Origin of the sequence: Winogradskyella haliclonae (assembly GCF_014635865.1) — a bacterium.
GTDB lineage: Bacteria > Bacteroidota > Bacteroidia > Flavobacteriales > Flavobacteriaceae > Winogradskyella > Winogradskyella haliclonae.
This window is the reverse complement of record NZ_BMDQ01000001.1, coordinates 1,383,385-1,441,055: the sequence shown is the minus strand read 5'-3', so window position 1 is coordinate 1,441,055 and position 57,671 is coordinate 1,383,385. Positions and strand designations below refer to the sequence as shown.

61 protein-coding genes (2 of these 61 only partly in view) are annotated in these 57,671 nt (G+C 32.1%); 44 read left to right on the top strand and 17 right to left on the bottom strand.

All coding sequences use genetic code 11. From position 1 onward, the window contains the following. Both IEV10_RS06585 and IEV10_RS06580 read left to right on the top strand, forming a co-directional pair. Positions 1-341, top strand: the end of a protein-coding gene (locus IEV10_RS06585; RefSeq protein WP_188373888.1) for a tetratricopeptide repeat protein. The gene continues 1,024 nt to the left of window position 1, outside the view; the window shows 341 of its 1,365 coding nt (coding positions 1,025-1,365); the start codon falls outside the window, past its left edge; it ends in the stop codon at positions 339-341. Between the two features lie 375 nt (positions 342-716). Then, complete coding sequence (locus tag IEV10_RS06580; protein WP_188373887.1) at positions 717-1,517, top strand: TIR domain-containing protein; 801 nt, start codon at positions 717-719, stop codon at positions 1,515-1,517. 244 nt (positions 1,518-1,761) lie between these two features. On the opposite strand, the gene IEV10_RS06575 is transcribed toward IEV10_RS06580, so the two are convergent. The 5 genes from IEV10_RS06575 to IEV10_RS06555 all read right to left on the bottom strand — a co-directional run bounded on the left by IEV10_RS06575 (position 1,762) and on the right by IEV10_RS06555 (position 9,409). Beyond that, positions 1,762-2,193 (bottom strand): hypothetical protein, encoded by a 432-nt coding sequence (locus tag IEV10_RS06575; protein WP_188373886.1) that lies wholly within the window; start codon positions 2,191-2,193, stop codon positions 1,762-1,764. Positions 2,194-2,198: 5 nt separating this feature from the next. After that, positions 2,199-2,621, bottom strand: a complete 423-nt coding sequence (locus IEV10_RS06570; protein ID WP_188373885.1) for an ion channel — start codon at positions 2,619-2,621, stop codon at positions 2,199-2,201. A 231-nt stretch (positions 2,622-2,852) separates the two neighbouring features. Beyond that, on the bottom strand, positions 2,853-5,963 hold the full coding sequence (locus IEV10_RS06565) for an efflux RND transporter permease subunit (protein ID WP_188373884.1): 3,111 nt from the start codon (positions 5,961-5,963) through the stop codon (positions 2,853-2,855). A gap of 17 nt (positions 5,964-5,980) precedes the next feature. Beyond that, entirely contained in the window at positions 5,981-7,072 is a 1,092-nt protein-coding gene (locus IEV10_RS06560; RefSeq protein WP_188373883.1) for an efflux RND transporter periplasmic adaptor subunit, read from the bottom strand. A 6-nt stretch (positions 7,073-7,078) separates the two neighbouring features. Then, entirely contained in the window at positions 7,079-9,409 is a 2,331-nt protein-coding gene (locus IEV10_RS06555) for a TolC family protein (protein WP_229719615.1), read from the bottom strand. A gap of 254 nt (positions 9,410-9,663) precedes the next feature. Between IEV10_RS06555 and IEV10_RS06550 the strand changes: the two genes are divergently transcribed. The 5 genes from IEV10_RS06550 to IEV10_RS06530 are packed head-to-tail and all read left to right on the top strand — an operon-like array spanning position 9,664 to position 18,015. Further along, complete coding sequence (locus IEV10_RS06550; RefSeq protein ID WP_188373881.1) at positions 9,664-10,902, top strand: alginate export family protein; 1,239 nt, start codon at positions 9,664-9,666, stop codon at positions 10,900-10,902. Then, on the top strand, positions 10,902-11,507 hold the full coding sequence (nrfH, locus tag IEV10_RS06545; protein ID WP_188373880.1) for a cytochrome c nitrite reductase small subunit: 606 nt from the start codon (positions 10,902-10,904) through the stop codon (positions 11,505-11,507). The genes IEV10_RS06550 and nrfH overlap by 1 nt, the downstream gene beginning before the upstream one ends. 11 nt (positions 11,508-11,518) lie before the next feature. After that, positions 11,519-13,021 (top strand): ammonia-forming cytochrome c nitrite reductase, encoded by a 1,503-nt coding sequence (gene nrfA, locus IEV10_RS06540; RefSeq protein ID WP_188373879.1) that lies wholly within the window; start codon positions 11,519-11,521, stop codon positions 13,019-13,021. A gap of 6 nt (positions 13,022-13,027) precedes the next feature. Then, positions 13,028-16,180 carry a cytochrome c biogenesis protein gene (locus IEV10_RS06535; protein WP_229719614.1) on the top strand — a complete coding sequence of 1,051 codons (3,153 nt, stop codon included), beginning with the start codon at positions 13,028-13,030 and terminating at the stop codon, positions 16,178-16,180. Then, positions 16,177-18,015 carry an SLC13 family permease gene (locus IEV10_RS06530; RefSeq protein ID WP_188373878.1) on the top strand — a complete coding sequence of 613 codons (1,839 nt, stop codon included), beginning with the start codon at positions 16,177-16,179 and terminating at the stop codon, positions 18,013-18,015. The genes IEV10_RS06535 and IEV10_RS06530 overlap by 4 nt, the downstream gene beginning before the upstream one ends. 137 nt (positions 18,016-18,152) lie before the next feature. Here IEV10_RS06530 and IEV10_RS06525 read toward each other — a convergent pair whose 3' ends face one another. Next, complete coding sequence (locus IEV10_RS06525) at positions 18,153-18,830, bottom strand: hypothetical protein (protein WP_188373877.1); 678 nt, start codon at positions 18,828-18,830, stop codon at positions 18,153-18,155. Continuing rightward, positions 18,820-19,470, bottom strand: coding sequence for a hypothetical protein (locus tag IEV10_RS06520; RefSeq protein WP_188373876.1), 651 nt, complete (start codon positions 19,468-19,470; stop codon positions 18,820-18,822). The genes IEV10_RS06525 and IEV10_RS06520 overlap by 11 nt, the downstream gene beginning before the upstream one ends. Before the next feature lie 94 nt (positions 19,471-19,564). Here IEV10_RS06520 and IEV10_RS06515 point away from each other — a divergent pair, with 94 nt between their 5' ends. Then, positions 19,565-20,221, top strand: a complete 657-nt coding sequence (locus IEV10_RS06515; RefSeq protein WP_188373875.1) for a DUF481 domain-containing protein — start codon at positions 19,565-19,567, stop codon at positions 20,219-20,221. Beyond that, positions 20,222-21,337 (top strand): BamA/TamA family outer membrane protein, encoded by a 1,116-nt coding sequence (locus IEV10_RS06510; RefSeq protein WP_188373874.1) that lies wholly within the window; start codon positions 20,222-20,224, stop codon positions 21,335-21,337. It abuts the gene before it with no gap. Between the two features lie 13 nt (positions 21,338-21,350). Here the strand turns inward: IEV10_RS06510 and IEV10_RS06505 are convergent, their stop codons facing one another. Continuing rightward, on the bottom strand, positions 21,351-21,764 hold the full coding sequence (locus tag IEV10_RS06505; protein ID WP_188373873.1) for a hypothetical protein: 414 nt from the start codon (positions 21,762-21,764) through the stop codon (positions 21,351-21,353). A 193-nt stretch (positions 21,765-21,957) separates the two neighbouring features. Between IEV10_RS06505 and IEV10_RS06500 the strand changes: the two genes are divergently transcribed. Next, entirely contained in the window at positions 21,958-22,983 is a 1,026-nt protein-coding gene (locus tag IEV10_RS06500; protein WP_188373872.1) for a S1C family serine protease, read from the top strand. 42 nt (positions 22,984-23,025) lie between these two features. Then, positions 23,026-23,460: a hypothetical protein gene (locus tag IEV10_RS06495; protein WP_188373871.1), complete on the top strand. Its 435-nt coding sequence runs from the start codon at positions 23,026-23,028 to the stop codon at positions 23,458-23,460. 9 nt (positions 23,461-23,469) lie between these two features. On the opposite strand, the gene IEV10_RS06490 is transcribed toward IEV10_RS06495, so the two are convergent. Both IEV10_RS06490 and IEV10_RS06485 read right to left on the bottom strand, forming a co-directional pair. Continuing rightward, on the bottom strand, positions 23,470-23,901 hold the full coding sequence (locus tag IEV10_RS06490) for a hypothetical protein (protein WP_188373870.1): 432 nt from the start codon (positions 23,899-23,901) through the stop codon (positions 23,470-23,472). 410 nt (positions 23,902-24,311) lie between these two features. Continuing rightward, positions 24,312-25,010 (bottom strand): hypothetical protein, encoded by a 699-nt coding sequence (locus IEV10_RS06485; protein WP_188373869.1) that lies wholly within the window; start codon positions 25,008-25,010, stop codon positions 24,312-24,314. A 341-nt stretch (positions 25,011-25,351) separates the two neighbouring features. On the opposite strand from IEV10_RS06485, the gene IEV10_RS06480 reads away from it, so the two are divergent. The 22 genes from IEV10_RS06480 (at position 25,352) to IEV10_RS06375 (ending at position 40,075) form a co-directional block, all read left to right on the top strand. Further along, a complete protein-coding gene (locus IEV10_RS06480; RefSeq protein ID WP_188373868.1) occupies positions 25,352-25,513 on the top strand; it encodes a hypothetical protein in 162 nt (53 codons plus the stop codon). A gap of 27 nt (positions 25,514-25,540) precedes the next feature. Then, positions 25,541-27,229, top strand: a complete 1,689-nt coding sequence (locus IEV10_RS06475) for a tetratricopeptide repeat-containing sensor histidine kinase (RefSeq protein WP_188373867.1) — start codon at positions 25,541-25,543, stop codon at positions 27,227-27,229. Between the two features lie 9 nt (positions 27,230-27,238). Then, positions 27,239-27,907 (top strand): response regulator, encoded by a 669-nt coding sequence (locus IEV10_RS06470; protein WP_188373866.1) that lies wholly within the window; start codon positions 27,239-27,241, stop codon positions 27,905-27,907. A 100-nt stretch (positions 27,908-28,007) separates the two neighbouring features. Then, complete coding sequence (locus IEV10_RS06465; protein WP_188373865.1) at positions 28,008-28,178, top strand: hypothetical protein; 171 nt, start codon at positions 28,008-28,010, stop codon at positions 28,176-28,178. A 100-nt stretch (positions 28,179-28,278) separates the two neighbouring features. Then, positions 28,279-28,488 carry a hypothetical protein gene (locus tag IEV10_RS06460; protein ID WP_188373864.1) on the top strand — a complete coding sequence of 70 codons (210 nt, stop codon included), beginning with the start codon at positions 28,279-28,281 and terminating at the stop codon, positions 28,486-28,488. Positions 28,489-28,562: 74 nt separating this feature from the next. Next, complete coding sequence (gene yidD / locus IEV10_RS06455) at positions 28,563-28,910, top strand: membrane protein insertion efficiency factor YidD (protein ID WP_188373863.1); 348 nt, start codon at positions 28,563-28,565, stop codon at positions 28,908-28,910. An 18-nt stretch (positions 28,911-28,928) separates the two neighbouring features. Then, positions 28,929-29,117 carry a hypothetical protein gene (locus tag IEV10_RS06450; RefSeq protein ID WP_188373862.1) on the top strand — a complete coding sequence of 63 codons (189 nt, stop codon included), beginning with the start codon at positions 28,929-28,931 and terminating at the stop codon, positions 29,115-29,117. Next, positions 29,114-29,479, top strand: coding sequence for a DUF6804 family protein (locus tag IEV10_RS06445; RefSeq protein ID WP_188373861.1), 366 nt, complete (start codon positions 29,114-29,116; stop codon positions 29,477-29,479). The genes IEV10_RS06450 and IEV10_RS06445 overlap by 4 nt, the downstream gene beginning before the upstream one ends. 21 nt (positions 29,480-29,500) lie before the next feature. Then, the gene (locus tag IEV10_RS06440) at positions 29,501-29,905 is read left to right on the top strand and encodes a hypothetical protein (protein WP_188373860.1); all 405 of its coding nucleotides are present in this window, start codon (positions 29,501-29,503) and stop codon (positions 29,903-29,905) included. Between the two features lie 3 nt (positions 29,906-29,908). Further along, positions 29,909-31,174: a hypothetical protein gene (locus tag IEV10_RS06435; RefSeq protein WP_188373859.1), complete on the top strand. Its 1,266-nt coding sequence runs from the start codon at positions 29,909-29,911 to the stop codon at positions 31,172-31,174. Positions 31,175-31,176: 2 nt separating this feature from the next. Continuing rightward, positions 31,177-32,109, top strand: coding sequence for a hypothetical protein (locus IEV10_RS06430; RefSeq protein ID WP_188373858.1), 933 nt, complete (start codon positions 31,177-31,179; stop codon positions 32,107-32,109). A gap of 2 nt (positions 32,110-32,111) precedes the next feature. Next, a complete protein-coding gene (locus tag IEV10_RS06425) occupies positions 32,112-32,462 on the top strand; it encodes a DUF4236 domain-containing protein (protein WP_188373857.1) in 351 nt (116 codons plus the stop codon). Then, a complete protein-coding gene (locus IEV10_RS06420; protein ID WP_188373856.1) occupies positions 32,459-32,755 on the top strand; it encodes a hypothetical protein in 297 nt (98 codons plus the stop codon). Before IEV10_RS06425 ends, IEV10_RS06420 begins: the two co-directional genes overlap by 4 nt. Before the next feature lie 4 nt (positions 32,756-32,759). Further along, positions 32,760-33,812 (top strand): type I restriction endonuclease, encoded by a 1,053-nt coding sequence (locus IEV10_RS06415; protein ID WP_188373855.1) that lies wholly within the window; start codon positions 32,760-32,762, stop codon positions 33,810-33,812. 75 nt (positions 33,813-33,887) lie between these two features. Then, positions 33,888-34,391, top strand: coding sequence for a thermonuclease family protein (locus IEV10_RS06410; protein WP_188373854.1), 504 nt, complete (start codon positions 33,888-33,890; stop codon positions 34,389-34,391). Further along, positions 34,388-34,759 (top strand): hypothetical protein, encoded by a 372-nt coding sequence (locus tag IEV10_RS06405; RefSeq protein WP_188373853.1) that lies wholly within the window; start codon positions 34,388-34,390, stop codon positions 34,757-34,759. Before IEV10_RS06410 ends, IEV10_RS06405 begins: the two co-directional genes overlap by 4 nt. Positions 34,760-35,503: 744 nt before the next feature. After that, entirely contained in the window at positions 35,504-35,965 is a 462-nt protein-coding gene (locus IEV10_RS06400; protein ID WP_188373852.1) for a DinB family protein, read from the top strand. A gap of 31 nt (positions 35,966-35,996) precedes the next feature. Then, positions 35,997-36,701, top strand: a complete 705-nt coding sequence (locus tag IEV10_RS06395) for a hypothetical protein (protein ID WP_188373851.1) — start codon at positions 35,997-35,999, stop codon at positions 36,699-36,701. 30 nt (positions 36,702-36,731) lie between these two features. Then, on the top strand, positions 36,732-37,559 hold the full coding sequence (locus IEV10_RS06390; protein WP_188373850.1) for a TlpA family protein disulfide reductase: 828 nt from the start codon (positions 36,732-36,734) through the stop codon (positions 37,557-37,559). 66 nt (positions 37,560-37,625) lie between these two features. After that, positions 37,626-38,144, top strand: a complete 519-nt coding sequence (locus IEV10_RS06385; RefSeq protein WP_188373849.1) for a DinB family protein — start codon at positions 37,626-37,628, stop codon at positions 38,142-38,144. Positions 38,145-38,150: 6 nt separating this feature from the next. Next, positions 38,151-39,332: a serine hydrolase domain-containing protein gene (locus IEV10_RS06380; RefSeq protein ID WP_188373848.1), complete on the top strand. Its 1,182-nt coding sequence runs from the start codon at positions 38,151-38,153 to the stop codon at positions 39,330-39,332. Further along, positions 39,329-40,075 (top strand): hypothetical protein, encoded by a 747-nt coding sequence (locus IEV10_RS06375; RefSeq protein ID WP_188373847.1) that lies wholly within the window; start codon positions 39,329-39,331, stop codon positions 40,073-40,075. The genes IEV10_RS06380 and IEV10_RS06375 overlap by 4 nt, the downstream gene beginning before the upstream one ends. Before the next feature lie 9 nt (positions 40,076-40,084). On the opposite strand, the gene IEV10_RS06370 is transcribed toward IEV10_RS06375, so the two are convergent. Together IEV10_RS06370 and IEV10_RS06365 are read right to left on the bottom strand one after the other, a co-directional pair. Further along, a complete protein-coding gene (locus IEV10_RS06370; RefSeq protein WP_188373846.1) occupies positions 40,085-40,780 on the bottom strand; it encodes a LytR/AlgR family response regulator transcription factor in 696 nt (231 codons plus the stop codon). After that, positions 40,773-41,834, bottom strand: a complete 1,062-nt coding sequence (locus IEV10_RS06365; protein ID WP_188373845.1) for a sensor histidine kinase — start codon at positions 41,832-41,834, stop codon at positions 40,773-40,775. The genes IEV10_RS06370 and IEV10_RS06365 overlap by 8 nt, the downstream gene beginning before the upstream one ends. A gap of 179 nt (positions 41,835-42,013) precedes the next feature. Here IEV10_RS06365 and IEV10_RS06360 point away from each other — a divergent pair, with 179 nt between their 5' ends. The 8 genes from IEV10_RS06360 (at position 42,014) to IEV10_RS06325 (ending at position 50,869) form a co-directional block, all read left to right on the top strand. Beyond that, on the top strand, positions 42,014-43,378 hold the full coding sequence (locus tag IEV10_RS06360; protein ID WP_188373844.1) for a serine hydrolase domain-containing protein: 1,365 nt from the start codon (positions 42,014-42,016) through the stop codon (positions 43,376-43,378). A gap of 4 nt (positions 43,379-43,382) precedes the next feature. Beyond that, positions 43,383-44,849, top strand: coding sequence for a serine hydrolase domain-containing protein (locus IEV10_RS06355; RefSeq protein WP_188373843.1), 1,467 nt, complete (start codon positions 43,383-43,385; stop codon positions 44,847-44,849). Between the two features lie 186 nt (positions 44,850-45,035). Then, complete coding sequence (locus IEV10_RS06350; protein ID WP_188373842.1) at positions 45,036-46,091, top strand: redoxin family protein; 1,056 nt, start codon at positions 45,036-45,038, stop codon at positions 46,089-46,091. A gap of 985 nt (positions 46,092-47,076) precedes the next feature. Beyond that, on the top strand, positions 47,077-47,529 hold the full coding sequence (gene msrB / locus IEV10_RS06345; protein WP_188373841.1) for a peptide-methionine (R)-S-oxide reductase MsrB: 453 nt from the start codon (positions 47,077-47,079) through the stop codon (positions 47,527-47,529). Next, positions 47,529-48,071: a peptide-methionine (S)-S-oxide reductase MsrA gene (gene msrA, locus IEV10_RS06340; protein ID WP_188373840.1), complete on the top strand. Its 543-nt coding sequence runs from the start codon at positions 47,529-47,531 to the stop codon at positions 48,069-48,071. The genes msrB and msrA overlap by 1 nt, the downstream gene beginning before the upstream one ends. A 258-nt stretch (positions 48,072-48,329) precedes the next feature. After that, on the top strand, positions 48,330-49,892 hold the full coding sequence (locus tag IEV10_RS06335) for a protein adenylyltransferase SelO (protein ID WP_188373839.1): 1,563 nt from the start codon (positions 48,330-48,332) through the stop codon (positions 49,890-49,892). Positions 49,893-49,900: 8 nt separating this feature from the next. Next, the gene (locus IEV10_RS06330; protein ID WP_188373838.1) at positions 49,901-50,140 is read left to right on the top strand and encodes a DUF7672 family protein; all 240 of its coding nucleotides are present in this window, start codon (positions 49,901-49,903) and stop codon (positions 50,138-50,140) included. Further along, positions 50,141-50,869, top strand: a complete 729-nt coding sequence (locus IEV10_RS06325) for a nitroreductase family protein (protein WP_188373837.1) — start codon at positions 50,141-50,143, stop codon at positions 50,867-50,869. On the opposite strand, the gene IEV10_RS06320 is transcribed toward IEV10_RS06325, so the two are convergent. The 5 genes from IEV10_RS06320 to IEV10_RS06300 form a co-directional block, all read right to left on the bottom strand. Beyond that, positions 50,866-52,875 carry a protein-disulfide reductase DsbD family protein gene (locus IEV10_RS06320; protein WP_188373836.1) on the bottom strand — a complete coding sequence of 670 codons (2,010 nt, stop codon included), beginning with the start codon at positions 52,873-52,875 and terminating at the stop codon, positions 50,866-50,868. The genes IEV10_RS06325 and IEV10_RS06320 overlap by 4 nt on opposite strands. Before the next feature lie 126 nt (positions 52,876-53,001). Further along, positions 53,002-53,412, bottom strand: a complete 411-nt coding sequence (locus tag IEV10_RS06315) for a rhodanese-like domain-containing protein (protein WP_188373835.1) — start codon at positions 53,410-53,412, stop codon at positions 53,002-53,004. Positions 53,413-53,418: 6 nt separating this feature from the next. Continuing rightward, positions 53,419-53,739 carry a rhodanese-like domain-containing protein gene (locus tag IEV10_RS06310; RefSeq protein WP_188373834.1) on the bottom strand — a complete coding sequence of 107 codons (321 nt, stop codon included), beginning with the start codon at positions 53,737-53,739 and terminating at the stop codon, positions 53,419-53,421. Positions 53,740-53,855: 116 nt separating this feature from the next. Beyond that, positions 53,856-54,515 (bottom strand): thioredoxin family protein, encoded by a 660-nt coding sequence (locus IEV10_RS06305; protein ID WP_188373833.1) that lies wholly within the window; start codon positions 54,513-54,515, stop codon positions 53,856-53,858. A 7-nt stretch (positions 54,516-54,522) separates the two neighbouring features. Then, positions 54,523-55,050: a TlpA family protein disulfide reductase gene (locus IEV10_RS06300; protein WP_188373832.1), complete on the bottom strand. Its 528-nt coding sequence runs from the start codon at positions 55,048-55,050 to the stop codon at positions 54,523-54,525. Positions 55,051-55,175: 125 nt separating this feature from the next. Here IEV10_RS06300 and IEV10_RS06295 point away from each other — a divergent pair, with 125 nt between their 5' ends. The 3 genes from IEV10_RS06295 to IEV10_RS06285 all read left to right on the top strand — a co-directional run. After that, positions 55,176-55,742, top strand: coding sequence for a YceI family protein (locus IEV10_RS06295; protein ID WP_188373831.1), 567 nt, complete (start codon positions 55,176-55,178; stop codon positions 55,740-55,742). A gap of 213 nt (positions 55,743-55,955) precedes the next feature. Next, on the top strand, positions 55,956-57,362 hold the full coding sequence (locus IEV10_RS06290; RefSeq protein WP_188373830.1) for an anthranilate synthase component I family protein: 1,407 nt from the start codon (positions 55,956-55,958) through the stop codon (positions 57,360-57,362). A 1-nt stretch (position 57,363) separates the two neighbouring features. Continuing rightward, positions 57,364-57,671: the 5' portion of an anthranilate synthase component II gene (locus IEV10_RS06285; RefSeq protein ID WP_188373829.1), read on the top strand. Its footprint extends 259 nt past the window's final position; only the first 308 of its 567 coding nucleotides appear in the window; its start codon is at positions 57,364-57,366; its stop codon lies off the right edge, out of view.

Here is a 57,671-nt window from a genome sequence, read left to right as displayed (position 1 = left end):
CAAATGACAACTTGGGATATGCTTTAATAAGAATGAACAGATTAGATGAAGGAAAAAAATTTATAGATATATCAATTAAATTAGGAAATAACAATCCAGCATATTCATCAAGAAACCTAGGCTTATATTGTTTCTACAAAAATGATTTTGACTGTTCGAAAGAGCATTATTTGGATGCTTTTAATTTAGCAAAAAAATATGTTGATTTTTTAGATTATCACTATGCAGAGCTTCTTTTAAAATTGGGAAAATTGGATAAGGCTATTGAGCATCTAAAAATTGCAGCGGAAAAAGGTGAATTTGACGCTAAAGAAAAATTAAATGACTTAACAAAAAACTAACCATAACAATGTGTATAAGTAATAGCGGTTTAAGTGATAAAACGAGAGCATAAACATAAAACAAAGGTCAATATAAAACCGAAAGGTTTGTGAGTAAAAATCCGCTACTACTCATACACCAACACGATGATGTACAATTCACCTAAAGGTGAACTCAAGTTGCTACACTGTCACTCCGTTCCAATTCCTACCCCTTGAGATATGTAAATTACACCACATTCAATCAAAAGTTTTTATTAATTTAGTTATCGCAATGAGCAAAAGGCACAGTCATCAACTAAGTGTATAGCGCATGAGGTGCAATGATAGCTACCTCGTGAGATGAATAAGTCAACTCACTCGCCATACATAAAGCCCATTGCACACACCTGTGAAATGAATAAAAAGAAAATATTATCATTAATAAATCAAGCAACAAAATCTTTCAATGAAATTCATTTATTGGTTACAGAAAAGCAATGGTTAGAAAATCAAAAAGAACTTTTGCTGGAAAACAAAAGTTTGGCTTCAGAGGCAATTGGTGCATTAGAACCAATATTTGAAGAGACTATTTACAATGACAAAGAGTTAGCCAAAGCAAAGAGTATATTTAGAAGGTCTTTAACTATAACAGATATGTTCGGTTCAAATGTTCTTTTAAATGCTGTTTCGGAGTTAAAAATTGCACACTCAAGAATAAAGCATCATTTTTCTGATAAAAAAGCTAACACCACTTTTAAAGTTTCAAAAACTCAATCTCTTAAAAAAGTTTTTATTGTTCATGGTCATGACGAACTGTTAAAGACGGAAGTTGCTAGATTTATAGAAAAGTTAGGTTTAGAAGCAATAATTCTTCATGAACAAGCTAGTTCCGGAAAAACAATTATTGAAAAAATTGAGGAATATTCCAATGTTGGATTTGGCGTAGTTTTATATACACCTTGCGACCAAGGAAACAAAAGAAACGATTCTAAAAATATAAAGTTTAGAGCAAGACAAAACGTCGTGTTTGAACATGGCTATCTAATTGCTAAAATAGGGCGAAATAACGTTTGTGCATTAGTAAAAGGGGATATCGAAATCCCTAATGACATATCAGGAATCGTCTATATTCAACTAGAAAGCAATTGGAGACTTGATTTAGCGAAAGAATTAAGAAATAGCGGTTATCAAGTTGATATAAATTTAGTTATTTAAAAAAGGCAATGTACAACAACTTGTATAGCTCATTGCTATCTTTCAGTTACGGCGGAAAATCATAGCTGATTTTCCACAACGAGCTATAGACAAAACAGATAACCTTCTCCATTTAACTCTTCATAATCAAATAATTTTCAAAGGATTATTTTTTTGGTTGACAGTATTGTTGACACAAGTTGGTCACAATTTGTAGTTAAAATACTAAAAAGTGTATTTTTACATGAGTATTAATTTAACTTAGTTATTCTTCCCAAACCCAACCAGAACGCCTATATACACTTCTTAAGATACGATTAAAATTTGTTACATGCATAGCGTATTGTTCTTTTGTTAGAATTGCTTTTATTTTGCCATTCATGTCATCTACCATTTTCAAAAAGATAGTTTTTCTCTCTTTTGCAGTATAATCTTTGTCCTTATCGTCTAAGCGAGCCATTTTAGCTGTAGAGTTAAATATGATGTTAGTGTAACTATTCTCAACCTCATCCGACAATTTCATCTTTTTAGTATCCTTGTAAAATTGAAAATGCATATTGGCAGATTCTTGCCACGTGTAAGCAGTATCTACTTTACGTTCATTAACTTTTTCCATTAAAGCTTTTCCGCTTTGAGAATAAGCAAACATAGAAGCTGAAATAGTGAATAAGAGTGTAAGAGTTTTTAATTTTTTCATAAAATTTATAAGATTTGATTATTTTTCTGATTTATGTATTTACCAACTACAATCGCAGTGATTACTACCAAATAAACTTGGCCTATTAAACCTATTAATATAGCTGCTTTCTGTGAAAGAGATGTAATAGGTAAGATGTCGCCGTAACCAATAGTCATTAGTGTTATATAGCTATAGTATGTTAAGTTTTCCGTTATCGTACTGCTTTCTATAAATCCAGAATAAGAGTTAGGATGTAATGTTTCAATACTCAAACAAATAAAAAATGCAATTAAACCTAAGGATATGTAACCACTAACTAAGCCATAAATTACCTTTTTATCTACAACTTTAGCTCGCCATACTTGTTTAATTAGTTCTAATGTAACAAGCACGTAAAACAAAAAATATACTATCATACGCCAAATTCCATAACTATTTCTATTCATAAATTCAACTGTGACTATTGCTATGCTGGCTAATAAAAGAATAAATAAAGTAAATTTTAGAAATTTACTTTTACTTGCTATTAAAATACCAGCTAATAAATTGACTAAAAATAATATAGGAGCAATTGTCGTATCGAACAATGCGGACGGAATAATTAATGAACCAAACAAAACAAAAATTTGGCTAATAAAAAAAAGTTCGAACCGATATGAATATAAATTCTTCAAAAATTATGATAATAGTTCATCTTTAAATATATAATCTGTATAGTTCACTTTATACAAAACGCTATAAAATGCCGGTATAAATAATAAGGTAATAACAGTTCCGAATAATAAACCTATCATAATAGTAACTGCCATAGGTTCCCACATTTCTCCTCCACCAAGATACAAGGGTACTAACCCCAAAACTGTTGTGAAAGTGGCTAATAATATGGGTCTAAAACGCTGCAAACATGCGGCTATTATTGCATCTTGAGGTTTGCGCTTTAGTTCATTCTCTTCAATCTCAATTCTATCTACTAGCACAATAGCATTATTAATGACAATTCCAGCTAAAGAAATCACGCCTAAAAAGGCCATAAATCCAAAAGGCACTCCAAATATGAGTAAACCTATTACCATTCCTATAACGCCTAAAGGAATGGTACTGACAATCATAGTCATCTTTCTGAAAGAATTGAATTGAATAATAAGTAGCATCACAATAATAAAGGCTGATAATGGTAAATATTTAGCAACAGCTCCCATGTTTTCTGCTGAATTAGCCGCATCACCACCCAATTTATAGGTATAATCGTCTCCCCAAGTAGCTTTTTGTTCTATTAACCAAGGTGTTATTTCTGAAGTAATAGCCGAAGCATTTCCTGTTCCTGTTAACTCACTAGAAACGATGACGGTCCGCGTTAAATCTAATCGCTTGATTTTTGAGTATTGCCATTGTGGTACTATGGATGCGACCTGTAATAATGGTACACTTTTGCCAGAATTTTGAGCATAAACGTTTAAGGTTTCCAATGAAGATAAGGATTGTTGTTTACTTTGGTTACTTAACATGATGATAGGAATAGACTTATCACCTTCTCTAAATTCACCTGCTCTAAAACCATCTAAAACAGTTTGCAATGATGTTGCTATATCCTGATTAGTAATGCCTGCATTTTGAGCTTTATTTCTATCGATGTTTATAACAAATTTCTTCCCTTTTGGCCCCCAATCATCCTTGATGTTTTTTGTACCATCAATACTGAAGAGTTTTGCTTTTATTTCTTCGGAAATGCTTGCTAATTTATCTGGGTCATCACCAGAAACTTTTATTTCAATTGGTGTTCCACTACCACCAGAGCCTAACAATCCTACTTTTATATCTGCATTTGGAAAATTGTTAAATGCAAATTTGTCAATCCGTTTGACCATGTCATTATTAACCAAAAATGACGAGGTATTTACTAATATATGCGCGTAGTTAGAATTTGCCTCATCAGCATTATAACCTAAATCATAAGACGAAGGTCCTTCTCCAATGTAAGCTGACCAATCTACAATGCCGTCTGATCTGTTTTCATTCGTTTTAAGCTCTCTTGTAATAAAATCTTCAATAGCATTAATGACAGCAGTCGTACTTTCAATTTTAGTGCCTTCAGGAAGATTCACATCGATAGTAATCATATTTCTATCACTGTCTGGAAAGAATACAAACGCCAATTTAGTAAATAGGAACAGTGACAAAAAGAACATAAAAACTATGCTTACTAAAACAGAACGTTTCCATGATAAAGCAAATAAAATAAGGTCTTTATACTTGCTTTTTAAACCATTAATTATTTTATCTAAAAAGCTTTCTTTTCCTTCTTCTTTTGGTTTTACCTTTAAGAAAAATACACAGAACAATGTGATAATACTCAACGCGATAATCCAAGAAGATAATAATGCAATAGTTATCACTACGAAAATTGGCCCCATAATGTCACCCATAACTGATTCGGCCATAAAGAATGCTAAAAATGCCGCTGAAGTTGTTAATGTTGAAATCAATAACGGCGTAAACAACTCCGAACATGAATCTATTGCGGCCTTCATAACATCAATCCCGTTTTCTATTTTCACCATTATAGACTCAGCTACCACAATGGCATTATCTACCATCATTCCAAGTGCCATAATTAAAGCTGCCAACGAGATTTGATTTAAACCAACATCAATCAACCCCATTACCATTAGCGTTGTAATAGTTACTATTGGTATTAAACTGGCAATCACCAATCCTGTTCTTATACCTAAAAAGAATAACATTACGGCTAATACAATAGCAATTGCTTGTAAAAGATTACCAATAAAATCACTGATTTTTAACTCTATATATTGATCTATAGATGCCAAACGCGAGACTTCTAGACCAACAGGTAATTTTTCTCTCCATGTATTTAAAACGACATCTAATTCCTCACCAAGTTTAATAATATTAGCTCCTTCTTTAAGTGATACGTGTAACGAAATAGCATCCTTTCCATTAATACGAACTTTTTGTTTCGGTGGGTTGATATAGCCTTTTTTAATGTTGGTAATATCTCCAAGTGTTACAACTTGTCCGTTTTCGCCAACAGGAATAAGCATTTCTTTAATATCGTCTAAACTACTAAAATTACCTGTTGGTTCTAAAATGATACGTTCTGCTTCTACATTTATAGTTCCACCAGAACTCAAAATGTTAGTATTGCCTATAATGCCTTGAAGCTTGCTTGAAGTTAACCCATAAGGCTTTAATCTTGCATTTTCAAATTCCACAAAAACACGCTCTTCCTGCACACCATTGAGTTCTACTTTGGCCGCATCTTCTAATTTTATAAGATCATCACGTAAGTCATCAGCATAGTCTTTCATTTCTATATAGGAATACCCATCACTAATTAAGCCAACAGCAATCCCAAAAACTTCTCCTATGCCATCGTCTTGTAGCTGAGGTTGTACATTATTAGGTAATCCTTGAATAGTATTCAATTTTCGACGTAATCTGTCCCAAACAGCTTGCAAATCTTGAGGTTTAACCTCCATTTTAAGTTCCACCTGCACTACAGAAAGTCCTGAGCGAGAAGTACTTTTTACCTCTTTTAGTTCTGGAAGTTCCTGGGCAACTTTTTCAATTTTATCTGTTACCAATTCTTCAACACGTTCCGGACTTGCACCTGGAAAAGATGATACCACAGACGCTACACGAATGGTATAGGGCGGCATACTATCACGCGATAATGATTGGTAAAAAAGCATACCCATAACCATTACAACGGCAAGAATGCTTAAAACAACTCGGTTTTTTTCTATTGAAAACTTAGTAAGATTCATCTGGTTGGTTTATTAAATTATTGTAATCTTACTTTTTGTCCATCTAGCAAAGTTTGTAAACCAGCTGTTGCTATTTTATCTCCTGCATTTAGTCCACTTTTTACTTCAAATCCAGAACCTGATAGTTCTCCAACTTCAATGGCTTGCTTTTTCACGGTTCCAGTTTTGCCATCTTCCGAATTAATAATAAATACGAAATTGCCATTACCATCTTCACCAACTGCTTTTAATGGAATTACTAATGTGTTATCGTTTTGCTTTTCTTCATTATCAAAATCGAAAGTCACGTTTGTTGCCATTCCTGGCTTTATTTCTGGTATTGGGTTAAGTATTTCGATAGCTGTAATGTAAGTTGAGGAACTTGGGTCTATACTTGGAGAAACCTCAAAAACACGTCCTTCGAAAATTTTACCTTCTAGAGCAGTGAACTTTAATTCAGTATTCATATTTACCGTTACTCTATTTACAATAGCTTCCGGTAAACCAATTTCAACTTTTAACCCTTCACCTGCATTCATACCTGCAAATGTATGCCCCGCAGAAACTTGTTCATTCACAGCACCGTCTGTCCAAGCAATGACTCCGTCCTTAGGTGCTCTAATTACACCATAGCTTAATTGGGTTGCTTGTATACTTTTGTTCCGTTTTGCTGATTCAAATTGGTCCAAAGCCGATTGGTATGAGTTTTTAGCTTGTTCATAATCTGCCAATGAATTACTTCCTTTCTCATATAACGACTTTACACGATCTAAACTAGATTTTGCCGTGTTCATTGCTGAGCGAGCTGCGTTTAATGACGACACTGACTGTTCATATGCCAAGTTGGCTTCAATGTTATCAAGTTTAGCAATTACATCCCCTTTTTTAACGCTTGCTCCTTTCCAATGATTTACTTTTGTGATAATTCCACCACTCCTAAAGCTTAAATTTATGGCATCCATTGCTTTAGCTGAACCACTAAATGTTCTTATTGTTTGGGCATTAGAAGTTCCTACTACTTCATATTTAACCGGTCTTAATACTTCTTCTTTGGTTTCTGTTTTTTCCTTACAGGAATTTAAGCTTAAGAATAATATTAATGCTGAAAAGAGGTGTATATGTGCTTTCATAATTAGTTAGTTTCTGCTTAAGATATATTGTTGTGCACGTTGAATAAATTCTTGATTTTCTGTTTCTGTATGCATCAAAAAGAAATAGCCTATAGCTCTCTCTAACTGCATAGATGTAATTAAATAATTATAGTTAGCTGTAGCACGGGCTAATTGTGTTTGTAAATAGTTAGTTTGTGCGTCTATTAATTGAATAACAGGAACAGCGCCTTCTTGATAGGCATTTTGTGTAAGTTCTAAACTTTCCTTTGCCGTTTCTTCCGAAATTTTTGAAATTTCAATATTTGCAATTTGATTAACTAAATCCAAAACAATATCATTCACATTTTTTTCAATGTTTAAATCGGTATTCTCTCTTTGAATTTGAAGTTGTTCTTCTTGAATTTTTATGGTTTGCCTATTAATATTCCTTAGATTTTGTTGAAAAATTGGTAATGACAAATTTAAACCAACATTATAAGTGCCATCTGGTGCTGTTATTGCACCTGCAGGTAGCGTGGAGCCAACTCCCCATTGGGATATGGCTAAACTGTATTGTCCTTGTAAGGATACCGTTGGAATAAATCGACCATAATCGTTAAGGTCATAATTGCGCTCTGTAACATCAAGATTAAAATCTATATTCTTTAATTCTGGTGCATTCTTTTTAGCTTCTTCAATCAAAAACTCTATGAGATTGGCCTGTAATTTAGGATTGTCTAGCAATTCGAAAAAATCTTGATATCTATAATTCTTAAAAACCCCTTCCGAAAGTTCTGCATCTATAACATCTATCTTATTGGATATTTGAGTATTCAATAATTGATTGATGGTAAAGAAAGATTGACTTAGTTGATTACCTGCTTCAATTAAGCTTTGAGTATTTTGTGCTAGTTGACTTCTAAAGCGTAATACATCAGATTTACCAGATGCACCTGCTTCAAAATTTTGCTCAGCTAGTTCTAAATTACGCTTGGTGACTTTTAAATTCTCATTCTGAATTTGTGCATTGGTCTTTAATATCAAAGCATTAAAATAAGCTATTGAAGCATTTAAAAGGGCATCAAGTTCTGCGGCACTATAGGTCTGTTCTTGAGCTTTTTGAAGACTGTTTTGAATACTAATATTAGCGGCTGCACTTTCAGAATAAATAAGCTGGTTTGCTACAACTACAGCTGAAGTCGAAAACTCAGGACTTGCGCCACCGGAAATTTCAGCAACTCTGGGGTCAACATAAAGCCCCGATGCAGATGCAGTAACATCAGGTAAAAAACCACTTTTAGAAGTTTTTATGTCTTGCTGTGCTAATTCAATATTTTTTCGTTCTGCTTGTAATGAAAGATTATTTTTTACTACATCATTCATAATGTCTAATAGAGACAATGAAATATCTGAGGCTACAACCGCATTATCTCCTACAAAATCTGCTTTTCCCAGAAGGCTATAGCGTAAAGGAAATTCTATTTGCTTGGCAGTAGAGAAGTTGATACTTAATTTTTTCTTATAATCAATAAATAATGGAAGCTCTGAGGCGTTTGTTCCATTAATAATAGCTTCCACATTTAAAGCAATGCGTCTAAAAAATTGACTGATGTTTGTTTCGGGTTGATTAATTGCTAAGATGCCTTGTTGAACTGTTCTATTTTCAAATGCTGAAAAAGAAGGTAATTTCCTTGAGTTTATTTCGTCAATTAAAGCCTTAAGTTCTGCATCGGTTTTAAAGAAGCCTCCGGCCATATATACAGCGTCGATTCCAGATAATAGATTACTAACATTATTGTCATCATTAATTGGTATCAATTTATAATTACTGTCTTGTTGAGAAAAATAATTGTTGAACAATTCCCTTACAGGTAGTGCCTCAACAACATAATCTTCTATAATAATACCAATATTTTTATAATCAAATAAATCTCTAAAGGCTTCTAAATCTTCCTTGTAGGAGATTGGAGCAATGATATAGGTTACATTTTCAATTTCAGAAGTAGTTTGATTCTCAGGTAAATCGATAAAATCATTGTTAACAGAGCCAAATACTATAGTCGGTTTAGGATAGATGTCTTCTTCATAAATCACGATATTATTTATAAGACCAAATGACAAAATAATATCTGTATCATCATTTACTAACTGTTGATAATTGGACTTTGCCTTATCAATATTATGATCATTTATTAAGACATCACTAAAATTTACACTGGTATTTTGCCCAACTACTGCTCTAATTTGAGATTTTAAATCTTCTAATAGGGGCTGTGTTTCAGATGTTGATTCGTCACTCAAAATTCCAATTTTGACCGATTGACTATAACCAATAAAATAAAACAAAAAAGCTAGAATTATTAACGTTCGTTTCATTAGAAATTTCTTAAATGGCGTTACTTGAAAAGTATTTACTATTGCAATGTAGTACTTATATACGTTATATCGAAATTGTTTAAATTTTTCACATTTTTTCTAAACATAAAACACTTGAATGGTCTGTTTTTATTGATTTTTTTGTTAAAACATCATATTTGAATGTTTTGTTATTATAAAAACTCTACATTTACATAAAAGTATAAATATTGAAACCAACCAGCCTTTCTTTTTTTTGCTTTCTGAGTGTAACTATGTTATATGTTGACTTTACTTTTGCACAGTTAACAGTTGATGCCGATATTCGTCCGCGTTTTGAATACCGTCACGGTTTTGGAAACCTATTTCCCGATAATGCGGAACCAGGTGCTTTTGTTGAGCAGCGAACACGTTTAAATATTAATTATGTAATTGATAAAGTACAATTAGGAATTAGTGTACAAGACGTAAGCGTTTGGGGTGATACTCCTCAAATAGCAAGAAGCGACGATAATAACTCATTTTCACTATTTCAAGCTTGGGTAACTTATGATTTTAACGAAAATTGGTCAACAAAGTTAGGTAGGCAAGTACTGTCTTATGACGATCAACGTATTTTAGGTGGCTTAGACTGGGCTCAACAGGGACGTTCTCATGATGCAGCTTTAATACGCTACAAAAAAGAATCTTTCAAGTCAGACTTTGGGTTTGCTTTTAATCAACAAAACATAAGCAGCGAGGGTAACGGTTTTTTCCTTCAAAGTGCCTTTACTTATAAGAGTATGCAGTTTGCGCATTTACATAAAGATTGGCCTAAGCTTAAAGCAAGTCTATTATTTCTAAACACAGGATTTCAAAAAACAAAACAAGAAAATGGCCAAACTGTCGAAGATGGTGTTAACTATGTGCAGACTTTAGGAACTTTTTTAACTTATCCAATTAAAAACACAAACCTAAGAGGTAGTTTTTATTATCAGTTTGGAGAAAATACGTCAGATGTAAATATCAGCGCTTATCAGCTATTAGTTGAAGCAGATTATAAACCCAATAAAACATTATTTGGTTTAGGATTAGAAATTTTAAGTGGCACTGACCAATCTGGAAGTTCTGAAAATAATTCGTTCTTTCCTTTGTACGGGACCAATCATAAGTTTAATGGATACATGGATTATTTTTACGTCGGAAATCACGCTAATAATGTAGGCTTAAACGATATTTATGGAAAAGTTGTTTTTAAAACAAGTGAGACATCTACACTTTTATTAAAAGGGCATTATTTTCAAGCTAACGCTGATTTATTAAATAATGAAGATAAATACCTAGGAACAGAGGTAGATGTAGTTTATACACTAAAGCCAATTAAAAATGTAATTTTAAATATAGGATATTCACATTTATTTGCATCAGAGAGTATGAGCCTTGTAAAGAATGGAAGACCTAACGAAAATACTAATAACTGGGCTTGGGCGAGATTAATGTTCAGACCGACATTATTTAAAACTAAAGCAGAGTAATGCCAAAACTAAAGGACATAAAAATCTTACCACCAAAAGGTTCACATTGGAGAGAAAAAGCTGTTTTCTATATTGCTGTAATTTGTGGTTTAGGTTTATTTATGGCTAAGGAAAGTCGAGTGACTTCTTATTTAACCGATGACCCACAAGCCTGTGTTAATTGTCATGTAATGACACCTGTTTATAATAGTTGGATGCATAGTTCGCATCGTGAGTGGGCCAATTGTAATGATTGCCATGTCCCACATGATAATGTATTTAATAAGTATTACTTTAAGGCTAAGGATGGTTTATATCATGCTTCAGTATTCACAATGAGAGCTGAGCCTGATGTTATAGAAATGAAGGAAGCTTCTCAGGAAGTCGTTCAGCAGAATTGTATTCGTTGTCATGTCCAGCAAGTAACACAAGCTAAATATGATGGTTGGATAGAAGGCCATAGTGAAAATAGATTAGGACGTCAGTGCTGGAGTTGCCATAAACAAGTACCTCATGGTAAAGTCCATGGATTATCAACTATTCAAAATAATATAGCGCCATTGCCAACAGATAGCGATGAAATGGTTATTCCATCGTGGTTGGCAGAAGCAGTAAATAAAGAATAAATCATTTGATTATGAAAAATAAGATTTTGTTTATCGTTACCCTCGTAGCAGTTTTCCTTTTAGGATTGTTAGCATCGAGTATTATTAACAGGAAATCAGAAGCTAAATACAGGTACACACCTGCAGTAAGTATTGCGGAAAATGAACCCCGAAATGAGGTTTGGGGTCAAAATTTTCCTAAAGAATATCAATCGTCGTTACAGACAAAAGATACAAACTTTATATCCTACCAAGGCGGATCAAAAATGCGTGACATGCTCGAGGAGGATCCAAGATTAGTCATTCTTTGGTCTGGCTATGGCTTTTCTAAAGATTATAACCAAGGCCGTGGGCATGCTTACGCTATAGAAGATATACATAACACGTTAAGAACTGGTGGCCCAAAAGGCGAAGGTGATGGTCCAATGCCAGCTACGTGTTGGACGTGTAAAAGTCCTGATGTACCACGTTTAATGAATGAAAAAGGTATTGCAGAATTTTACAGCGGAAAATGGGCAGACAAGGGATCTGAAGTTGTCAATTCTATTGGTTGTGCAGATTGCCACGATCCTAACAATATGAAGCTACGCATTACAAGACCAGCATTAGTTGAAGCTTTTGATGCTATGGGAAAAGATATCAATCAAGCAACACATAACGAAATGCGTTCGTTGGTTTGTGCGCAATGTCATGTAGAATATTATTTCAATAAAAAATTACCTGGTAAAGAAGGTGTACCATATTTGGTTTTGCCATGGAAAAATGGAATGACCGTAGAAGCTATGGAGAAATATTATGATGATTTAGAATTTTCAGATTGGACTCATGGTTTGAGTAAAGCTCCAATGTTAAAAGCACAGCATCCTGGATATGAAATTTTTAGTACCGGCGTGCATGCTGATAGAGGTGTGTCTTGTGCGGATTGCCATATGCCTTATAAAAGTGAAGGTGGACAAAAATTCACAGACCACCATATTCAATCGCCTTTAAATAATGTATCTAATGCTTGTCAGGTTTGTCATCGTGAAGAAACAAAAAACCTCATCAAAAATGTTTATGAACGTCAGCGAAAAGCAGCAGAAACACGTTTAAAGCTTGAGGATTTATTGGTTAAGTCGCATATCGAAGCAAAAAAATGCTGGGATTTAGGAGCTACTGAAGCGCAAATGAAAGATATCTTAACAGACATTCGTCACGCGCAATGGCGATGGGATTATTCTGCTGCCGCGCATGGAGGCTCTTTTCATTCGCCAGTAGAAACCGCACGTGTAATGGGTAGCGCTTTGGTTGTTGTGCAAGAAGCTCGGGTAAAATTAGCACGGTTATTATCTGATTTGGGGCATAATAAACCAGTAGAAATGCCAGATATTTCTACCAAAGAAAAAGCACAAGAGTTTATTGGTCTCGATATGGAAAAACTTCATGCTGATAAAGAAGCCTTTAAGAAAAACCTACTGCCAAAGTGGTTGGAAGAAGCTAAAGCAAGAGAAGACAAAATGCCTATTGTTAATACTGTTTCTGCAGTAGAAAAATAAAAGTGCATGAATAAACTATATCGGGTTTTTGCATCCTCTTCAATAGCCCTATTATTACTGCTGCTTTTCGCCATTGCAATGGCTGTGGCGACTTTTGTTGAAAATGATTTTGGAACTGCTACAGCGTGGAAAATCATTTATGATTCTTGGTGGTTTGAGTTGATAATGCTTGGACTTGGATTCTGCTTTATTGCCAATATTTTCAAATACAAACTTTATAAAAAACAGAAATGGGCAATATTGTTATTTCATATTGCTTTTATTGTTATTCTTATTGGCGCTGGAATTACTCGGTATTATTCTTATAGTGGTATAATGCGCATTCGTGAAGGTGCTAAAAGCAATACTATTATTTCTGATACTAACTTCTTACACGCTCATATATTTTCTAACGGAAAATCAAAAACTCTAAAAAAACCAATTGAGTTTTCGATGCTAAGCAATAACGATTTTGCAGTTGAGGGAGATATTGAGGGCAATCCTTTTAGAATTAGTTATAAAAATTTTGTAGCAGATGCTTTACCAGAAATAGTGCTTGATAGTGTTAAAGGTAAAGCATTAATAGAATTGGTAGTTTCTGCAGGTAATGGTAGAGAAACAGTGTTTTTAGAAAAAGGTGAAGTTGAAACTATTGGTATGCACCAGCATAAGATTGGTTTTGAAGTTGATGTGCCTGGAGTTATTAATATTACCGAAAATGACGAAGGTGAACTTGAGGTAAAATCTCCGCGACCATTAAGTACCTTTATAATGGCAACAGAAACGGCTTCTGTTATTCCAAAAGACACTTTAGTCTCTCTAAAATTACGAACATTATATAGAGATGGCGACGCCTCTTTTGTACCGTTGATGTATCATAAGAAAGCTAAAATTGACTTGGTAAGTGGTGCAGAAAAACCCAAAGATAATGATGAGGTAAAAGATGATGCTTTAGTATTAAGTGTTACTGTTAATGGACAAACCGAAGATATAACCCTATTGTACAGACAAGGGTTTTTACCAACAAACCATGAGCTTTCTATTGGTGGAATTGATTTTAATTTTTCATATGGAGCTGAGGCTATAACTGTACCTTTTGTAGTTCAGTTAGACGATTTTCAGTTAGAGCGCTATCCGGGTTCAACAAGTCCTTCAGCGTATGCCAGCGAAGTGCAAGTTTTGGATGGTGATAAAGAAATACCTTATCGAATTTACATGAATAACGTTTTAGACTATCAAGATTATCGGTTTTTTCAGGCAAGCTATGATACAGATGAATTAGGAACTGTTTTGGCAGTTAATTACGATAAATTAGGAACAAATGTGACATATTTAGGATACTACTTGATGATGACAGGTATGTTCTTTACATTATTTGGAAAGCAATCTCGTTTTAAAATTATCAATAAAAAACTGAAGAAACTTAAACATGTTAGCGTAGTAGTAGTCTTATTTTTTTGCGCTCAATCGGGTAGTTCGCAGAATAAGGATTCAACTATAGAAATCACAACAGAGCTTATAAAGCAACAAGAAGTTGATAAGCAACACGCTGAGTTGTTCGGTCGTTTGATGGTTCAAGATTTAGATGGTCGTATAAAACCTATGAACACATTAGCTTCAGAATTTATGCGAAAGCTTACGCGTCGACCATATTTTAGATTTACTAAAGATGATGAACAGGTAAGGCTAAATGCGGATCAAGCGTTTTTAGCAATGCAAGCTAATCCTGTATTATGGAATCAAATCCCACTCATAAAAGTTGACACGGAAAAAGGAGGAGACCTTTTTTCTGGCTTAGAAAAATCGGATGATGATTTGGTCGCTTTTACCGAGTTTTTAGATGCCAAAGGCAGTTACATTTTAGCTGAAGTTGTTGAACAAGCCAATCAAAAAAAACCCGCTGAACGAAATGAATTTGATAAGGAAGTTATAAAGGTGGATGAACGTTTCAACATCCTTTTCAATCTATTCTCTGGGAACTACCTAAAGATTTTTCCAAATAAAAATGATAAGAACGATACATGGTTTAGCTATACGCATCATTTTAGGGATTTTCCAACAGAAGATGGGCGTTTTGCTAAGGGTATTATTCCAAATTACTACCAAGATGTAAATGCTAAAAATTGGATAGAGGCTAGTGATAAGTTAGAATATATTAAAACGTATCAAGATGTTTTGGGTAAGAAAATTATTCCAAATCGGGAACGTATTGAAGGTGAGTTACTTTACAACCAATTGAATCTTAATTTTTGGCTATTTCAGGTATTTTTTACACTCGGAGGAATATTGCTTGTATTAGCTGTAGCAAAAATTGTAACTCAAAATAGACTTGTAAAAGTCTTATGGAATGCCTTTGTAATAATGACTCTTTTAGGTTTAGTGTTGTTTGCTGGGAATATTATTTTGCGTTGGTATGTTGCACAGCATGCGCCTTGGAGTAATGGATACGAAATGTTAGTGTTTGTGTCTTGGGTATTATTACTATGTGGCTTCTTAACCTTTAGGAAATCTGATTTTGCATTACCATTGACTACACTGTTTACAGGAGCATTGTTATTTGTGAGCTATTTGGATTGGTTGAGTCCTGAAATTACCAATCTAATGCCAGTCCTTAAATCATTTTGGCTAAAAGTACATGTGGCAACCATTGTTAGCAGTTATGCGCCTTTAGCACTATCCTTCTTATTAGGGTTTATGGCGTTATTATTAATCATATTTCGAAATTCGAAGAATAAAGAATTATTGACTGTAAAAATTAAGGAACTATCCTATATTAATGAAATCGCTATGACCATTGGCTTATTTGTTTTAGCTGTAGGCACTTTTTTAGGAGGTATATGGGCCAATGAAAGTTGGGGAAGATATTGGGCTTGGGATCCAAAAGAAACATGGGCATTAATTAGTATAATTGTATATGCAATTGTATTGCATTTACGTTTCGTACCTGCTCTAAACAATAACTACATATTGAATACAGCAAGTGTTTTTGCATTTGGCTCTATTATAATGACATCCTTTGGTGTTAACTACTATTTATCTGGTTTGCATAGTTATGCGGCTGGTGACCCCTTACCAATTCCAAAATTCATATATGTTTTAATTTTTGTTGTAATCATCGTTACCGTTCTAGGTTACTATCGCCATAAAATTCATAGAACTAAAAAAGCCACTATTGAATGACCATAACGATTATTATTTTGATGGTAACAATTGTTTTATTTATCTGGGGAAAATTCTCTCCTGACATTGTTGCCCTATTGTCAATGATGAGCCTTTTCTTATTTGGAATTATCACAGTTGACGAGGCATTAAGTGGATTTAGTAATCCAACAGTAATAATGATTGCTTCTTTATTTATAATTGGTGAAGGACTGTCCTTGACTGGTTGGACAGCGTTAGCGGGTCAAAAATTTGTTCAATGGGCAGGCAAAAGTGTTCCAAAGCTCCTAGTTTTAGTTACGCTTGGTTCTGGAGTATTATCAGGTTTTGTGAGTAATACAGGTACTGTTGCAACACTACTTCCGGTTACGGTATCATCGGCATATACTATAGGAACATTGCCATCAAAATTATTGATGCCAGTTGCCTTTGGTTCTAATACAGGAGGCTTATTGACTTTAACGGGAACACCCCCAAATATTATCGCAAGTAATGCATTACAAGAAGCTGGATTGGAGCCTTTTTCCTTCTTCGAATTTGCGCTCATAGGAGTACCATTATTGCTAATTGCTTTATTATATTTCAGATTTATAGGCTATAAACTTTTGCCCTCAAAGAAAAGTGAAAATCAACCTTTGAGTATTGATTCGGAATTGCATGAATGGATAAAAAACTATGCTATAGGAGACAATTTATATAGATTACGTATACGATCAATGTCTTCTCTTATAGGAACTACTATAGGGCAATGGGATTTTGAAAGGGATTATAATATTTCAATAGTTAGATTAAAAAGAAGACACCCAAAGCCAATTAAAGGAATTAAATCTTTTGTTGAATTTCCAGATAAACTTACTGAACTGCGTTATCATGATATTATTACGGTGAAAGGTGAAACTGAGAATATAGATAAGTTTATTTTACGGTTTCATTTGGGCATTCTTCCATTTGAAAGTAATCAAGAAGAATTAAAGGAAGAACTTTTAAATCAGGAAGTTGGTATGGCAGAAATGATTGTAACACCAAAATCATTATTTCTAGGCCATAATTTACCGATGGGGTATTATATTGAACAGGCTGGTATACAACTGCTATCAGCCTCTAGAAATAACAAGCCATTAACTGATAAAAACGTGGCGGTAAAAGCTGGTGATGCCTTCATTATTAGGGGAACTTGGGAAAAGATAGAAGCCCTTAAAAATACCTATAAGAACCTTGTGATTTCTGGTAGCCCTGAAAGTTTAATTAAAAGTTTGGATAAATTAACTTATAAATCTTACCTAGCCTTAGGCACTTTAATACTAATGATTCTGCTTCTGGTTTTTAAAGTTCTACCAGGAGCTATGGCAGCAATGCTTTGCGCAGGAATTATGTTAATTACCGGTTGCGTTCCCATGGCAAAAGCGTATAAAGGAATAAGTTGGATAAGCGTTATTATGATTGCTGCCATGATACCTATGGGTATTGCTTTACAGAAAACCGGTATCGCAGATATAGCGGCTAATGGACTTGTTTCAAGCTTAGGAAACATTCATCCAATTGCATTATTAGCAGGGGTATTTCTATTAACCTCAGGATTTAGCCAAGCCATAAACAATTCAGCAACTGCTGTATTAATGGCTCCAATAGCCATATTGGCAGCAAGTTCATTAGGGATATCTCCAGAACCATTTATGATTGTAGTTGCTATAAGTGCTTCCACGGCTTTTTTAACGCCTGTAGGTACTACAACTAATGCTATGGTTATGGCAGCAGGTGATTATAAGTTTACAGATTATTTAAAAGTTGGGACACCTTTACTAATTTTATTTTTAATAATATCAATGATTATAGTACCTGTAATATGGCCGTTTTAATTTAAAAAAACCACAATGGATTTAGTATTTATTAGTTGTCTAAAATTAGTTTTACTTGTGTCTCCTTTAATATCCATTGGAACTTATGGTTATATTAAGGTAAAAAGGGAATTTTCAGAAATGAAGAAACCTTAAACCTATTTTATCTGTTTTGCAACAATAGTCGTAAATCTTTCTAAAACTTGTTTTGCAGATTTTGGATCTATAGCTTCAACCTCATAAACTCCAGCGAGTTGGCTGGTCTTTGGTAAGGATAAATCATAAACTACAGCTTCTAAAGTATAAACTGTAGACTCAAGAAAAGATTCATATATTTCTGGTTCAGAATTTCTGTCTACAGGTCTGAGAGAACTTGATAAGTATTCTATAGAGTTTATATTGTAATAGTCTACAAAAGAAAAACCATATTTACCTTTAATGTTACTCGAAGAAGTTTCAGAATTAATGACTGGTTCAGGCTTTAATGTTTTTTTACTTCTCAAAGAGGTTACAAGAATACTTTCAACACCTTTCGATTTAAACAAGTTTACTATCTTTTTAACCTCTTCAGCGTCAGTATTCCGATTTTCTTTTAGGTTTGGGAAAAGTTCATATGCTGCAACAGCTTCAAAACCTTCTTTACTCAATTTATGTACTAATTCGTTTTCATATGCTTTTCTAACTTTTAAGTCTTCGGACTTAGCAATTACAAGTATTTTTTTTCCTTTTAATGTATGCTCATCGATAGTAAAACTAGTTTCGGCTAATTTTACGGATGCGCAATTATTAAAAAGAATTACGGATAGAATTAGAAGTAAAATATTTTTAATTTTCATGATTTTTAAAGCTTGCTTTTATAATACCCTCTTTTATAGTATGGTTGACTAATTTTTTGCAAAAAGTATTTGCTGCAGATTCTAAAGAGCTTGGGTCAATTAAAGCAGATTCACCAGTCCATGCCCATGTGTCTTGGTTTTCTGTTAGTTCTCCCTTTAAGTCATACAATACGGCTTCTATAACATAAGATTTGGTTTGCTCGTAATAACCTGACTCTCTCAAAGTAACATACCTTCTATAAATATGCCTACCTACTCTGTAATATCCGACAGGAACAGAACGTATATTACCTTCACGATAACGATGTTCATCTTTAACATCTACAAGGCTTATCGTAATTATTCCATCAAGATTATTTTCTTTTATAATCTTAATAAGGTTTTCAGGTTCTTGTTCGGCCTGGCTCATATTTTGTGGAAACATATCAATACCCATTACGGCATTAATACCATTTTCTTTATAAAGAGAAACAGCCTCTTTCTCAAAAGCTAATCTAGAAGTCAGTCTATCATTTACACCAATGATTGCTATTCTTTTGTATTCTCTATTTTGATAATTATCATTTACAAAACTGGATGATAATTTTGGTGAGCATGATACTGATAAAATTAAGAGTAAAAAAAGGCTAAATCTTAGCATTATTTTTTGTTATAATTCGGCTGTAAATATAACAATTTCTCTATTTTTAAGGTGTGTTATTTTTTGTTTAAAATATTCCAATAGCTTTTATTTAATGAAGTTTGTAAAATCCTCTCTTTTAATATTAACAACTCTAGTATGCGTTTACGCAAACTCCCAAATTGCTGACTCCAATTCGATTGCATTTAGAAAAGGAAGATGGTTTACCGGTTTATCAGGATCTATTAGTTCTACAACTATTAGAATAAATTCTCTAGATCAAGAAACCTCAACAAATAACTACGGTATTAATATACAGAGTGGTAAATTTTTAAAGGATAGATTTTTAGTTGGTGGGCGCTTACAGATTAATAGAATTAATACGAGTGGTAATGTAGACCAACAAACAGAAACTCTTTTTATAGGGCCATTTTCTAACTACTATTTCAATGTCAATAAAACTGGAGGGTTATTTATAACTGCAGCTGTTGGATATACTAGATATAGTAATGAGGTTGATTTCACCCAAAATTTAATGACTGTCAATGAATTTTCTGAAGGCAGTGGTTTAGGTTCCATATTTAGTCTGGGTTATTCTTATACTATAACAGATAATGTTGCTTTCGATTTAGGCATTAATGTGAATTTATTTTGGTTAGATGTTGAACAAGAATCAATACCTTCTAACGTGAAAACGAATTACAGTATAAGTTCTAACGATATATCGTTATCATTTGGGTTTAATATTTTATTAGATGATTTCTTTTTTTAAATGAGAATTAGACTATTACACATATTGCTCTTTAGTGTTTCACTTTCGCTTTTTGGTCAGAGAAAAGATGAAAACAATGTTATAAAAACAGACACCATAGCTTCGAACAAAAACTATCAGTTAATAGCCATTCCAATTGCTTTTTACACTCCAGAAACCGATTTTGGTTTTGGTGGAGGAGGGCAATTATTTTTCCTAAGCGAAAAGAATCGGTATAAAAATAGACTTTCTAATATTCTTTTTAGCGGTATCTACACCTTGAATGAGCAAATAATACTGGAGGTAACGCCACAAGTTTATTTGGGTTCTGGAGATTATTTTATTGATGCTCACTATTTACTCGAAGTGTATCCTAATTTGTTTTGGGGTATAGGGAACAATACACCAGATGCTAATGAGGAAGTGTATAACCAAACGACTCATGCTCTAAATATAGCTTTCTTAAAGCGTCTGCCTTCAAATTTAAATTTTGGTTTTCAGTTTACCTACAAGAATCACGAGGTTACTGAGGTTGAATCAAATGGTTTGTTAGATACGGGTAGTATTACAGGAAGTAATAGTGCTATTATCGTAGGTTTAGGGGCTGTATTTAATTACGACACAAGAGATAATACAGGTTCACCAAATAAAGGCTACTATTATCAAGCAAAGGCTCAGTTTGCGAGTAAGATTTTGGGCTCTAGTAATCAATTCAATAAATTTATTTTAGATTTACGAGAGTATTTACCCGTTGGAAAAAAAAGTTTGCTAGCCTTTCAGTTGTATTCTGAGAGTAATTTTGGAGATGTACCATTTCAGGCTTTGGCTAGTTATGGTGGTGGAAATAGAGCAAGAGGTTACTTCTTTGGACGTTTTTTAGATAAAAATATGTACGTCTCTCAAACAGAATACAGATGGAGATTTAAGCCTAGATGGACTATCAATGCATTTGCTTTAGCTGGGGAAGTAGCAGAGAAACCTGAGGATTTTTTTAATATAAAAAACATAAAGTCTAGCCTCGGTTTAGGAGTCAGATTCAAAATTTTTAAGGATAAAGACACCTGGTTACGATTTGATTACGGCCAAGGCGTACAGGGTAATTCGGGAATTTACTTTGGAATAAATGAGGCATTTTAAAATCCTTAAGCTCTTATTTATTCATATTGTTAATCTCGTCAATATAAATAGACTCAGTTAACGGTTCATTGGACTTAAATAAATCCAATGATTTTAACACAATATATTTTATGTTAATAGAACTAAAGCCAATGGCAACGCCAATGCGCTCAAGCCATTCATTTTTGTTTGTATTTTGATAATCATTGGTAAAGATGACATTAATAATTTGGTAAAATGCTTTTAATCGTTCATTTCTAGTTGTTACTGGGGTAATATCAAAACTGTCATAAGAGTCTAATAATTCGAAGTACTCAGAAGAAGAAATCCCCAGTTTTTTACCAAATTCTTGTAAAATTCTTTTTTCATCTATTGATGAATTACCTTCTCGAAGGGTAATCTTCATAATTGAAGCAAAGGCGGCAAAATATTTACTAGTTTCACTCATAGCTATATCAAATTTTCATTAATTAATGAAATTACCTTTAATATAAAAATTCTATTGGAAAGATAATTTATTTGAGGTGAGTACAAAACCAAATTAGATTAAAATTACATTTATTACCTAATTTGTTGTTAGCAATTGAAATCTAATTAGTACTTTGAATTTATAATTTCCAACCATTTTAAACTCATTATAAATGAAGACTATTCTCTTTACTCTTTTACTCGTCACCATTTGTATGACTACTGTAAATTCTCAAGATTTATCTGAGGTTTACAATAAGGTAAGCCCAGCAGTAGTTGCCATATTTACCCAAGAAGAAACATTAACTACGACTAACGACAATAAGACTGTAGTGTCTACAAAAAATGGATTAGGCTCAGGTTTTATGATTACTAATAAGCTAGTAGTCACAGCGGCACATGTTGTAAAAGTACCTGAAAAATTAATAGTTCAGTTCTCTGATGGCGAAACCATACCTGCAAAAGTTGTGACTTCTTATGAAGCTGCTGATATAGCTTTAATTGAATTGTTTATACCCAAAATTAATGCTGTTACTGTCAGCTTTGGTGATTCAGGTAGTATGAAAATTGGAAATCAGGTTTTTGTAGTAGGCGTTCCTCTTGGTGTTGGGTTTTCAATGTCATCAGGTTATATTAGTGCATTTAAAAAAGAAAGCTTAGGGGAAAATCCTTTTACAACTACAGATTTTATTCAAACTGATGCTGCCATAAATCAAGGAAACTCTGGTGGGCCTATGTTTAATTTAAAAGGAGAAGTCATAGGAATTGTAAGTCATATAAAGACAAAATCTGGCGGGTCTGATGGCATTGGGTTCGCTACAAGTTCAAACTTAGCGGCAAAGTTGCTCTTAAATAATAAGATGCCATGGTTTGGAGCAGAATTTCATACGCTAAAAGATAAAGAAGCCAAAATTTTTAATCTACCACAGAAATATGGCTTGTTAGTTCAAAGAGTGGCATCATCCTCGATTTTTGATAAAATGGGTGTCAAAGGTGGTGATACTGAAATTTCAATTGGAAACCAAAAGTTTATTGCTGGTGGAGATATTATACTTGCATTCAATAGCATTAGGTTTGAACTCTCAGACGAAGCACTGTTGAAATTAGCTGATTTTGCCAAATCAATTGGAGATAAACCTAAATTTAATATAACCGTATTAAGAGCAGGTAAATTATTGACTTTGGAATATAGTCCTTAAATTCAATCTCATAATTCTATAGAAAAAAGAAAATCCTTTATTATGAAAAAAATAACTTTAGCTATTCTTTGTTCAATTTCCATTATAGCTTGCTCAAATAACAAATCAGAAACAAAAAAAACCATTACATCAAAATATTCTGTTGAAGAATTTATATCTGGTGACAAAGAAGTTCAACATATTTGGTATGAAAATCGTATGAGTGAAATGGGGCTTAAAGACGAAGCACGTGATAATTATAGTATTATTGTTAAGTATTATAGTCTTAAAATGAAACAACTGGAAAACAACAAGTTAAGCGATACAGAATTACAAAGAGAATTTCCTAAGCTAATAAGGAAACTAAATAAAGATGTTTCTAAATATTTATCAGAGGAACAATTTCAAACACACAAAGAAAGTTGGAAGACTATCTTGGTAGCTATATATCAAAGAAAGGGTTGGGAACTGAATTTAAGTCAATATAATCCTTTTTAAGGATAATGTCTACTGATTTAGATTTTTAACCTCATCCATAAAATACTCTTTAGTTACATTTATGTTGTCAGCAAAGACATCAAGAGATTTGGCCACTATATACTTTACATTGCTTGGGTCAAATCCTAGAGCTTTTCCTACCCTTTTTAACCAAATTTCTTTGCTTTCAGGAGACAAAGTATCTTCTGTACAAACTATTTTAACAATTTCATAAAGAGCATCTAACCTCTGTTCATATAAATGAGGTGCTTTAATCTCATGTGAAGTATAGGTGTTAGAGATTGTTACATATTCCTCATCAGTTATACTTAACCTTTTTGCAAAATTCACTAAAAATTGCTTTTCTTCATTAGAAGCATCTTCATCTCTTAAAGTAATTTTCATTATGCCAGCTAATGCGTCATGATATATGCTTTTGGGGTGTGAATGTTGTTTGCTCATTTTTCTATTTAAAATTCTAAAACTTTTCTGTTATTAAATTTAATAAAATAATAATTAGTATAATAAACTATCTAAAACTCGGTTAAAATCGTTATCAAGGAAATTTGGATTATGAATACAGATGACACCGAACTTACACAAATAAAACTACTGAAAGGTGGTGCTCCTTATTTTACACCTGATGGTAGAATAGTTTCATTCAGAATTCGCAAATAAAAAAAGTGAGATAAGTGTAGCGTGTTTAAACCTTAGAACATAGCTATCAAAAACTAATGTCCAACATTTAAAAATAAATTATGAGATTAAAAAATATAGTTCTCACGATTGTAATGACTTTGTTGAATCTACAAATGTGATACATAAAGTATCCCCTACTATTTATAGGCCTTCCAAGAAATATGGGACAATTACTAATTAGTATTAATACTATCACAAGGTCTTACCCTAGAATTAATGATTGTTCTAGTTATTGGATCAGTATAAACATTATCGAAAATAGGATGCTCTCCATCATCAGTAAAAAAATCAACAATGTTATTATGTCTAGTATAGTGAATAATTGCCTCCCCATCTTTGAAAAATGTTGAATCCTTGCATACGTCTATTTTCCTAAATTTTTTCAAAACCACTTCATCTAATTTCTTCTCATTATCCAAACCAGAACACCTTATTTTTTCATAATGGTCATCAACCCATATCATACAGTTCTTTTTATAATATTTTAAAATAAATACTAACAACGATATTAATAAAACAAAACTTAATATTCGACAGAGAAATAATTTGCGTCTTAATTTTCTCTTCTTCTTTTCTTTCTCTTCTCTTGCAACAAACTCTTCAAAGTTTTCAAAGCCTAAATAATTACTGAGAACATCCAAATTATATTTAGTTGGTTTTGTTCTTTCAAGTTCATTATCCAATATATAACCATTATAGTATTTAGTTAGATTCCGTTCTTTAATCTTTTCATTTAACTCTTTCATTAAATAAACACAAATCCCGTTTGGAGTAACTTCATTTGAGTCATTCTTAGCTTTCTCAAATACATGACTCATTAAATCTTGTGTTTGATTAAGTATTCTTTCCTTTGGTTGTTTTAAAAATTCCATTTCACACAGTTATTATAATCAGAACTTTACACGCATTTTTTTCATTACAAAAAGAATACAAAAAGAATGCAAAAGCTTTACTAACGATTTTTATTAAGTCATTACGAAATTGCCACTAATAATCAATTCTAGTTATGCATTGCTAACATAACTAATGTACAAAATTGATTGCTACGGAATACCGTAAAGTAATGCCTGTATAGATGTCTTGGGAACTTCTATCAAGTATTACAATACACTTTCCCACTTCCCAAAAGAAACAAATGTATAACCCGAAAGGGTTGCACAAAACTTATCTGAAAAACTTCGGACGGCAACCCTTTTACCAAAATTTTAGAGAAATGAAAAAAGTAATATATCTTTTTGCAATACTTTTTATTGCATTAAATTTTAGCTCGTGTAATCCCGAGAGTTTAACAGATGAAGTTGCACAACAAGCCTGTTGCGATGGAAGTGGAGAAATTGACCCGCCACCACCGCCACCACCTGGAAGTGGTGGGTAATAATTAATTTGTTACTATTTTAGAGGAATGAAACCAATTAAAACTTCATTCCTCTTTTTTTTATTGTCCTTATTGTGTTTTAATAAACACATAGAAGCTCAAAATAATCCAGATAGTACATACTTTTATGTGGAGTCAATCAAAAGCTCCAAAAAAAATAATGATGTAGTTAATGCCATCTTATACCTTCAAAACCTAAACAATCTTCACAAAAAAGACGATAACATTCTGGCATTAGTATATAATTTAACCTACATAGCTAGTGCTCAAAAAAAAATTGGATTCATATACGAGGCTGAAAAAACTGCAATTGAAGCAATAAAATTATTAGATCAGATTGAGGGAAAAAATAATGATTACAGAATACCTTTAAATAACTTTTTAGGAAATTTATATCTAGATTATGAAGATTACAATACTTCTCTTAAATATTACAATTCGGTTTTAGATTTAAATAACAATTCTAAAAATAGAGTTACTATTATTAATAATATAGGAAAAGTTTATTTAGAACAAAAAGACTATAATTCTTCCATAGAGTTCTTTAAAGAATCATATTTAAATAGTTTAAATTTTAACAAAAAGGAAAATACTGCCAGAGCTTTGGATAATTTGGGCTTTGCACAATCCAAAATAGAAAATCCTGATGCCTTAACAAGTTTAACAGAAGCTATGGAAATAAGGCTAAAGTTAAATTATACCCCTGGAATTATAGAAAGCTATATACATATAGGGGAATACTATAAAGATAGAAATAACGAAATAAAAGCTTTAGAATATGCCAATAGAGCTATCGAAGTTGCTGAAGCTAGCGGAAATAGTGATTATTTATTAAATACTTTATCATTCTACAGCAGTTTAAATAAGGACTCAAAAATTCTAAAATTAAACAAACTAGAAGACAGTATTAATAAAAGTAACAGATTAGCACAAAATAAATATGCATCAAAAAAATATGCTTTTGAAAAGCAAGAAAAGATAGCAAACGAAGCAAAACTCAAATTAAAAGATAGTGAGCTCGAGAATGAACGTCAAAAAAACATAAATTTAATCTATCTATTCATTGGATTATCTATTCTACTACTTTCTATTTTTTTATACTTCTTTTTAAAATCAAAGCACAAAAAAGACAAGATTAAAGAGGCTTATCTAAAAGAAACTGAATTATCAAAAAAAGTGCATGATGAATTAGCAAATGACATGTCTGACCTTATGAATTTCGTCGAGAATGATATAGAAGTTACTCAAGCTAAAAAATCATTGCTTTTAGATAATATCGAAGATATTTATTTACGCACAAGAGATATTTCTACTGAAACAGGAAGCATTGAATTAGCTAATTTCTCCGATAGCATTAAGCATTTATTGATGCAGCATAATAAACCAGAGACCAAGGTAGTTACTAATGATATAAATAAGATAGATTGGCAGAGCATAGAAGAGCATAAAAAAGTGGTAATCTACAGGTGCTTACAGGAGCTATTAGTCAATATGAAAAAACATAGTAAGGCAAAAGTCGTCAGTATTGTATTTAAAAATCATAACAGGAAAAAAGAAATTAAATATGTCGACGATGGCATAGGTTTTTCTGTCAATGGAACAAAATTAAATGGATTGGCAAATGTGGAATCCCGTATCAATGGTATTGGTGGAAGTTTTAACTTCACAACTTCGAAAGGAAATGGTTTTAAGGCCACTTTAGAATTTAATAGTTAAATACTTCTTATGTTTCAAAACGTTTTAATTGCTGAAGATCAAAATACCATTAATAAAGGTGTAGAACGAACATTAAATGAATTAAACATTCCAAATGTTATTACTGCCCAATATTGTGATGATGCACTTCTTAAACTTAAAGCTGCCTTGCGAATAGATCTGCCTTTTAATCTTTTAATTACTGACCTATCGTTTAAAGCTGATCATAGAAAAAGAACATTGACTTCGGGTGAGGAACTAATTGAAGCTGTCAAAGCTATTCAACCTGATTTAAAAATCATCGTGTTTTCTGTAGAGCATCGTATAGGAAAAATTAAGAGTCTTATAGATACATACGACATAGATGCTTATGTTGAAAAAGGGCGTGAAGAATCTATAGAATTGAAAAAAGCAATTCATACTATTCTCGAAGATAAAATGTATTGCTCTCCTAGTATAGCACAATTACTTCGTAATGTTGATGACATTTCTCAAACAGACCTATATGATGAACTATTATTGCAGCTCTTAGCCAAAGGCTTAAAAAGAGAACAAATTGCTAATTACTTCAAAGAAAAAGACTTTCCTGCTCGTAGCCTCAGCAGTATTGAAAAACGTATTAATAAACTCAAAGTACTTTTTGATGCGCATACTTCAGAGCAACTTATTGCCATTGCTATAGATAGAGGCTTAATCTAATCCTATTTTATAAATATTTCATTGTACTATGGTATACCGTAAGGAATAACTTCAAAATGGCTCTAGGTTTGAATATTATTAATATCAAATATTTGAAACTATGGCAAAAGCACCAATTGGAACAACAAGAAAAACGGGAGAAAAATGTCCTGAATCTGGAGTTTGGAAAGCTCAAAGCACACCATCTACTACTATTCCTTTATCTGAAGGTGAAACATTTCCGCCCTATAATGGTAAAGCAGTGACTTGGAAGCTTATTAGTTATGCATAAAATCCATGTTCAGTTAAAGAAACAAAGCCTTACGGAATTTCGTAAGGCTTTGTTTCTTAACGGGTCTATGTTTGATAAATGAATTTAAAAAAAGTTAAATATGAATGAATCTAATGATGGATGTTTTATAGCAATGCTTTGGGTTATCACAATTTTAATTTCAATTCTTTCTGGAGTTTTAGCATGGAATTGGATTGAACCTGATAGCTTTTTTGGCGCAATAGGGTTTTTAATTATTTGGGCAATTTTAAGCAAAATAGGTCATTTCATAGCAGTTGCATTAGTGGCCATATTTGGAGGTATGAAATAATTTTTAAGATTTCCCATGAATTAACTTACGGAATTCCGTAAGGCTTTGTTTTTTAATGAGTTTATGTTTGATGCATGAAATATTTAGAAAACGAAAATGATTCATTTGAAGTAAACGTATCTGAAAAAGATATAATTATAGTAAAAAGACATTTATGTGGACATACTAAACTTGATTTGCAAATTCAAAATTTACCTATTCCATATAAACCTGTTTGGCTATATCTAGTTATTAAATCAATAAGGTTCTATCAAAATCATATATCAGAAAAATTAGGGAATCGTTGTGTCTTTGACCCTAGTTGTTCAAGATATTCTGAACAAGCTTTTAGAGAAAAAGGGTTCTACAAAGGCTTCGCTTTAACAATAAATAGACTTGGGCGTTGTAGATCAAAAAATGGTGGAATAGATAAACTAAAATAACTTTTTAAAATCATAATTATGCATTACAAAATTGAACAAATTGGGGCTGAATTCTCTAATAAAGCCATAGTTAATTTAGAGGGTAGATTTAATAAATATTCTGAACAAGGGTATAAATTTCATTCAGTATTTCAAGTGCAGAAACCTGGCTGCTTGGGTATTGGAACACCCTCTATTACATATCTAGCTGTTTACACAAAAGAATGAAATCTAACAACTTACTAAAATCAACATGTGTTTGCTGTGCTATACTACTATTTGTGGCTGTCTTTTACTGGCCAATAGAGTATTATACGTTTTTAAGAACAATTGTATTTATTGGTGCATTACTTGTTATGGTTAGTCTCAGACAGAAGCAATTCCCTTGGATTTTAGCATTCGTCATTATAGCTATACTATTTAATCCAATTTTTCCAATTTATCTGTATATCAAAGCCTATTGGATACCTATAGACATTATTTCTGGAATCTTGTTTCTACTTGTTGCATTTTTAAAACAACCTCAAAAAAAGTCAGAAAAAAAAGTAAAAAAAGCAGATAAGACCTATAGCAGAGATAAGATTTACTAATCATAACCAAAAATCAAAAACATGGAGAACTCATCAATATCATTAGAGGTAAAAAGTCATTTTTTACGCCTATACCAAATTGCTTTAACGGATGATAATTTTAGTCATTTAGAAATGCAACTACTCTACAAGTTTGCAAAGGAAAGAGGTATTTCGCAACAGGAGTTAGAAGATATATTAACTGGATATTCTGGAACAATAACAATTCCAGAAACCATAGAAAAAAGAATTGAATACCTCTATGATTTTGCTCTAATGATTTGGGCTGATGATGTAGTGACTGATGATGAGAAAATAGCTTTAAAAAAATACATCTTAAAGTTTGAATTTAAAGAAGGTACATCCGAAGAATTATCCAACTATCTGTTAGATAGTGCGAAAAATAAAAAAACTAAAGAAGCTCTTTTAAAAGAACTAAATGACTAAGCTATGGGATTATTAAAAAGATTAACACAACTGACATCTCAAAACAGTAATGAAACGATTGAAAAGCCAGAACAGATTGAGAATCAAAAAGTCACTTATCATGATGATGGCTTTAATAAATCTAAGGCATGTTCAGGAAACACTCACAATTTAAAAACCTCTTTGGATACTCTATATGAATCTTTTGAAAAAAAATGTAAAGAAGATTTTGCAAATCAAGAACGTTTAAAACAACCATATATCGCTGAGCAAAAAGGAAAAAAGACCACATTACTGAACAAAAATGAAGAGCATGAAAGATTGGAAAAAAAAGTACGTGATATTAATAATGAAATCGAGAATTTAGAAGAGGTATGTAGAAAAGTAAGGACTAATCCTGAAGATTACATTGTCGATGTGGATAAAAAAGCTAGTGCTAAATTTTGGATTGGTATAAGCTTCTTACTACCCTTAGCTGCTTATATCTTTGTGTTTTACATATCTACATCCTTCTCTGCCTTTTTTAGAGAATTCGATCCTGGAATTAGCTTGTTTCAAGGTATGTTTGATCCTCAAGCACTTTCTAAAGCTTACGAAGCTGGTTGGCTAGAATTAGTCTTTATTTTATTTATCCCATTTGTCTTTTTCGCATTAGGCTACCTAATACACATGTTTCAAGAGAAACGCGGATTAATCAATAAATTCAAAATAGCTGCTTTATTGATAATTACGTTTTTATTCGATGCCATTCTAGCTTACTTAATAGACAAGAAGTTATACAACCTTAATAAAACTTTTGATAGTGAAGTTTTTAATATTTCTGTAGCTTTTCAAAGCATCAGTTTCTGGTTAATCATATTCGCTGGTTTCGTTTCCTACATTGTTTGGGGATTGGTATTTGATTTTGTGATGAAAGAACATGCTGATAGAGATAAAATCAAAGCTTTCATAAGAGAGAAGAAAGAAGCCATTTTTGGAAAACAGAAAAAATCTTCAAAAATCAAAGAGCAAGTAACAGGAGTAGAAAATGAAATTTCGGGTATAAAGACAAGAATCACTGAGCTTCAGAACATCATTGATGGTTTTATACTCCCTGTCATGAATTATAAAGCTTTATCTACAGAATATCTTCAAGGCTGGCAAGAATATATTTCTTCCACATTACAAATGGGTAAAGATGAAAAGGACGCTTTATTATTAGAATGTAGAAATGTATATGACAAGCATATTAAAAGCTTAGAAATTGATACAGATACGTATCAAAACAAAGTCTACACTAAAACTTTATAAATATGAATATTCAAAAATATTTTACTCTATCTATACTAATGTCAGCTTGTATCTATTTTATGAGTTGTGAAAAAGATGTCAAATCATCTACTATAGAAGGTTCAAAAAAAGAGGTTGTTAATCAAACATCTAAATGTCCAAATTATATTTTGAAAGAAAAGGACAATAATCTTAATATTAGTGTGTTATTGGATTTATCTGATAGAATTAAAAATCCAAAAACGAAACTCAAAGACTCTGCATATTTATCAAGCCTAGCTTATGCTTTTGTCAATCATGTAAAGCGCAAAAAAGTAATTCTTTTAGAAGACAGAATCCAATTATTCTTTAACCCAGAACCAACAGACGAAAGAATCAATTCTATAGCAGAAAAACTTAAAGTTAGGTTTTCGAAAGGAACTTCAAGGTCGCAATTGGAAGAAACCTTAAAATTATATTCTGAATACCCATCTCAACTTTACAATCTAGCCCAAGAAGATGCTAAAATCGCCGGAGGTTATCCAGGCTCAGATCTATGGCGTTTTTTTAAAGACAACATAAATGATTATTGCATAGATGAGTGCCATCGAAATATCGTTGTGATTTTAACTGACGGTTATATGTATTATGACAAAACGGTTATGAAAGAAGATAATAAAACTTCTTATTTAACACCAAGAAGTTTAAACGCGCTAAAACTTAATACTAGTAATTGGGAAAACGATTTTAAAACACGTCAATTAGGTTTTATACCAGCAAATAAAAACTTAAATGATTTAGAAGTCTTAGTGATAGGAATCACTAGTCAAAATGATAATAATCCTTATGCAAAAGATATCATAGAACTCTATTGGAGTGACTGGTTAAAGAGTATGAACGTCAAGAATTTTAAAATTAAAAATGCTGATTTGCCATCTAGTATAGAAAAAGTAATCTCTGACTTTATAAACAACTAGCCATGGGATTTAGATTTCAAAAACGTATAAAATTAGGAAAGCGATTTGGCATTAATATCAGTAAATCTGGTATTACACCTAATTACAGAACCAAACGAGGCTCATTAAGCTCAAAAGGGTATTCGATACGTACAGGAATTCCAGGGTTGAATTATAGAAAGGCTTTTAAAAAGTCTAAAAGCAGTGGATGCCTAGTAACCCTTGCTTTTTTAACGGCATTACTTTTATCCTGCCAATTGGACAAAAGCAAGAAACCATCTAAAAAAGATCAGATACCAAAAAAAGAGAAAATTGCAACTAAAGAAAAGATGAATAATGATAGTACTGCATTAAAATTAGAATCAAAAAAATGAAAGAGAGCGAAGCAAACGTGTTAGAAGAGTTTAATGAACTATATAGTGAATTATTAAGATTTAAGAATAAAGAGGATTTTAAAAAATTTGGTTTTTCAGTTGGCGGCCCATACAATGATTGGCTAAAAAAAGTAAAAAGGTTAAAAAACAACCCAAATTCCAAAAAGCTATTAGAAAAAGGTTTTGTTGCTGGTGAATTAGAATCATTGGGAATAGCTTATGCAGCATCAAAAGGAAAAGAAACATCATTAACAAAGTTTTTCAATGAAATTTTTTCACAAGGACTAAAATAAAACTATGGAACTACAAAATAAACTAAAAGCAATTGCAACTAAAATCAATCAACTCAAAGATAAAATTGATACTGAAGAATCAACAAAACACGCTTTTGTGTTACCATTTATTAATGCTTTGGGCTACGATACATTTAATCCTCTAGAAGTTGTACCAGAGTTTACCGCTGATTTAGGATTAAAAAAAGGAGAAAAGGTAGATTATGCTATTTTTCAAAATGAAGTGCCAATTATCATTATCGAATGTAAGCACTGGGAAGAGAATCTAGATAATCACAACTCACAATTGTTTAGGTATTTCCATGCAACTAAAACACGGTTCGCATTACTCACAAACGGCATTAATTATCGCTTCTATACAGATTTAGAGCATGCAAATAAAATGGATGCAAAACCATTTTTTGAATTAGATATTACCAAAATTAAAGACAATGAAGTCCATGAGATTTCAAAATTTCATAAATCAAATTTTGATGTAAATAAAATCGTAAATAATGCAAGTGCCTTAAAGTATACTAAAGAAATTAGAAAATGTATTACTGAAGAACTAACTGAGCCATCTTATGATTTTGTCAAATTATTTGCTAATAAAGTATACTCTGGTAGACTTACAGAAAAGGTAATGCATGAATTTACGGGTTTAGTTCACAAAGCCTTTACACAAACCTTGAGTGAAAAAGTAAATGATCGCTTAAACTCTGCATTGAACAAAGAAGCTGAAAACCAACAATTGGACACTATCGAGGTCATAGAAGAAGATAATAGAATAGAAACCACTGAAGAAGAATTAGAGGGTTTTAGAATTGTAGTTGCTATTCTAAGACGTAAACTCTCTATTGATAGAATTGCCTACAGAGATACTCAATCATATTTTGGAATTCTTTTAGATGATAATAACCGAAAGCCATTGTGCAGATTGCATTTTAATGGAAGCAAAAAGTACATTGGCGTTTTTGATGAAGTAAAAAAAGAAACTAAAGAGTTAATTACGAAATTGAGCGATATATATAACTTTGAGGAAAGGCTTTTAAAAACAATTAATCTTTATGAGGATTAATTAAGATATGAGCTCAATTAATTATTTGTATTGAAAAGATTATTAGCTAAGTTTAAGTCTCTTTAAAATAATCTTATGTACAAATACGGTTTTGCTTTTTTACTTCTATTAATTGTTTCAATAAATGCTGATTCTAAATCGGTAAAAAAAGAAACAATCATTGGAAAAGTTGTTGGAATAACTGATGGTGATACTTTTAAACTTTTAACGAAAGATTCTACACTTATAAAAGTACGCTTAGCAAACATAGATTGCCCAGAGAGCAAACAACCTTTTTCAAAAAAAGCAAAGCAGTTTGTTTCCGATGCTATTTTTAGTAAGATGGTAACATTAAAAATTCTAAAGAGAGATAGATACCAACGATATATTAGTAATGTAATATATGATGACTCTTTAAGTCTATGTCATGAGCTTGTGAAAAATGGCTTAGCATGGCATTATAGAAAATATTCTAAAGATTCTATTTTACAAGCTTTAGAGGACAATGCCAGAGGTAATAGACTAGGGCTTTGGCAAGATAAAAACGCTATTGCACCTTGGGAATGGAGAGATAGAAAAAAGAAAAAAACTAAAGAGTGAAATTACTTAAAATAGTCGTTCTATTTATAACATTATCCTGTGGTTATTGTATACCTGCACAAACTGTTTATACGACAAAGACTGGAGAGAAATATCACAAAAGCACTTGCCATTACCTAAAATATTCTAAAAAAGAAATCAAATTAGACAGAGCAAAAGCATTAGGATATGTGGCTTGTAAAGTTTGTAAACCAACAGCGAATAATACAAAGAAGAAATCAAATTCAACATCTTTAGCTTCAAAAAAAGAACAAAAAACTACTACATCAAAAAAGTTAACAGCAACCCAATGTACAGGTAAAACAAAATCTGGGAAACGTTGTAAACGAAAAACAAAAAACACAAGTGGTAGATGTTATCAACATTAATCAAATAATATCTTATTTAAATTATCCAAGTCCTCATCAAAATAGTTCGACTTTTGTCCCTTTGACTCCACAAAGTAGAACCTATAACCTTTTCGGCTATGGGTTTTATATTTTAATTTTTTTTTAAAGTATCACAATGTTTTACTCTTGAATCAATAATGGTTTTTATAATCGGATTAGTAAATACTCTTTTATAAATCGAATGCTCTTCTGCATTGATGAATACAACAATTGGAAGAAGTATGTAGATAACAAATTTAGAGTTCTACTACGTGGCTTATGAGTCATATTAAAAATAGCCTGAAGGAAGTAGAGAAACAGCTAAAGTTATTCAACGAGTTAAGTGATGAAAAAACAGAAGATTCAAAAGTTTTGTAATCAAAGATTTTAATAGCTAGAAACAGAGATATAGAGGCTGTAAAAAAATGAAGGAAACTGATTTGGATAATTCCTATAATCAATACTGGTTAATGCTGGCACTTTATAAAATGGTACCGTTGAAGAAGCTAAAAAATGGCAATATAAAATTGTTAATTTCAATAAGCTTGATGCTATTGATTTAGCATTGGTAAGAAGAAAAGCGCTTGAATTTGATTTATAAAAGACAACTCTAAAAACTGTTACAAATAACTATTAAAAGTGATGAATAACAAATGTTTGTCGTGATGCACTATTTCATAACAATATTGCTTCCACTTGTAAACAATAATTGGTCAAGATTTACTGAACTGTTAATTTTAAAGAATGCACAAAGAAATTATAGAAACATGGCAAATACATAATAGAATTAATAGTTATCTATTAGACACCATTGAAAATGAAAATTATCTAAACGACCTATCAACTGCTAAAGGCAGAAATGTAAGAAACCAATTTATGCATATGCATAATGTTCGATTGATGTGGATAAAAGAGGCACTACCAGAATTATTACCTAATCTAGAGAAATTAGAAGACGATAACTTAAGCATAGAGAAATTAAAGATAAATATAATAGCCTCAGGCATAGCTATTGAAAAACTATTAAAATTTGGTTTAGAAAATAATCGAATAAAAGGTTTTAAACCACATCCAACAGCATTTTTAGGGTATTTAATCTCTCATGAATCTCATCATCGTGGTCAAATTGTTCTGATTTTAAAAGAATGTGGGCATTCTATTAGTAAAAAGGCTGGATTTGGTTTATGGCAGTGGGGTACGCGTTAATTAGTAATATGCAACCAATAAAATTTATATCATGAAACACTATCTTACATTCATCATTTTACTATTGTCAATTAAAACGGTAGTTGGACAAGACTTTAAGGTCAAAGACCTTTTTCCAAAGCAAGAAATAGTATCTATCGAAAATGCAGTCAATTTATATTGGGAATCAAAAAATGATAACGACCCCCAAAAAGCTATAGTTGAATTAGAGGCAATTTCTAAGAAATATCCGCAAAATTGGTTGGTACCATTTTGGTCATCATATATCGCTACCCAAGTTAATAATACTACAAGAGACGCTACTTTCCTAGATAAAGCACAATTGTATTATAATGATGCAGAGAAGGCATTGGGTAGTACTAAAAATGACTCTATAATTTATTCTTATTTCAAAGGATTACAATCGCTAATTTATCGTCTGAAAAGTTTCAACGCAAAGGATTCTAAAGAAGTACAAAAACTACAAAAACAATCATTGGATGAATTGAATGAAGGTATTCGATTGCAACCTGAAAATCCAGTATTATGGGTGTTATCAGCTACGGGTCCTTTTAATAATTTGAGAAATAACCTAGCCCAACAACAAACAAGTTTAGCACTACTAAAGGATGCAAAAGATAAGTTCTCTGAAATAAAGGAAAGAAGTAAAGCGGATATTAGTTATATGAATGAGCATTGGACAGATTTTTGGATAAATGGTTTGTCAACGGGGTTAGGCTTAATAAAGCAAGATTGATGAGTAGTTGCTTAGATGAAACATTATATTATGAAAAATAAAATCCGAGAGAGTATAACCCATTTTTCAGCAGGCATTACCATTGTTTTAGTGGTCATTTTAGTGATGAACTTTTTAACCTTAGATTTACGTATAGTTTCATTTTTAGTGGCATTACTTATAGGTACATATGCAGTATTAAAAAGAAACAAGTCAAAAGCAAAGATTATTTTAGTGGTACTTTCTTGCCTACCAATATCAATCGGATATATACTCGGAATTTTACCTGAAATTCCAAAATTATGGACTGCTATCCCTCTATTTCTAATGATAAGCGCTATATGTGTGTTCGACGCAAAGAAATGGGTTAGTGGTATTGGATTGCTATTAATTGTTTTTTATTCATTTGGTGTAGTGCCTAATTTAGTCGAATCAAGCTTATCTCAATATGTAAATGAAAATGCGCCAGAAATAAAGTTTAAAGCTTTACATGATGGAAAAACTTACTCAATTGAAGACTTTAAGGATAAAACACTAGTCATTGATTTTTTTGGCACCTGGTGTAAGCCATGTATTGAAGAAATGAAAGAATTAAAAGCTTTGAAAGAGAACTATAGTGCTCGTACAGATATAGAATTTTTATTTGTTTGTACTCAGTTTGGAAAAGATACCCCGGAAAAAGCAAAAAAATTTTTAGAAGCAAGAAACTTCAACTTCAAAGGATATTTTGATGAAGATAATGTTGCTCACAAGCAACTAAAGTTTACAGGAGTACCGGCGTTAGTTATCGTTAATAAAAAAGGTAAAGTTGTTTTTAAACATGAAGGATATAACCCATCCGAAAATTTAACAGCAATTATTAAAAAAGTAATCGATTAGTTTTCAGGCTAATAAAACATTGTTTCTCTAGATTGTTGTGCAGATATTTTCAAATACTCACTTATTATGAAGAATAAAATACTTTATATACTTCTACTTTTAACATGGAGCTCCTACTCTCAAAAGGATTCTTTAGCTGGGCAAATATTAAAAACCTGGAATATTCATAATAGTATGAATTTAAAGTTAATCGAGGGTATAGACCAAGAGTATCTTGACGATTATTATGAAAAAGGAGAGCGAAACGTTGGGCAACAATTCAATCATATTATTGAAGTTCGGTTACAGTGGTTAAAAGAATTATTTCCTAAAGATTCTTTGAGTTTTGAAAAAATTGTTAAACAAGGTGGTAACGACAAGCCAAGTTTAATCCATAAATTGAAAGAAAGTGCCCAATTGGTTGAAACTGCTTTGGAAAAAGGATTAAACACAAATGAAGGGAATTGGGTGAGTATGAATCCTATAAGATTCTTTGGGTATTTAATATCTCATGAATCACACCAAAGAGGTCAAATTATATTATCGTTAAAGCAATCCGGGCACGAACTATCACCAAATATCACTTATGGGATTTGGAATTGGTAGAAAACAATGAAATTTATTCAACAACATACGCTCTTCTTCACTTTTCCTTTGATTTTTATCCTGTCCCTATGGGTTAAAAATGATACAGCAAACAAGATAGCGCTTAAATTTAAGTCCAGTACTACAAACACGATAACAATAGCGCTAGATACAATATCCTCCGATAAACGAATTATAGCATTAGACCTATATCTAAAAGAAAAAGCTAATCAAGGACAGTGGTTTACTATTCTTTATTCAAAAAGCGATACTATTCTTTATGCTAAAGGATTTGGTTATGCTCAGTTGGGTCAAATAAAAAATTCTAGAAAAACCATTTACGATATCGGTTCATTGACCAAGATTTTTACAGCAGTAGGAATTATCCAGCTTCAAGAAGCTGGACAGCTATCTTTCTCGGATAAGTTAAGCCAATTCTTTCCCAATATCTCCAAAGACAAAAGCAGTATTACGATTCACCAACTACTTACACATTCTAGTGGTCTTGAAACCTATCATGATAAAAAAGGTGACTTTGAGAATATGAGTAGGGAAAAGGTTTTTAAAAGAATTAATAAGGAAAGTATTTTATTCGAACCAGGTACAGCTTTTAACTATTCTAATACTGGATATACCTTATTGGCCTATATCATAGAAGATATATCAAAAATGAGTTTTCAGGATTATTGTTACAAAAATATTTTTGAACCGCTTAAAATGAATCATACATCATTTCATGGAGATTTTGAGATGGAGTCTAAGATAGTATTTGGATATGGCGATAAATTCTATAAAAATAATAACCCTGCAAAATGGCCCTCACCAAGTGGAGCTATTTATGGAAATGGCGGAATACTATCCTCTGCGGAAGATTTATTAAAATTCTCAAACAGTATAAAATCAAAATTAATTTCACCGTCTTCCTGGAAACAGATGACCACAGAATTTATTGTAAATCACAGATATAATGATATTTACCTAAATGATGTGTGTCAAGGGTATGCTTGGAATATCTATAATAATCCAGTGATTGGAAAAACTGCTTTTATGGGAGGTAGTAATAATTATGGTTTCATTAGTCGTTTGCGCTATTATGAGGACCAAAATAGTACGCTAATCATCATAACCAATAATTATAAAAGCAGTACTAAAAAAGCAATCATTTCTGAATCGGTAATTCAAGAGATTGAAAATATACTATTCCAATGATAAATATTAAAGCAGGGAAGTCTTCAAGTGCTCATATAATTTCGTTAAAATGCAATAAAAACTTTGTGTTGTTTGCTGCCATTTGTTGCTTTCTTACTGTGATTACAACCATTGGTATTCATTGGAGGTTTACCTATCCTGAAATGTCTTTTGAAGAGCGTTTAAATCTCTTTAAAAATTCAAAATATGTAATAAATAGGTGGTGGATTATTGTACATTGTTTGTTGGTGTTTATTTCAATGCTAGGTATTTTAATCATCCACCAATCAAAGGGTTTTATAAAATTAGGGTTATGCTTCTTTGGTGTGTTTTCTTTAACCGAAATTTTCAGGCAGTTCTTAGTGTTATTCTACTTAAATGGGCTTCGTGAAAAACTGATATTGACAGCTGATGAACTTATTAAAAATATACTTCTGGTGAATATTGATAATTTTTATTTTTTAAGCGATGCTCTATTTAACTTATTTATTTTGGCTTTTGCATTAGGTAATCTGTTTTATGGCATATCATTAATAGGTAGTAAAAGACTAGATTGTATTTTGGGTAGCCTATTTATTTTTTGGGCAGCAATGAATTTTAGTGCTTTTTTGAATGAATATTGGGGCAATCAAAATCTTTCATCAGCCATTGATTTTTTGAGCGTTTTATTCCAACCATTGATGAGAGCTTTTATAGGTTTTTGGCTTTTGCATCATATTTATCCATCGTTGCTTAGTAGGAGGAATAAAAAAATAGGTATCTAATTTGAAGTATTATGTTATGTTATCCAATTTGTTGGATAGCTCATCTTTATAAGTTCTACTCACAGGAATTTTAATAGAATCAATAAAAATGGCACTACTATCAACTAACGTGATTTTATGCATAGAAATAATAAATGATTTATGTACTTGTACAAAAGAATTGGGAAGATTCTCTAGAGCGTTAGATACCGTTTCTCTTGATATAATTTTTTTTTCAGATGTATGGTATACCATATAATTACCATCTTTTTCTAAATACAATATATCATCAATAGGTAAAATATGCTTTTGATAACCGCTCCTTATTTGCAAAGTACCTAAGTCATCTATCATTTCAACAGGCTGTGATTTTGCTACCAAATCCGAAACTTTAGTCACTGCTTTTAAAAAGCGTTGAAATGTGATGGGTTTTAGCAAATAATCTGTGGCATTTAAATCATAGCTTTCAACTGCATATTCAGAATAGGCAGTCGTAAATACAATATGTGATTCTGAAGGAATTAATTTTGCCAACTGAATGCCAGAAAGATTAGGCATATTTATGTCTAAGAAAATAAGAGTCGGAGCTTTTTTGTCTATGAAGTCAATGGCTTCTATAGGGTTTCTAAAAGATGCAATATGGGTAAGGTCCTCTGTTCTGCCACAATAATTTTCTAGTAGCTCAATAGCCTTCGGTTCATCATCTATGATAATAGCTTTAAGCATTGAGATATAGTTTTAGTTCAACAAAAAACCTATCATCCTCTTTGTTGATATTTAGGTCATGAGTGTCAGGATACAGAATTGCCAATCGTTGTTTTACATTTTGAAGTCCAATTCCTGAACGCTTTGAATTCAAGTCGTTTTGCTTCGTTTTTGATATCGAATTTGAACATTTAAAATTGATGACTTGATTATCAAAAATATCTAAGCTTATATGTACAAAAGATGGATTGTAAATATCAATGCCATGCTTAAAGGCATTCTCTACAAATGGTATTAAGAGAGATGGGGCAACTTCAATGTCATTATAATTATCCGAAGTTTGAAATTTAATTTCGATGATATCTTTCTCATCGAATCGTAACCTATTCAACTCAATATAATTTTTGATAAATGCCACTTCTTTTTCGAGCAAAATAGTATTATCCGAAGTATCACGAATTAAAAAACGCAGTAATTCTGAAAGTTGAGAAATACCAGACGATACTTCCGTTTGTTCATGTTTTTCAGAAATGGACAACAAATTATTTAAAGCATTAAATAAAAAATGAGGGTTTATCTGTGATTTAAGTAATTGTAATTCTGCAGCTAATTTGTCCTCTTTAAGTTTTTGCTTTAGTGCTTCTTCCTTTTGCCAACGCAAAACGATAATATGAACAAAAGATAATGACCCAAAAAATAGATATTGCCAAATATTGGTAAGGATACTATAAGAAACAAATTTGTCCACACCGTACAGGTACAAAACCCTGAAATAATCAATGATTAAAAAAAGAAGAATGACTCCTACTAAAGATAAGATGTATTTAAAATGCCTTTTAGCATCAAAAATTTTGGAAAGTAAATAAACATTGATATAGTAAAATATGATTTTAAATAGAATACTCAACAAGGTACTCTTTGTTGATTTCTTATTATAAATGACCTTAGTTATTTCTTCACCATTGATAGATTCTATCTCTACAGATTTTTCAACAAATAAAAAAAACATGGTGTAGCCCAATAGCACCCATAAAATGAGATTTATAAGCCATTCTATTATTTTTTTTACACTCATAAGAATTGCAAAGTACTTTTTTATTGACAGATAACAATTTAAGATTTTTTAATTGTTATGAAATACGTTTTAATGTGATGATTTGCAGTTAAAAAACCATAGATAACATATTCGCCACGCTCATCATATATAGTTGTTGAGAATGAATCATAGTATTAGTTTTAGAACAAAGTAATCTTATGAAAAATCTCATTTCACGCTACGATAGCAGCATCTATTTGGTTATTCTAGCAGTCTTTGTATTGAGTTCTTGTAATGCACAAGGTTCAGACACAAAGGAGTCTATTGAAAGTAAAATAGACACCTATTTGCAACCTTATTTAGAAATGGATGCCTGGAGTGGAAATGTGGCTATCTATAAAAACGGAGAGCCTTTATTTCAAAAATCGTATGGTTTTGCGGATAGGGAATGGAATATTAAAAATACAATGGATACAAAATTCAGAATAGCATCGATATCCAAGCTTTTTACTGAAGTGGCCATATTACAACTATCTGAATCTGAAAAACTGCAATTGGATGATACCTTGTCTAAATATATAATCGGTTATCCTCGTGGGGAAGAGATAACAATTCAACAACTTTTAAACCACAGGGCAGGAATACCTCACCTCAATAGTTTTCCAAATTACAATGAGCTAATAAAATTCAATTACACGATTGATGAGATTATTGAGCTATTTAAAAGTAAACCACTGGATTTTAAACCAGGAGAAAAGTATAGATATAGTAATTCAGGATACGTTCTATTAGCTAAAATAATTGAGATAGTAAGTGGTAAAAGTTATAGACAATATTTAGAGGATAGAATTTTTAAACCTTATGGATTAAAAGCAACAGGAATTGATTCAAATTCGGCTATTTTAAATAAGCGAGCTAAAGGATATATGTTTAATAATGATGCTCATTTAATAAATGCCGAATTTGTTGATATGAGTATAAAAATTGGTGGTGGCTCTTTATATTCAACTACGGATGATTTAAACTTATTTGTTCAAAAACTGGTCAAAGGAGAAATCTTAAAATCTTCTTTTGAAAAACTACCTAATTTCAGTACTAAAAATGGTCAGCGAGCATTTGCTACAAATGGTCGTGTTCAAGGGTTTTGTCATCAAGTCATTCATTGGATGGACGACAATTTAACCATTGTTTTATTAGGAAATCACTATTCCAATGTGGCACTTCCTATTACTGAGGATATCTACAAAATTTATTCAGGTAAAAATTATCAAACCCCAACGAATTATATTGAAAAAAGACAGTCCGTAACGAACAAAAAGCTACAAGAGTATCAAGGAACTTATGACTTTGGTTTTGGTCCCATAGGTGTGGTAAAAGTTATCGATAATAATTTAATGTATATGGCACCCGGACGGACAAAAGCAGATAAGCTTATTCCCTTGGGTAATGACACTTTCTTTTATGTTCAAAACTGGGTACTCTTAAAATTTGTAGACCGTAAAGAGAAAAAATATAACACCTTACAGTGGATAATGGGAGATAACACTTATCCCGCAAAAAGAATCAATCAAATTAAAAATTAAAACGATGAAACAATTATTTTTTAAACTATTTGCACTATCATTTTTATGTACTGTAAGCTGCCAAAATCAAGAAAACCGAAAAGATAAACTTATTGCTCAAAACAATACTGAAAATGAACAAGTAAAACGCATAGAGAATTATTTATCTAAACTTGAAGAAGGTGGCTTTTCAGGTAGCGTTTTGTTCGCTAAAGGAGATGAAGTTTTATTAAATAAAGGATATGGGTTTAGCGATAAAGAAAGAAAAATTGCAAACTCATCTAATACAATATTTGATATTGGGTCGGTTACCAAACAATTTACAGCCGCAGGAATTTTAAAACTGGAAATGCAAGGTAAACTTTCAGTTGAAGATAAGGTGGGTAAATATTTTAATAATGTGCCTGATGATAAAAAAGACATCACTATTCATCATCTATTAACACATTCATCAGGTTTGTTATCTGGTATTGGAGATGATTATGATGCCATCACAACTGATGACTTTATAACCAAAGCTTTTAATTTAAAGCTAACGTTTAAACCAGGTGATGATTATAATTATTCCAATGTAGGGTATTCGCTTCTAGGGATGATTATCGAAAAGGTATCAGGAAAGACCTATGAAGAATATTTATATTCTAATTTATGGAAACCTGCACAGATGGAGCAAACAGGGTATACAAGACCTAATTTTTTATCAACGGATGTAGCTATAGGGTATAATAAAAAAGGAAATGCGCAAGGTAAGCCAAATGCGTTGCCTTGGGATACGGATGCACCTTATTGGCATTTAAAAGCAAATGGCGGTATTCTTTCTTCTGCTAAGGATATGTATAAATGGCATCAAGTACTAAAAACAGAAAAAGTGCTTTCTAAAAATGCCATTGAAAAGTATTTTAAACCTTATGTAAAAGAAGGAAAAGCTCAATCTTTTTACGCTTATGGGTGGGCAATATACAAAACGTCTCGAGGTACCACCCTAGCCGCTCATAATGGAGGTAATGGTATTTTCTTTGCCGATTTCTGGAGGTATCTGGACGATGATATGACTATTATTTTACTTAATAATAATTCAACACCATATTCTCAAATCATAGCATCACAAATTGGAGCATTATACATTCTTCCCGATTTTCAACCCCAATATCCAGACAATCGTATGGAAACAGAAATGGATGAGGAAGATGTTAAAATGATGGTTGAAAAAACAATTGAAGTTTTAAATTTTAATAATCAGGATAAATGGAAAGCCTTTATTCAAAAAAACGGGAGCGATAATTTCATCAATATGGCACCTATGGAATTGCATTTAAAATACTTTAATAAGTTTCATAATAAACTGAAGGGAGGCAAGCTTGCACGATTAGAAATTAATGGAGAGGAAATTATTGCTGGTGTAAGGACAACTAATGGAATGGAAACATTGGTGGTGAATTTAATTTCCAATCAAAATGGACAAATAAAATTTGATGGGATGATGGTTGAATGATTTCACAAACAGCTAATATAGATTTAGTATGAAGGTTTATAGATAGAATATATTCAAATGCTTTTTAATTATAAATACTCTAGAAGTACTAGCAAATCACAAATCAAATATCTAAGCTTATTAGTGCTATTTATTTCATTTTTTTCTTGCGAAAATGAGATTACGAATTCTAAAACATTAGTTGAAATGAATTTGGAGAAGTCATCTTATGGAAAAACTTGGAACACATTTACATCTAAAAAATCTACTTTCAAAGTAAAAACTTTTATAGGGGGTAATATTGTAAGTGATGTAGAAAAAACGATTTCAGTTAAAATGCACTCGTTTCAAAAAACCGTGACAAAAACTAATGGTATAGTTACGGATATCATCATAACTAATAATGAGGGTAGTTCAGTAGTAAAGTTTGAAAAAGGTGATTTTTTTGGAATCAATACAATGCCAAAGGAGCCAGTTAGAATAACACCTGTTATTGAGCTAAAGGAAAAAGCAAATGATTATGTCTTTAAAGACACCATTTGGAATGATACACCTGTTTATAAACTGACCAAAACTACTCCTAATGAAGACTACGTTTTTGATAAAGAATCAAAGTATTTAATAGCTTACATATCAGACAATCGTTACGGAAAATCAACAATTACTTATTCGGATTATAAAGAAGTTGATGGATATATGCTTCCTTTTAAAGAAGAGGTGAATATTCCTTCTGCGGGTTACAAAATGGAAATTTTATATTCAGATATTGAAATTAATCCTATGTTTCCAAAAGACTTTTTCACAATTGATAAGTCTTGGGCTAGTCTTGGTATTGGTAAATCCATACCTGAATTTAAATTATCTTTTGTTCAGAATGACTACCAATACATTTCAAATAAAGATTTAACTGATAGAATCACATTAATAGACTTCTGGGCAACTTGGTGTAAGCCTTGCATTGAAGAATTTCCTAAAATTAAAAAGGTCTACAACAAATACAAGAATAAAGGATTTAATGTGGTTAGTATATCTATTGATAAAGACAGAAAACGTTTAGAAAATTACTTAAATAAAAACCCATTTCCTTGGGAATATAGCTTGCATTCTGAAGGCGAATTCAAATCTGATTTAGCGAAAAGATTTCAATTAGTGACTCTTCCAAAGCCTATTTTAATAGACTATAAAGGTAAAATCATAGCAATGGATGCCGATTTACGTAAGGGTAAGCTAGAGGATATCATAAAAGAGATTTTCAAGGATTAAAGTTAAAATAAAAAGTAGTAGCACAAAGAATATAAAGTATAGGTACGCTTTAATCAGCTACCTATCAAAAGATTTCTAATCTATATTAATTTAGATAGTTCTCGATGAATTAATCCAACACAGGATTGAAAAGGTGTGTAACGCTTTCATAGTTGTCATCTTTAAAGTTAAACATTAAGATGAAAGTCAAATCTATCCAAATTATATGATAGTCCAAAAACAACGAAACGTTGCAAATCTATTGATACTAATATTAGTATTTAGTAGAGTTTAGTTTAATTAATACTAATAAATCTTCATCAAAATAGTTCGATTTATGTCCCGTTGACTCCACAATTAAGCGTAGCTTAATATCAGTTTTATGTAACAAAGCGCAACAAGTTTTACTTGATTGTGCTTTGTTATTTAAAGATGTAATAGAAACAATTAAGATACATTTACAGTATGGGAGTAATAGTGAACAGCGAAGCTAATCTCTCCGATTCCACAATAAACACTTGTATTTTTATTAAGCTCAATGACTATATAAATAGTAATATGGCCACTAATATGAATAACAATAAGAATACTAATCCTTCATTTGGTTTTACTAAAAATTCCCACGAATTTCTTTTATCATTTCGCTGCATCCTAACTTATCTTTTATCTAACAGCAAAGCATTAATTAAACATGGTTAATCTTTGTTATGTTAAATCGTTTCAATAAAGTTAATTTAAGTCATACTCACACCAACATTAAATGTAATAAAACAGGCTATATTAGTCATATTTGGGCTGTATAGGTAATAAGTGGGAATATATCATTAACTATGTAAGGAATTCACCAATATATCGACTACTTTTACATCTAAATAAAGCATATTTATTAACTAGAAAAGAAACCGAAAAACTTCGACTAAAATTAGTCTTATTAATTTCAATGATGAGGTTGTTTCTGACCTAATTAATAGAATATTAACCCACAGAAAGAAAGGAACCTAAAAGTATGCTGACTTGGAAAGATGTTATCAACTTTTCCGTAAACGGAAACCCAACGCCAGACAGACGCGTTGAAAAAACAGAAGATGAGTGGAAAGCTCAATTAACTCCAGAACAATTTAGGATTACAAGACAAAAAGGTACAGAACGTGCTCATAGTGGAGCACTTTGTAGTATTTATGACGAAGGCAAGTACAACTGTGTATGTTGTACTACGGCTTTATTCGATTCTACAATTAAGTTTAGTTCTGGAACGGGCTGGCCTAGTTTTACACAGCCCATTAAAGAAAATGCCATTAAGTACCAAAGAGACACCTCTTATGGTATGGTACGCGTAGAGGTGATGTGTAACACTTGTGATGCGCATTTAGGGCATATATTTCCTGACGGGCCAGAACCAAGTGGATTGCGTTATTGTATCAATTCGGAGTCAATGATTTTAGACAAGGAGATGGCTTAATGAAAACTAAGAATATACAAATAGCTACGGTCGGTGGTGGTTGCTTTTGGTGTACAGAAGCTGTTTTTCAGGAAGTAAAAGGTGTAGAAAAAGTAGTCTCTGGGTATTCTGGCGGGACTGTTCCTGGCCACCCAACCTATCGCGAGATATGTTCTGGACTTACGGGACATGCAGAGGTTATTCAGATTACTTTTGATGCTAATGTAATTTTATATGAGGATATTTTAGTCATTTTTATGACTACGCATGACCCGACAACATTAAATCGTCAAGGTGCTGATCGAGGCACACAATACCGTTCTGTTATTTTTTATCATAATGAAGACCAAAAAGAAATTGCAGAAGTCGTTAGTAAAGAGATTGCGCCTTATTACGAAAATCCTGTTGTGACTGAAATTTCGCCATTAGATGTTTTTTACGAAGCCGAAAAAGAACATCAAAACTATTACAAGAATAATCAGTCTCAAGGGTATTGTAGTTTTGTTATTACTCCAAAACTAAGCAAGCTTAGACAATTACACGCTGACAAACTTAAATCGTAATTCTAAAAGCGTAATGGAAACAAAAATTAAACTTTATGGCACCGAAAGGTGCCATAAAACACAATACTATAAATCTTTTTTTGAAAATAAGAACCTTAGGTATCTGTTTCTTGATGTTGAAAAAAATGAAAGAAATGCCATCGAATTACGTAACTTATACGAGAATAAAAAACTTAATTTTCCCACAGTTACGATTTCTGGTAAAAAGCTAAGGAATCCCTCAGAAAAAGATTTGAATAAGTGGATTAATAAATTAGTATGAACCTCAATCTAAAACATACATTTATAACCGAGCTACCAGCTGACCCTATTACTGAGAATACTAGACGTCAAGTTAATAACGCTTGTTTTAGTTATGTTTTACCCAAAAAGACGTCTCAACCAAAATTAATTCACGTCTCCAAAGAATGCTCCAAAGATTTGGGGTTTACAGATAAAGACCTACAATCTGAAGAATTCTTGAAAATTGTAACTGGAAATAAAGTCTTAGAAAGCACAACGCCTTATGCCATGTGTTACGGCGGGCACCAATTTGGTAATTGGGCTGGACAACTTGGTGATGGTAGAGCGATTAATTTATTTGATATTGCGCATAATAACAAGCAATGGACCATTCAGCTTAAAGGCGCTGGCGAAACACCATACTCTAGACAAGGTGATGGATTAGCCGTTTTACGTTCTTCCATAAGAGAATATTTGTGTAGTGAAGCAATGCATCATTTAGGGATTCCAACTACACGTGCTTTGTCTCTAGCATTAACTGGTGATGATGTTTTACGCGATATGCTATATGATGGTAATCAAGCTTATGAAAAAGGAGCTATTGTCTCTAGAGTATCACCTACCTTTTTACGTTTTGGTAGTTATGAAATATTTGCAGCAAGAAATGACCACAAAACTTTAAAAATACTCGTTGATTATACTATAGTTCATCATTTTAGTCATTTAGGCAAGCCTTCAAAAGAAGTTTATATTCAATTTTTTAATGACGTTATGCAGCGTACTTTAGATATGATTATCCATTGGCAACGTGTCGGTTTTGTGCATGGCGTTATGAACACCGATAACATGTCTATTTTAGGATTAACTATAGATTATGGACCTTATGGCTGGTTAGATAATTTCGATTTTGGCTGGACGCCAAATACTACGGATGCGCAAAACAAACGTTATCGCTTCGCCAATCAACCCAATATTGGCCTTTGGAATTTGTACCAACTTGCCAATGCTTTATACCCTTTAATTGAAGAAGCTGAACCTTTAGAAACTATTCTCGAAAACTATAAATTAGGTTTTGAAAAGAAATCTTTCAAGATGATGACATCTAAACTTGGACTGCTTGAAGATGATGAAAAGGATTTAAAACTTATTCAGACTTTGGAAGATATTCTACATTTAACCGAAACAGACATGACTATTTTCTTTAGAAAATTAAGTGGTTTTAAAAAAGACAATTCCATTAATGGGTTTCAACTTATTCAAGATGCATTCTACAGTATTGAATCCATTACCGATGGTATTAAAAAGGAATGGTATGATTGGTTTGACTGTTATCAATTTAGATTAGAAAAAGAAAAATTATCTGATGATGAGCGCCTAGCTAAAATGAACGCCATTAACCCAAAATATGTACTCAGAAACTATATGGCACAACTCGCTATTGATGATGCAAACAAAGGTGATTACCAATTAATTGATGAATTATTTCAACTTTTAAAACAACCCTATGATGAACAACCAAAGCATGAAAAATGGTTTGCTAAACGACCAGAATGGGCACGACATAAAGTTGGTTGTTCTATGTTATCTTGTAGCTCTTAATTAAATCTATGCTTAGATTTTATACCATAGGACTTTTAATCTTAATAGTAGCTATTTTAGCTAATGTCATTGCAATGAAATTAAACATACTTACTTGGTATGATTATATGTCTTTTTTAACCAAGACCAATACATCCGATATCACAGTAAAATTTATCGATTACATATGGTTATTTTTAGTCTATCCGCTAACTCTTGGTTTTGGTTATAGGATAGGTGATTATATCTACAAACTAATATTCAATTAAATGGAAAAAACAGTTTCTGAAGCTATCGCCTATAGACGTTCTACACGAGTTTATAAAGACACACCCATTGCTACCGAAAAAGTAAAACAATGCCTAGTTAATGCGTCTTTAGCACCTACTAGTAGCAACTTACAATTATGGGAATTCTATCATGTAACTGATGAGGAAAAGCTTAAGGCGTTAGCTGAAGCTTGTTTTAACCAAAGTGCGGCAAAAACTGCAAAACAATTGGTAGTTGTTGTGACCCGAAAAGATTTGTGGCGTAAACGTGCAAAGGCCAATATTGATTTCTTAAATAAAGTTTATGACAAAGAAGATTTGAGTGAACGTGATTTGAAACGCAAAAAAATGGCAACTAACTATTACAAGAAACTAATCCCAACTATATATTCTGATTTTTTGGGGATATTTGGCTTTTTTAAATATATAACATTCAATATCATCGGGTTATTTAAACCTATCTATCGCCAAGCACGATTAAGTGACATGCGTATTGTAGCTCATAAAAGTGCAGGTTTGGCAGCTCAAAATTTCATGAATAGTATGGCTGCGATTGGTTATGATACTTGCCCAATGGAAGGCAGTGATACGCTAAGAGTAAAAAGAATTTTAGACTTACCTCGAGGTGCCGAAATTAATATGGTAATTGGTTGCGGCATTAGAGATGATAAAGGCATTTATGGGCCTCGGTTTAGAATTCCTTTTGAGGACGTTTATTTTGAAGTTTAGTTATTAAACTTAAAGCTAGAAATCGATTCAGACTTTTTAAAATTATCTAAACCTGTTTTCAGCCATTCAAAGTAAGCCTCTGCATTTGGCTCATAAGCATTTGTTGTATTTAGCAATTCTAAATCGTGATTTAATAACACATAATACGGTTGTGAATTATTCTGAAAGTTTATAGTTTGAAAGGTTGCCCATTTATCGCCTATTGTTTCAATAGTTTTCACAGTTCCATTTGCCCTTAAGTAATCAAACTGTTCTGCTTCAGGCAATTCTTTTTTATCATCGACGTATAAAGAGATAATAACATATTGTTCGCTTAAAATATCATAAACTTCAGTGGTGCTCCAAACCTGCTCTTCCATTTTACGACAGTTAACACAAGCCCAACCTGTAAAATCTAATAAAATTGGTTTGTTTTCTGCTTTCGCTTTTGCCAAACCTTGTTGCCAGTCTTTATCACAATTTAAATCTAATGGGCAATTAGATGCCTTATCATACAAACTGTAAAACATAGGTGGCGGAAAACCACTTAGTAGTTTCAAATTAGCAGACTTAGTGTTGGTTAACCCTGGTATTAAATAGATGACGAAAGCTATAACCAAAATTCCTGTGGTGATACGCCCCTTTCCTAATTTCTGAAGTGGCCCATCATGCGGGAATTTAATTTTTCCGAATAAGTATAAGATTAAACCAATACCTATTATAATCCAAAGTCCAATAAAGACCTCACGTTTTAGTAATCCCCAATGTTCTACCAAATCTGCATTAGACAAGAATTTTAGTGCTAGGGCCAATTCTATAAATCCTAAGACTACTTTTACAGTATTTAACCACCCACCAGATTTTGGCAACGAGTTTAACCATTTTGGGAACATCGCAAATAACGTAAATGGTAAAGCCAAAGCAAGACCAAAACCACTCATTCCCATAGTTAATTGCATCGCACCACCATCTGCAGTAAGAGAACTTCCTAATAGGGTTCCTAAAATTGGTCCTGTACATGAGAAAGACACTATTGCTAAAGTCAAGGCCATAAAAAACACGCCGATAAATCCACCTATTTTGTTGGCTCTACTGTCCATAGCTGCACTCCACGATTGCGGTAAAGTCAATTCAAAATAGCCAAAGAATGAAAATGCAAAAGCTATAAAAATGATAAAGAAAATAATATTTAAAGTCACATTTGTAGAGATGCTGTTGAGAATTCCCGGATCCAAAGAATCTAATAAGTGAAACGGAATGCTTAATAACACATAAATTAAAAAGATAAAAAATCCGTAAAGAATAGAATTGAATAATCCTTTCTTAGAGTCTCCTGAATTTTTAGTGAAAAATGAAACTGTTAGAGGTATCATTGGAAAGACACAAGGCGTTAACAATGCTATTAAACCACCCAGAAAACCTAAAATAAAGATTGAAAAATTACTTTTCTCTTCTATATCTTGCTTTTCATATTTGTCCCAACCTGTAATATTTAGTTTTAATTCTTCTGAGAGTTTCTGACTACGCTCATCAATATTTACAACTTTAGCTTCAGTTTTGCTTCCATCTAAATTAATAGTAAATATATGATCTCCAGGAATACACTTCTCATGGTCACAGGTTTGGTATTCAACATAAACGTCAATCGTATTTAAATCTGGATTAATCAAAGAAATCTGTTGTTCAAAAATAGCTTGGTCATAAAACTTAACGACATCTTCATCAAATACTGGATCGTATTTAGAAGCTACATTAGGCTCAGATGTTTTTCCAATTAATTTATAATTACCCTCAGATTCTCTGAACTCAAAAAGAGTTTGAGGCGCAAAACCTTCTTCATCTATTTTAAATTGAGAATAAATTGCCCAACCTTGATCTAAGTCTACTTTAAATGTCAGATTATAATCCGTATCAGATATTTTCTCAACAGAATGCTCCCATTTTGCTGGTTCTAAAATTTGCGAAAAAACAGAGGATGTAAAAACTAGACTTAGTATTGCGAAAAGAAAACGCTTCGATATTGCCATAGATAAAAGTTAAAGCACAAATGTATATGTTGTGCAGATTTTACTATTAAAAAGTCGTCTAATTTATAAAAACCTTAAGAATTCAAGGCATAAAAAAACCGAACGTTTTGTGTTCGGCTATTCGTTTTATGATTTTTTCTCTATGGCAAGTACCTCGGAATATTGCCATTTAGATATACCGCCTTCGAGTTCATAAATTTTTTCAAAGCCAGCCTCTTTAAGTTTTCGAGCACATTTAGCACTTCGTTTTCCAGACTTACAATACAATAATACAGGCTTTGACTTATCTAATTTAGTAATATCCTCTTCAAAAGTCGGAGATCTAAAATCTATATTTTGAGCAGATTCTATATGAATTTCATCAAACTCAGACGGTGTACGTACATCAACAAGTTGTACATCTTCTAGTTCTATAATTTTTTTCATTTCTTCAGCTGTAACCAACTTTACATCAGTAGAATCTGCTTTTTTATCAACGCAGCTCGTACTTAATAATAAAATGAAACTCAACAATGTGATTGATAATAGTCTTTTCATGATTGATTATGATATTTGATTGACCTCTCCTTTCCATTCTGTAAAACCACCAAGAAGATTATATGTATTCTCAAAACCTAGCTGATTCATAATAGCACATGCTTGGGCACTCCTTCCTCCAGCTTTACAATACACAAAATAATTTTTGGAGTTATCTAATTGCTGAATCTCATCAATAAAGCCTTGCCCCTTGAAAATATCTATATGTATCGCATTAGGAATAACACCTAATTCTTCAACCTCTTCTTGTGTTCTAACATCTAAAACTACTGAATTATTGTCTTCAGATAGCATTTTTGTCCAATCTTCTTGTTGTAAATCAGCCATTTACTTTAAATTTCTTAAACAAAATTAACATTTCTTTATGATATAGACGTAAAAAAATCTGAAGTGTTACACTCCAGATTTAATTTTAACATTTATTCACGCTAAGTTAAAACCTATTATTTTGTTTTAATAGAACAACCAATTGCTCTTGTTTTTTTCTGTTCTATTTCTTTCCCTGCAAGAAGTGCATCAACAGCATTTTCCGCATACTTAGTTTTTACGGCACTCGCATCTTTATAATTATCATCAATCGCACCAATATACTTTACAATATTACCTTTCGTAGATTTTTCTAAGATATAAACGTGAGGTGTCTTAGTTGCGCCATATTGCGGATATATTTTTTGACCATCGTCCATTAAATAAGGAAAAGTAAAGCCTTTGGCTTTTGCTCTAGCTTTCATCGCTTGCATATTATCTCCAGGTTTAACATCGGTGTCATTTGGCATAATTGCAATAACTGGATATCCTTTTGATGCGTATTTTTTATCTAACTCTACAATTCTATCTTCATAAGCCACTGCATAAGGACACGTGTTACATGTAAATATGACAATAAAACCTTTTGCTGTTTTATAATCTGCAAGTGATACTTTTTTTCCATCTATATTCTCTAAAGAGAAATCTGTAGCTACATCACCAATATCATAACCGCCATCAGTTGTAATAGTAAATGCTGTTAAACTTACAAAGCAGACTATAGCTGCCAATAATCCTAGTGTTTTACTCACGCCATACGTATTGGTATTTTGACGTTTGTGATTTGAAAAATTCATGATAAATCTATTTTAAAAATTGTTGTACTTCTGTTTTTAACTCTTCATAAGTAAACGACTTTTCGTAAAACTGTCGTTTATCGTCTTTATATATTATGGTAGCAGGCAAAGCTCCTGACCAAGAGCTATCTATTGCTGGTATCCATCTATTTTGATCCACGTCATCAAAACAAACGACTTCGGATTGTAATTTTTTCGCTTTGATAAAAGGTTTTAGCTTAGTCTCATACTGTCTTGGGAAGTCTAAACTTACCAACAACACCTCAACATTTTTGTCTTGGTATTCAGCGTTTACTTTTTCAAAATATGGCAATTCTTTAACACATGGCGCACACCATGTTGCCCAAAAATTGACAACATGCACCTTACCATCCGTTTTATTAATTAAAGGTTCCAGACCATCGTAGTCATAGATTTTTAAATCTATATCAGACTTAACTTCTGCTTCAGAATTTTTTACTTGAGCAACAACTTCTTTTGATGCCTCTTTACAAGAGAAGTTTAAAAGCAATACTATGATTAAGAATCGTTTCATCTTATAAAATTAATGATGCATTTATGGAGATGAGAACTTTTAACAAAAAATTAAATTTAAATTTATTGACCAATAGTAAGTTTGTGCTGATAATCGAGACAAATAAAAATCTTGAAAAAAATACAATGAAAAATATAAAAATAGCAGCAGTATTAGTCTTAGCTATATCATTTTTTTCTTTCACTATACTAAAAGAAAAACAAGTTGATGTAGAGGCAAGCAAAATCTCATGGATTGGCAAAAAAGTAACTGGAAGTCATGAAGGCACAATCAATCTTGAAAGTGGTGTACTTAAATTTGACGGTAATAAATTAGTCGGTGGAAATTTTGTTATAGACATGACTACTATCAACGTCACTGACCTATCAGGAAAAGGCAAAGCAAATTTAGAAGGGCATTTAAAATCGGATGATTTCTTTGGTGTAGAAAAACATAAAAAAGCGACATTTGAAATTACTAACGCTGGAAAATTAAATGACAAAACTTATGAAATTAATGGAGATTTAACTATTAAAGGCATTACAAAAACAACAAGTTTCACAATGTTTTTAGAAAGCAATTCTGCTAAAGCAAAATTAACGATAGATCGCACAAAATTTGATATCAAATATGGCTCTGCTTCTTTTATTGATAACTTAAAAGATAAAGCTATTTCTGATGATTTTGAGCTTGATGTAAAATTATCATTCTAGTTAAATAGAAAACTTTCAAATTAGTTTGAAATAAAAAATTTCATTTCTATATTTGAACTTTAAATAAACAAATGCAAACAAACAAAACATGGTGGTGGAGCTTTACTAACGAAACGTTCGTGAAGTAGTCCATTGTGTTTACTAAAATACTTAAAGGCTTGTCATTCACGACAAGCCTTTTTTAATTTTAATACTGAAATATATTCAGCCTAAATGAAAACATTTAATCTACACACCCATTACAAAAAGATTCTAACAGATACAATCACACCTGTATCTGTATATTATAAGGTAAGGGATAAATTTCCTAATAGCATTCTACTTGAAAGTGGGGATTATCATAGAAACCATAAAAATTTCTCATACATCTGTTTTAATCCTATAGCCTCTATAAAAGTTGAAAACGACGTTATATTTCAAAATTTCCCTGACGGAAGTTCTAATGATATTCCTATAACTGATTCTGTAAATGTTGTAGAGGAAATTCAAAGTTTCACAAAACGCTTCAACTCTAACTCTGAAGAAAATTTCAAGTTTATAAATAATGGGGTTTTTGGTTATACTGCTTATGATGCAGTCAAGTATTTTGAAGATGTTACTATTTCTAAAAAACACGATTCTGTCGAAATACCAGACCTATATTATGCCGTTTATCAGAATATTATAGCAATAAACCATTTTAAAAACGAAGCGTACATATTTGCGCATTGTCCCGAAGGTGTAGATAGTAATATCGAAGACATTGACAAACTTATTAATGTTCAAAATTTTGCATCTTTTAATTTTAATACAAAAAGCAATATTACATCAAATCTTACTGATGATGAATTTTTAGAGCATGTAGATTTAGCCAAAAAGCATTGTGCTAGAGGTGATGTTTTTCAGTTAGTACTATCACGACGTTTTACTCAAGAATTTTCTGGAGACGATTTTAATGTGTATCGTGCTTTAAGAAGTATCAATCCTTCACCATATTTGTTCTATTTCGATTATGGTAGTTTCAAAATTTTTGGAAGTTCTCCAGAAGCGCAATTAATTGTTACTGATGGTTTGGCAGAAATACATCCAATTGCTGGAACTTTTAAAAGAACTGGAGATGATGACAAAGATGCCGTTCTTGCAGAAGAATTAATAAATGATGAAAAGGAAAATGCCGAACACGTCATGCTTGTCGATTTAGCCAGAAACGACTTAAGCAGAAACGGAAATAATGTAAAAGTAGAGACTTACAGAGAAGTTCAATTCTTCTCTCACGTCATTCATCTAGTTAGTAAAGTTACTGGACAAAAACACGACAAAACCTCAACTATGCAGGTTGTAGCTGATACATTCCCTGCTGGAACGTTAAGCGGCGCTCCAAAACATAAAGCTATGCAGCTTATAGAAAAATATGAGAAAACTAGCCGTGGTTATTATGGTGGCGCGATTGGCTTTATGGATTTTGAAGGCAATTTTAATCATGCAATTATGATTAGGACATTCTTAAGTAAAGATTACAAACTTAACTGGCAAGCAGGCGCAGGATTGGTATCTCGGTCAAATCCTGAAAGCGAAAAACAAGAAGTATACAACAAATTGGGCGCTTTAAACAAAGCCATCGAACTTGCAAAAGACATTTAGTATGAAGAAAGTTTTAGTCATAGACAGTTATGATAGTTTCACTTATAATCTTGTTCATTATTTAGAAGATTTAAACTGTGAGGTTACCGTAAAACGAAACGATAAATTAACCTTGGATGAAGTTGACAATTTTAATAAGATTCTACTTTCTCCAGGTCCGGGAATTCCAGATGAAGCTGGACTATTAAAAGCGATTATTCAAAAATATGCGCCTACAAAAAGCATCCTTGGTGTTTGCTTAGGACAACAAGCTATTGGCGAAGTTTTTGGTGGCACACTAGAAAATTTAGATACTGTTTTTCATGGTGT

Excerpts from the sequence above, each read along its gene's own strand:
- IEV10_RS06315 (WP_188373835.1), bottom strand. The coding sequence starts at position 53,412 with ATGAAAAGACTATTATCAATCACATTGTTGAGTTTCATTTTATTATTA.
- nrfA (WP_188373879.1), top strand. The coding sequence starts at position 11,519 with ATGAAAAATAAGATTTTGTTTATCGTTACCCTCGTAGCAGTTTTCCTT.
- IEV10_RS06400 (WP_188373852.1), top strand. The coding sequence starts at position 35,504 with ATGCACAAAGAAATTATAGAAACATGGCAAATACATAATAGAATTAAT.
- IEV10_RS06355 (WP_188373843.1), top strand. The coding sequence starts at position 43,383 with ATGAAACAATTATTTTTTAAACTATTTGCACTATCATTTTTATGTACT.
- IEV10_RS06485 (WP_188373869.1), bottom strand. The coding sequence starts at position 25,010 with ATGGAATTTTTAAAACAACCAAAGGAAAGAATACTTAATCAAACACAA.
- IEV10_RS06320 (WP_188373836.1), bottom strand. The coding sequence starts at position 52,875 with ATGGCAATATCGAAGCGTTTTCTTTTCGCAATACTAAGTCTAGTTTTT.
- IEV10_RS06395 (WP_188373851.1), top strand. The coding sequence starts at position 35,997 with ATGAAACACTATCTTACATTCATCATTTTACTATTGTCAATTAAAACG.
- IEV10_RS06555 (WP_229719615.1), bottom strand. The coding sequence starts at position 9,409 with ATGAAACGAACGTTAATAATTCTAGCTTTTTTGTTTTATTTTATTGGT.
- IEV10_RS06380 (WP_188373848.1), top strand. The coding sequence starts at position 38,151 with ATGAAATTTATTCAACAACATACGCTCTTCTTCACTTTTCCTTTGATT.
- IEV10_RS06425 (WP_188373857.1), top strand. The coding sequence starts at position 32,112 with ATGGGATTTAGATTTCAAAAACGTATAAAATTAGGAAAGCGATTTGGC.
- IEV10_RS06570 (WP_188373885.1), bottom strand. The coding sequence starts at position 2,621 with ATGAATAGAAATAGTTATGGAATTTGGCGTATGATAGTATATTTTTTG.
- IEV10_RS06470 (WP_188373866.1), top strand. The coding sequence starts at position 27,239 with ATGTTTCAAAACGTTTTAATTGCTGAAGATCAAAATACCATTAATAAA.
- IEV10_RS06510 (WP_188373874.1), top strand. The coding sequence starts at position 20,222 with ATGAGAATTAGACTATTACACATATTGCTCTTTAGTGTTTCACTTTCG.
- IEV10_RS06310 (WP_188373834.1), bottom strand. The coding sequence starts at position 53,739 with ATGGCTGATTTACAACAAGAAGATTGGACAAAAATGCTATCTGAAGAC.
- IEV10_RS06390 (WP_188373850.1), top strand. The coding sequence starts at position 36,732 with ATGAAAAATAAAATCCGAGAGAGTATAACCCATTTTTCAGCAGGCATT.
- IEV10_RS06410 (WP_188373854.1), top strand. The coding sequence starts at position 33,888 with ATGTACAAATACGGTTTTGCTTTTTTACTTCTATTAATTGTTTCAATA.
- IEV10_RS06495 (WP_188373871.1), top strand. The coding sequence starts at position 23,026 with ATGAAAAAAATAACTTTAGCTATTCTTTGTTCAATTTCCATTATAGCT.
- IEV10_RS06530 (WP_188373878.1), top strand. The coding sequence starts at position 16,177 with ATGACCATAACGATTATTATTTTGATGGTAACAATTGTTTTATTTATC.
- IEV10_RS06565 (WP_188373884.1), bottom strand. The coding sequence starts at position 5,963 with ATGAATCTTACTAAGTTTTCAATAGAAAAAAACCGAGTTGTTTTAAGC.
- IEV10_RS06385 (WP_188373849.1), top strand. The coding sequence starts at position 37,626 with ATGAAGAATAAAATACTTTATATACTTCTACTTTTAACATGGAGCTCC.
- IEV10_RS06505 (WP_188373873.1), bottom strand. The coding sequence starts at position 21,764 with ATGAGTGAAACTAGTAAATATTTTGCCGCCTTTGCTTCAATTATGAAG.
- IEV10_RS06480 (WP_188373868.1), top strand. The coding sequence starts at position 25,352 with ATGAAAAAAGTAATATATCTTTTTGCAATACTTTTTATTGCATTAAAT.
- IEV10_RS06525 (WP_188373877.1), bottom strand. The coding sequence starts at position 18,830 with ATGAAAATTAAAAATATTTTACTTCTAATTCTATCCGTAATTCTTTTT.
- IEV10_RS06420 (WP_188373856.1), top strand. The coding sequence starts at position 32,459 with ATGAAAGAGAGCGAAGCAAACGTGTTAGAAGAGTTTAATGAACTATAT.
- IEV10_RS06440 (WP_188373860.1), top strand. The coding sequence starts at position 29,501 with ATGGAGAACTCATCAATATCATTAGAGGTAAAAAGTCATTTTTTACGC.
- IEV10_RS06535 (WP_229719614.1), top strand. The coding sequence starts at position 13,028 with ATGAATAAACTATATCGGGTTTTTGCATCCTCTTCAATAGCCCTATTA.
- IEV10_RS06475 (WP_188373867.1), top strand. The coding sequence starts at position 25,541 with ATGAAACCAATTAAAACTTCATTCCTCTTTTTTTTATTGTCCTTATTG.
- IEV10_RS06370 (WP_188373846.1), bottom strand. The coding sequence starts at position 40,780 with ATGCTTAAAGCTATTATCATAGATGATGAACCGAAGGCTATTGAGCTA.
- IEV10_RS06550 (WP_188373881.1), top strand. The coding sequence starts at position 9,664 with ATGTTATATGTTGACTTTACTTTTGCACAGTTAACAGTTGATGCCGAT.
- yidD (WP_188373863.1), top strand. The coding sequence starts at position 28,563 with ATGAAATATTTAGAAAACGAAAATGATTCATTTGAAGTAAACGTATCT.
- IEV10_RS06360 (WP_188373844.1), top strand. The coding sequence starts at position 42,014 with ATGAAAAATCTCATTTCACGCTACGATAGCAGCATCTATTTGGTTATT.
- IEV10_RS06415 (WP_188373855.1), top strand. The coding sequence starts at position 32,760 with ATGGAACTACAAAATAAACTAAAAGCAATTGCAACTAAAATCAATCAA.
- IEV10_RS06295 (WP_188373831.1), top strand. The coding sequence starts at position 55,176 with ATGAAAAATATAAAAATAGCAGCAGTATTAGTCTTAGCTATATCATTT.
- IEV10_RS06365 (WP_188373845.1), bottom strand. The coding sequence starts at position 41,834 with ATGAGTGTAAAAAAAATAATAGAATGGCTTATAAATCTCATTTTATGG.
- IEV10_RS06515 (WP_188373875.1), top strand. The coding sequence starts at position 19,565 with ATGAAGTTTGTAAAATCCTCTCTTTTAATATTAACAACTCTAGTATGC.
- IEV10_RS06325 (WP_188373837.1), top strand. The coding sequence starts at position 50,141 with ATGGAAAAAACAGTTTCTGAAGCTATCGCCTATAGACGTTCTACACGA.
- IEV10_RS06300 (WP_188373832.1), bottom strand. The coding sequence starts at position 55,050 with ATGAAACGATTCTTAATCATAGTATTGCTTTTAAACTTCTCTTGTAAA.
- IEV10_RS06450 (WP_188373862.1), top strand. The coding sequence starts at position 28,929 with ATGCATTACAAAATTGAACAAATTGGGGCTGAATTCTCTAATAAAGCC.
- IEV10_RS06460 (WP_188373864.1), top strand. The coding sequence starts at position 28,279 with ATGAATGAATCTAATGATGGATGTTTTATAGCAATGCTTTGGGTTATC.
- IEV10_RS06500 (WP_188373872.1), top strand. The coding sequence starts at position 21,958 with ATGAAGACTATTCTCTTTACTCTTTTACTCGTCACCATTTGTATGACT.
- IEV10_RS06305 (WP_188373833.1), bottom strand. The coding sequence starts at position 54,515 with ATGAATTTTTCAAATCACAAACGTCAAAATACCAATACGTATGGCGTG.
- IEV10_RS06575 (WP_188373886.1), bottom strand. The coding sequence starts at position 2,193 with ATGAAAAAATTAAAAACTCTTACACTCTTATTCACTATTTCAGCTTCT.
- nrfH (WP_188373880.1), top strand. The coding sequence starts at position 10,902 with ATGCCAAAACTAAAGGACATAAAAATCTTACCACCAAAAGGTTCACAT.
- IEV10_RS06465 (WP_188373865.1), top strand. The coding sequence starts at position 28,008 with ATGGCAAAAGCACCAATTGGAACAACAAGAAAAACGGGAGAAAAATGT.
- IEV10_RS06520 (WP_188373876.1), bottom strand. The coding sequence starts at position 19,470 with ATGCTAAGATTTAGCCTTTTTTTACTCTTAATTTTATCAGTATCATGC.
- IEV10_RS06290 (WP_188373830.1), top strand. The coding sequence starts at position 55,956 with ATGAAAACATTTAATCTACACACCCATTACAAAAAGATTCTAACAGAT.
- IEV10_RS06445 (WP_188373861.1), top strand. The coding sequence starts at position 29,114 with ATGAAATCTAACAACTTACTAAAATCAACATGTGTTTGCTGTGCTATA.
- IEV10_RS06350 (WP_188373842.1), top strand. The coding sequence starts at position 45,036 with ATGAATTTGGAGAAGTCATCTTATGGAAAAACTTGGAACACATTTACA.
- IEV10_RS06435 (WP_188373859.1), top strand. The coding sequence starts at position 29,909 with ATGGGATTATTAAAAAGATTAACACAACTGACATCTCAAAACAGTAAT.
- IEV10_RS06560 (WP_188373883.1), bottom strand. The coding sequence starts at position 7,072 with ATGAAAGCACATATACACCTCTTTTCAGCATTAATATTATTCTTAAGC.
- IEV10_RS06580 (WP_188373887.1), top strand. The coding sequence starts at position 717 with ATGAATAAAAAGAAAATATTATCATTAATAAATCAAGCAACAAAATCT.
- msrA (WP_188373840.1), top strand. The coding sequence starts at position 47,529 with ATGAAAACTAAGAATATACAAATAGCTACGGTCGGTGGTGGTTGCTTT.
- IEV10_RS06375 (WP_188373847.1), top strand. The coding sequence starts at position 39,329 with ATGATAAATATTAAAGCAGGGAAGTCTTCAAGTGCTCATATAATTTCG.
- msrB (WP_188373841.1), top strand. The coding sequence starts at position 47,077 with ATGCTGACTTGGAAAGATGTTATCAACTTTTCCGTAAACGGAAACCCA.
- IEV10_RS06490 (WP_188373870.1), bottom strand. The coding sequence starts at position 23,901 with ATGAGCAAACAACATTCACACCCCAAAAGCATATATCATGACGCATTA.
- IEV10_RS06330 (WP_188373838.1), top strand. The coding sequence starts at position 49,901 with ATGCTTAGATTTTATACCATAGGACTTTTAATCTTAATAGTAGCTATT.
- IEV10_RS06335 (WP_188373839.1), top strand. The coding sequence starts at position 48,330 with ATGAACCTCAATCTAAAACATACATTTATAACCGAGCTACCAGCTGAC.
- IEV10_RS06430 (WP_188373858.1), top strand. The coding sequence starts at position 31,177 with ATGAATATTCAAAAATATTTTACTCTATCTATACTAATGTCAGCTTGT.